The organism is Streptomyces sp. NPDC088923, assembly GCF_044749745.1.
Taxonomy (GTDB): Bacteria; Actinomycetota; Actinomycetes; order Streptomycetales; family Streptomycetaceae; genus Streptomyces.
Window position 1 is genome coordinate 1 of the sequence record NZ_JBIVIO010000006.1, and the last position, 55,237, is coordinate 55,237.

A 55,237-nucleotide genomic window follows, 5' to 3' on the forward strand; every position below is an offset into this window, starting at 1 on the left:
TCCTCACGGTCCAACGTCAGGTCATCGGCGAAATGCCGGTCACCCGTCGCGTCCGGCACGTACTTCACACAGACAACGATCCTCAAGCTCACGCCTGATCCTCCTCTTTCTGGGTTCGGTGTCCCGGCGGAGGCCCGGTCGTCGCGAGACGCCGGAGGGCCGGGAGGAGATGGTCGAGCGGGTGGCGGCTGGTGAAGGCGACGACGTGCGTCTCCCCCTCGCCCGCCTGCCCGGAGAAGAGCCCGAGCACTTCGCGCAGGGCGGTGTCGACCTCGGCCATGGGGTCGGCGGCCTCACCGCGCAGCCAGCGGCGCAGCACGTGATTGTGGGCGGAGACCAGGCAGGCCGCCATGAGTTCGGCGCGCAGCGCGGCGCCGGGGGCGTCCCCCGTCCAGCGGGCGAGGAACTCCTTGAAGAGCCGCTGGTAGCGGGCGACGCTCGCGATCTCGCGATCACGCAGCGCGGGCACGCTGCTGGTGAGCCGGTACCTGCGGCGGGCGACCTCGCCCTCGTCCACGTAGTGCAGCAGGACGAGCCTGACCGCCTCCGAGACCGCTGTCAGGGCGGTGTCGGTGCGCGAGGTGGCGAGGCGGCCGGCGATCCGCTCCAGGAGGCGCTCGTGATCGGGGAAGATCACGTCCTCCTTGGCCCGGTAGTGCCGGAAGAAGGTCGTGCGGCCGACGCCCGCGCGCTCGGCGATCTCGTCGACGGTGGTGCCCTCGTAGCCCCGCTCGTCGAACAGCTGGAAGGCGGCGTGAGCCAGTCGCTCGCGCGCCGTCCGTCCGCTCATGCCCACACCCCTTCGTGCTCTCGCGCCCGCGGCCCGCCACCACCTGGGCGGTACCGCGTACCGTTGCGACGGTACCACGTACCATCTGCCACGAAACGGGGACCGGCAAACCCCGCGCGCCAGTCGCCCACCGTTCCGGCGCCGCTCACCGTTCCAGCGCCGCCCGCCGGGCGGGCGGACGGCTCGTCCAGCCCCGACGGCGCAAAAATTCCCCCATGACCGGGCTGACGCGCTCGTCGCCCCTCCCGCCGTCTGGTAGAACGAGCCCGCTGGAGAGACCGTTCCAGCGCGTCGGCCGATACGGCATCCGAGGGGACGTCATGCGCCAAGTCGCCTTGTCCGCAGGGGAGATCGAGTACGACGAGACCGGATCGGGGCCGCCGGTCGTGCTGTTGCACGGGCTGCTCATGGATCACACGCTCTGGGACCGGGTGCTGCCGCTGCTCCCCAAGGGCTTCCGGTACGTACGGCCCGTGCTGCCGCTCGGCGCGCACCGGCTGCCGATGCGGCCCGACGCGGATCTGGGGATGGCCGGAATGGGGCGGCTGCTCGCGGAGTTCCTGGAGAAGCTGGACCTGAGGGAGGCCACGCTCGTCCACACCGACTGGGGCGGCGGACTCTTCCTCACCGCGCTCGGCCTGCACGAGCGCCTCGCGCGGCAAGTCATCCTGCCCTGCGAGGCGTTCGACAACTTCCCGCCCGGACTGCCGGGCCGCATGGTCGTCCTCGCCTCCCGCATCCCCGGCGGACTCGCGCTCGCCGCACGGCAGTTGCGCGTCCGCGCGCTGCGCGACTCTCCACTCATGCTCGGCCCGATGACGAAACGGAGGCTTCCCGACACGCTCGTGCGCGGCTGGACGGAGCCGCTGCTGCGGGACGCGGGGGTACGGCGCGACCTCGCCGCGTACTGCACCGCGCCGCTCGACAAGGCGCGCCTGATCAGGGACACGGAGGCGCTGCGCGACTTCACCGGCGAGACGCTCGTCCTGTGGGCCCCCGAGAACAGACTCATGCCCCTCGCCCATGGCAAACGCCTCGCCGCTCTCCTCCCGGCGGGCCGCTACGCGGAGATCCCGGACGCGGGGGTCCTGGCCATGCTGGATCAACCGGAGGCCGTGGCGGAGGAGTTGGCGGCTTTCCTGACGGGCGCGGGGGCGGACGACTCATCCGGCTCATCCCGTACGGAAGGCTGAGCCGGTACGGCGTTTCCCGCACATCGCCGCCGCCCCGCCCCGAGGTGAGGTCGGTGCGCTCCGCCTGGGCGAGGACGACGTTCGGCGCGGGGCCCGTCCCGGCGTTGACGAGCCCCGCGCCGGTCCCGCCGGAGCCGTTCGCCCCACGCACTGGACCGCCCGCGTGCGCGAGCGCGGCGGCGGGGCATTCCGCGCGAGGGGGCGGCTTTCGGCCAACCGGGTGCCCCGCGCCCACTCGTCACACGACCAGCCGCAGCCTTCGCTCACTCACCCCCGCGCGCAGGCTCTGCCCCCACGTCAGGTCGAGCGCGTCCGACTCCATGCCGTCCGCGAAGGCCACGAGGTGGTCCGACTCGACGGTGACGGTGAGGCGGGAGCGCTCGGCGAGGAGCCCCGCGACGCGCTGGACGCCGGTCGCCGGGGAGGGCCACGCCTCGCGCACGAACCACAGGAGGCGGCCGTCCGTCGCTCCGGGCAGGGGCAGCGCCGCACCGCGCTCCTGCCACAGCGAGCGCAGCCAGCCGCCCGCGCCGGTGCCCGTGCCGACGAGGACTCCCGAGCTGGCCTGCGTCTCCTCGCCCTCCTCCGCGCCGGGGCGCAGGCGGTAGCGGGCGGTGCGGTGTCCGGAGGAGCCGACGTAGATCTCGTTGAGCGCGAGGAGGGTGCGGCCGTCGTCGGTGACGCCCTCGGCCATCGTGAGGGCCTCCGTGGTGACGCGCGGCCCGGCCGCGGCGCGCAGGAGCGCCGCGGCGTCGCCGGGGCGGTGGCGCACGAGGACGCCGGGGTTGCGGCCCGGATCGGTGTCGATGCCGATGACGGGCTGGCCGTGCAGGTACTGCGCGACATTGGCGACGAGGCCGTCCTGTCCGGCGACGACGACGATGTCCTCGGGGGCGAAGAGGAAGCGGTCGAGGTCGGCGCGTTCGACGCGGGCCTGCCGCCAGGTGAGCGGGATGCGCGCGGCGATGGCGGTGAGAGCCTCGCGGGTCGCGTGGTGGCGGGCCGCGAGGGTGTCGAGGTCGTCGCCGCGGCTGCCGAGGACGAAGGCGGCCTGGCCGTGGGTGCCGTGGCGGGCGAGCAGTTCCTCGTACTCGCTGACGCGGTGGACGAGGACGACGCGCGGGGCGAGGCTCATGGCCGCGGTCCGGTGAACTTGGCGAGGAGTTCCGCGACCGTGTCGGGCGTGACGGTGACGCGCTCGATGCGCGGGAGCTGTTCGGCCGCGCGGTCGACGCTGAGGGCGTGCAGCGTGGCGGGCGCGGTGCCCTCGTGGACGCGGAGCCAGGCCGCCCGCGCGGCGGCTCGGGCCTCGCCGCTCGTGCGCAGTCCCTCTGCCTCGGCCTCGGCGAGCCGCCGGACGCGCGTCGCCTCGGCCTCGGCGAGCCGTACCGTACGGGCCGCCTCGGCCTCGGCGCGTACGGCGTCGGCCGCCGCCTCCTCCTCGGCGGCGCGGCGGGCGTTGGTGCCGCGCTGGTCGACGAGCTGTTCCTCGCGACGGGCGAGCTCCACCTTGCTGGCGAGTTCGTTCTCGGCGATGGCGCGTTCGCGTTCGACGGCGACGGCGCGGCGCTCGTACGTGGCGCGGTCGGCGTCCTGCTGGACGCGCTCGCGGGTCGGGGTGCGCAGGGCGCGTTCGACGTCGGGCTCGGGGCGCAGCGCGACGATGCGCAGGGCGACGACCTCGACGCCGGTCGCGGGCAGCCGGGGCTCGGCGGCGAGGCCCTCGGTGACGCGGGCGTGGACGGCGGCGACGCCTTCGGTGAGGGCGGTGGCGAGCGGGGTCGCGGCCAGGACCTCGGCGGCGTGCTGCTGCGCGGTCTCGGTGAGGAGGCCGGCGAGCTGGTCGAGCGGGGCCGCGCGCCACGTGCCGGTGTCGGGGTCGAGCGAGAAGTCGATGCGCTCGGCGGCGCGGGCGGGGTCGGCGATGCGGTAGGTGAGGGTGGACTGGACGGCGAGGTCCTGGAAGTCGGCGGTGCGGGCGTGGATGGTGACGGCGAGTTCGCGGTCGTCGACGGGGACCTCGCTGAGCGCGGCGGTCAGCGGGCGGAACCAGAAGCTGAGGCCCGTGCCCTCGTGCGCGAGCCTGCCGGCGCGGTGGTGGCGTACCCAGGCGCTCGACGTGCCGCGCAGGTGCCGCCTGCCGAAGCGCTTGCTGATGTCGGCCATGACTTCCCTCCCTCGATTCTCGTCAGTTTGACGAGATCTGTTCCGTGGGAGTGACGGTACGACGCCACCCCCCTTGTCGTCAAGGCGACGACAAGGGGGGTGGCGAGAGGGCGGGGGCTCAGCCGGCGAGCAGGTCGTTGAGGTCGTCGGCGTGCTCCTCCTCCTCTTCGAGGATCGACTCCATGAGGCGCCGCGTGGTGGGGTCCCCGTCCCCGATCCACCGGATGATCTCCTGGTACGTCGTGATGACGATCCGTTCGGCGACGAGGTTCTCGCGCAGCATCTTCTGGAGGTCGCGCTCCTCGGCCGTCACGTACTCGGTGTGCGAGCGGGCCACGAGGGAGCCGGGATCGAAATCGGGCTGGTCGCCGAGCTGGCTGACGCGCTCGGCGGCGCGCAGCGCGTGCTGCAGCTCCTCGCCCGCGTGCTCGCGGAACTCGGCGGCGACCTGGGCCCGGTCGATCCCCGTCGCGGCGATGGCGTTCTGCGAGTACCGCAGGAAGCACACCACCTCGGTGGCGACGACATCGTTGAGGACCTCGATGATCCGCGCGCGGTCGGCGTCGTAGGTCTTGGTGACGGGGCCCTCCGCCATGTGCTTGCGCGCCTGCTCACGGATTCTGGTGACGTCGATCGCGAACTGGTTGGCCATCCGGTACTCCCTGCGGTGCTCGTGGACGATCGGGGGCGTTGCGAGGTACGCGTGCGCGGGATGCGTACCTCGTCGCACGGCGCGCCACCCGGCGGCACCCCGCCGACGCAGCCGATGGCGGACACGGAGTCACCCGCGGGAGGCATCTCCGCCGGTATGCGCCCCCTCACTACCCCGCTGCCGGGGCCGCGACCTCGCGCAGTTCCCCCTCCGCGAGACGCAGGTACCGGGTGACGCCGATCTCCGCCAGGAAGCGGTCGTCGTGGCTGACGACGAGGAAGGCGCCCCGGTAGGAGGTGAGCGCGCTCTCCAGTTGCCCGACGCTCACGAGGTCCAGGTTGTTGGTGGGCTCGTCGAGCAGGAGCAGGTGCGGGGCCGGTTCGGCGCTGAGGACGCACGCGAGGGTCGCGCGCAGGAGTTCGCCGCCGGAGAGGTCCCCCGCTTTGAGGTGCGCGCCCTGGCCCCGGAAGAGGAACCGCGCGAGCAGGTTCATACGGTCCGCCTCCGGCATCGTCGGCGCGAACGCGGCGAGGTTCTCGGCGACGCTCAGGGCCGGGTCGAGCAGGTCGAGCCGCTGCGAGAGGTACGCGACCCGCCCGTCCGCACGGCGCGACTCGCCTTCTTCCGGTGCGAGTTGCCCGGTGATGACCCGCAACAGGGTCGACTTCCCCGCCCCGTTGGGGCCGGTGAGCGCGATGCGCTCGGGGCCCCGGACGGAGAGATCCACGCCCTCACCCGCGAACAGCCCCCGCAGTCGCAGTCCCTTGGCCTCGAAGAGGGTGCGCCCGGCCGGGACCTCCGTGCCGGGGAGGTCGAGCACGAGCCGGGTGTCGTCGCGTACGGCGCGCCCGGCCTCGTCGAGCCTGGCCCGCGCCTCGCCGACCCGGTCCGCGTGCGTGTTCCCCGCCCTGCCCGCCGATTCCTGGGCCTTGCGCTGCCGGGCGCCCGCGAGGATCTTGGGAAGTCCCGCGTTCTTGATGTTCCGCGCGGCATTGCTCGACCTGCGCTCGGCGCGCTCGCGCGCCTGCTGCATCTCCCGCTTCTCGCGCTTGAGTTCGGCCTCGGCGTGCCGCACGTTCTTCTCCGCGACCTCGCGCTCGGCGCTCACCGCTTCCTCGTACGCGGCGAAGTTGCCCCCGTAGTAGCGCAGTTCGCCGCGTTCGAGTTCGGCGATCCGGTCCATGCGGTCGAGCAGGGCGCGATCGTGGCTCACGACGAGGAGACAGCCGCGCCAGTCGTCGACCACCCCGTAAAGACGGTGACGCGCTTCGAGGTCGAGATTGTTGGTGGGTTCGTCGAGGAGGAGGACGTCGGGGCGGGCGAGGAGCTGGGCCGCGAGACCGAGCGTGACGATCTGGCCCCCGCTCAGGCTCTCCAGGCCCTGGTCCAGGGTGAGCCGGCCGAGTCCGAGCCGGTCCAGTTCGGCGCGGGTGCGCTCCTCGATGTCCCAGTCCTCGCCGATGGTGGTGAAGTGCTCCTCGTCCACCTCGCCGCGCTCCACCGCGTCGATCGCCGCGATGACACCGGCCACGCCGAGGACTTCGGCGACCGTGAGGCCGGTGGAGAGCGGAAGGGTCTGCGGCAGGTGGCCGAGGGTGCCGTTGACCGTCACGGAGCCGGAGGTGGGAGTGAGCTCACCGGCGATGAGCCGCAGAAGGGTGCTCTTGCCGCTGCCGTTGGGCGCGACGAGGCCGGTGCGGCCGCCGGGGACGGTGAAGGAGAGCCGGTCGAAGACGGGGGTCTCGTCGGGCCAGGAGAAGGACAGGGCGGAGCTGACGACGTAGGCGTCGGACATGGAAGGCGGACCTCACGGATGGGCGCGGGGCGAGGGGCCGGCACGGATGGCGGGGCCGGGCTCGTACCGCTGAGTGGGAAAGGGGACGCTCAGGAGGCCACGCGGGCGGCGCCTCGTGCGCCTGCCGGTGGCCTGACACGCCGGGTATCACCCGGAGATGTCGTCGTCACCCACCACTGTTCCGCTCCTTACGGGAGACAAGTCCTGCGTCCACGGTAACAGGACGGCACGGAGGGACGCTCCCGCTTTTCCCCCGCCGCTCCCGTCCCCCGGACCCCCTCCCCGCTTCAGGCCGTCCCGAGCGCGGGCAGCACCACCGCGTGGACGTACCTTCGCAGCCCGGCCTGCGTCACCATGCGGCCCTCCATGATCTCCGGGGCGAGGACGCCCCCGAGGACCATGTGCACGATGAAGTCCACCGCCCTGTTCTCCGGGGCGAGTTCGCCGCGCGCCATGGCCCGGCGGAGCATCGGCGTGAAGTAGCGCCGACAGGGCTCGACGATGAGTTCCCGCAGGGCGGCTTCCAGCTCGGCGTCCGCGTGCGCGGCCTGCCCGATGCCTCGCATGAGGCTCGCCCTGCGGGCCGTCTCCTCGTCGTCGAAGCCGTCGACGAAGGCGTCGAGGTCCCCGCGCAGGCTGCCGGTGTCGGGTATGTCCTGGGCGATGGGCGTCACGAAATGCTTCAGCGCGCTCGCCACGAGCCCGTCCTTGCCGCCCCACTGCCGGTAGAGGGTGGCCTTGCTCATGTGCACCCGCGAGGCGACCGCGTCCATCGTGAGCGCCCCGTACCCCTGTTCGGTGAGAAGGTCGACGACCGCGCGGTACAACTCCTCGGCGCGACCGGGCCCGAGCCTGCCGGACCTGACCTCGCCCACCACCGCAACCACCGCGCCTCTCCCGTACTCCCTCGCACCCGACCGGACCGCGGGCGAGCTTACCAAGGGAAAGTAAAGAAACGATACGGTGTCGTTCCCCTTTTCTCCGCTTGGTGGAATGTTCAACCACCTCTTTCCGTTGCACGGGAGGCACGACGGACAGGCCGTCGCCGCAGGACGGGAGGCACCGGTGAACGACACCTACTTCGAGTTCGGCACCCCCGTGGACCGCTGGAACCGGGCCGGGATGTTCTTCGAGGCGAAGGAGTACGGCACGGCGGCACGCATCCTGCGCGGACTCGTCGAGGAGGCCCCCGGGCACACCGCGGCGCGGCTGCTGCTCGCCCGCGCCTACTACCACTCCGCGCGGCTGGGCCGCGCTGAGACCGAGCTGCGGGCGATCCTCGACCGCGACCCCGTCGAGGCGTACGCGACGCTCCTGCTCGGCCGCACGCTGGAGCGCCAGGGCAGGGACGCCGAGGCGGCCCCGTACCTGCGGCTCGCCGCCGCGATGACCGGGAGCGAGTAGACCCGTACGCACCGCGGCGACCGCGCGGTCACACGGCGTCTTGGGGGCCGGGCAGGCACCGTCACGGTGCGTGTCCGGCCCTCGTTCGGTCCACCACCTCGGGCGGGGGCACCACGCGCTCGGCAGGGTGGTGAGGCGGAAGCGCGCTGGCTCATTCAGCGACTGGCCCTTTCGCCGAGGAGGACTTCATGAGCGCCCCCGCTCTCGACATGGCCACCTACGTCTACGCGGTCCGCCGCTGCGGCGGCGACGTGCACCTGACCGGGCATCCCGAAGGCGCGGTGGTACGGCTGCTGCCCTTCGGCGCGCTCGTGGCCGTCGTGCAGGACGTGCCGCTGCGGGCGCTGGGCGGCCCGGCCGCGCTGCGCCGGCTCCTCGCCCCGGAACTGCTCGAACCGCTCGGCAGGCTGCACCGCGAACTCGTCCACGCCGCCGGGGCCAGCGCGCCGACCGTGGCCCTCCCCGTCGGCACCTGCTACGCCAACGATGTCCGCGCCCGCGCGGCCCTGGAGGAGCAGGAGGAACGCTTCGGCGCGGCCCTGCACCGCGTGACGGGCACCGGTCGCGCGACGGGCCGGGTCGAACGGGACACCCTCGCGCGCAAGCGGCCGTGAGCGACCCGCCGGGTCCGGGCAGGCCGCGAGTGCGCCCACTGCCCACGAACGGTCCCCGCGCCCACTCCCGCACCACCACGACTGCCCGGCCGCGGGTACTCGCCGCCGCGCGGCCGCCGATCGGGAGCCTCAGTTCCCCAGTACCCGCACCGGCGTCCCCCGCGCCCACTCCCGCACCGCCTCGGCGGCCTGGCCGTAGAAGACCTCGTAGGTGCCCTCGGTGACGTAACCCAGGTGCGGGGTGAGGATCGTGCGGGGCGCGGTGCGCAAGGGGTGGTCGGCGGGCAGCGGCTCGGTGTCGTAGACGTCGAGGCCCGCGCCCGCGATCCGGCCCGCGTGGAGTGCCGCGACGAGCGCGGTGGTGTCGACGAGCGGACCGCGCGAGGTGTTGACGAGGTACGCGGAGGGGCGCATCCAGGAGAGTTCTTCGGCGCCCACGAGGCCCGCCGAGCGCGGGCTCAGTTTGTAGTGCACCGTCACGACGTCGGCCGTGGCGAAGAGTTCCCGCTTGGTGACCGGTTCGGTGTCCAGCGAGCGGGCGTGTTCCGGGTCGAGGTGCTCGCTCCAGGCGAGGACGCGCATCCCGAAGGCGCGGCCGATCGCGGCGACGCGCGCGCCGAGCCGTCCGAGCCCGACGACGCCGAGGACGCCTCCGTCCAGGTCCCCGCCCACGGTGTGCTGCCACTCCCCCGCGCGCATCCCCGCGGACTCGGCCGGGATCTGCCGTACGAGCGAGAGGATCAGGCCCCACGTCAGTTCGGGTGTCGCCGAGACCGGGCTTCCCGTGCCGCACACGGTGATGCCCAGCTCACGGGCGGCTGCGAGGTCGATCGACGCGTTGGCCATGCCGGTCGTGACGAGCAGCCGCAGCTTCGGCAGCCGGGCGAGGCGTTCGCGGGGGAAGGGCGTCCGCTCGCGCATCGCGACGACCACGTCCGCCTCGCGGAGCGCGGCGACGACGCCCTCGGTCGCCGCGAGGTGTTCGTGCAGGAACTCCACGTCCGCGCCGAGCGCCTGCCAGTTGGCGTACCGGTGGGCGACGTGCTGGTAGTCGTCGAGGACCGCGATGCGCACGGGAGTTCCCTCCGTCGGTAGGTGCCGGTGGCCGCCCCCACCCTACGACCGGGCATGTTTTCGCAGGTCACCGGTCCGACTCGGGCCATACGTAGGGGAGGTCGTCGGGGACGCCGGGGAAGAGGGGCGCGTAGTGGTCCGGGTTCTTGCGGACGAGGGCCGAGCGGTGGCTCAGGTGGAAGGCGGCGCCGCCGAGCCACGGGGGCAGTTCGCCCGCGCGGGCCAGGACGGGCTGGGTGCGGACGCGGCGGACCGTACGGGAGGCGGCCAGGTCCCCGCGCAGCGACGCCGCGACGGTGTCGGCGAAGCCGAGCGCGGTCCAGGCCGCGCACACGTCGAGCCCGTACCGTACGAGCGCCTCCTCGTACCCGCGCCACATGGTCACCGCCGGGTGGTGGCGCCAGCCGTGGCCGGGGACCGTGAGCCCGCGCAGCACCTGGAGCGTCTCGACGCGCTGCTTGCCCAGGCGGCGCCGGTCGAGGACGCGGGCGGTGTCCTGGAAGCCGGAGAAGGGCAGAAAGGTCTGCATGCGGCGTTCCTACCGCGCTGTGCCGCCGCGCACACTCCGGCGGGGTGTGCGTCGCCCGGGCGCGGGCGGGGCAGGTGCGGGGGTGGGGCGGGACGCTGAATGATGGGGGCGGACCGTCCCCCGAGCGAACCGGCGCGTCTGCGACCGCGGCCGAACATGACGAGGAGTGGCACATGCCCCACGACAGAGCCGGACAGCCCGCGCTGCCCGAGGACCTCACGGACATCCCCGCGCTGGTGACGTCCTACTACTCCCTCCACCCGGACCCGGCGGACGCGGACCAGAAAGTGGCCTTCGGCACCTCCGGGCACCGCGGGTCCTCGCTGAACACCGCCTTCAACGAGGACCACATCGCGGCGACGAGCCAGGCCATCTGCGAGTACCGGGCCCGGCAGGGCACCACGGGCCCGCTCTTCCTCGGCGCCGACACGCACGCGCTCTCGGAGCCCGCGCGGGTCACCGCCCTCGAAGTCTTCGCCGCGAACGACGTACGGGTGCTGATCGACGCGGACGACGCCTACACCCCGACCCCCGCCGTCTCGCACGCGATCCTGCGCTGGAACAAGGGCCGTGAGAGCGACCTCGCGGACGGCGTCGTGGTGACGCCCTCGCACAACCCGCCGGGCGACGGCGGTTTCAAGTACAACCCGCCGAGCGGCGGCCCCGCCGGCTCCGAGGCGACCGGCTGGGTCCAGGAGCGGGCGAACCGGATCATCGCGGACGGCATGAAGGACGTGCGGCGCCTCCCGTACACGCGCGCACTCGCCGCCGAGACGACGGAGCGGTACGACTTCCTCGGCACGTACGTCGAGGACCTGCCGACCGTCGTGGACCTGGAGGCGGTACGGGCGGCGGGCGTGCGCATCGGCGCCGACCCGCTCGGCGGGGCCTCGGTCGCGTACTGGGGGCGCATCGCCGAGCGGCACGGGCTCGACCTGACGGTCGTCAACCCGTACACCGATCCCACCTGGCGCTTCATGACGCTGGACTGGGACGGCAAGATCCGCATGGACTGCTCCTCGCCGTACGCGATGGCCTCCCTCATCGCGCAGCGCGACCGCTACCACCTCGCGACGGGCAACGACGCCGACGCGGACCGGCACGGGATCGTCACCCCCGACGCCGGGCTGATGAACCCCAACCACTACCTCGCCGTCGCGATCGGCTACCTCTACGCGCACCGCCCCCAGTGGCCCGCGGCGGCCGGGATCGGCAAGACGCTCGTGTCCTCCTCGATGATCGACCGCGTCGCGGACGAGCTGGGGCGGCGGCTCGTGGAGGTCCCCGTGGGCTTCAAGTGGTTCGTGGACGGGCTGCTCGACGGCTCGCTCGGCTTCGGCGGCGAGGAGTCGGCGGGCGCCTCGTTCCTGCGCCAGGACGGGTCGGTGTGGACCACCGACAAGGACGGCATCCTCCTCGCGCTCCTCGCCTCCGAGATCCTCGCCGTCACCGAGCAGACGCCCTCGGAGCGGTACGCGGAGCTGACGGCCCGTTTCGGCGATCCCGCCTACGCCCGTATCGACGCCCCGGCGACCCGCGAGGAGAAGGCGGTGCTCGCCAAGCTGTCGCCCGCGCAGATCGGCGCGGACTCCCTCGCGGGCGAGCCCGTCACGGCCGTCCTCACCGAGGCACCGGGCAACGGCGCCCCGCTCGGCGGCATCAAGGTCACGACCGAGAGCGCCTGGTTCGCGGCTCGCCCGAGCGGCACGGAGGACGTCTACAAGATCTACGCGGAGTCCTTCCGCGGCCCGGATCACCTGGCCCTCGTGCAGGAAGAGGCGAAGGGGGTCGTGGGGGACGCGCTGAAGGGGTGAGGGGACGCGGGGGGCTGCGCGCGGGGGACGCGGGGGCCCGCGCGCGGGTCCCCGCGTCCCCGGTTCGGTGCCGTGTGTCGACCGTACGGCCGTACCGCCCGCGCGGCCTCCCCGGGGCCGTGCCCACAGTGGCGTATGCCCAGCCCCGCGCCCCCGCCCGTGCACCCGCCGCCGCCCGCCGGACCGGCTCTCCCCGGGACCCGCCTGCGGCCCGCCGCCGTGTTCCTCGCGCTCGCGACCGTCGTGGCACTCGTCGCCGGGTGGCCGCTGCTCGCGCGGGCGCTGCCCGACAAGGAGAGTGTGCGGGACGGGGCGCTGCTCACGATCGGCCCCGAGGGTGCGGGGCGGGTGATCCTGCGGGTGCGCGGCGGCGGCTGGGAGCTGTCCCGGTCGGCGAGCGACCCGGTCAGCGGTTATCTGCTCAGCCGCGCGGGGGTGCGGATCAGGGCGAGCCGTGTCGACCTGCTCACGACGGCGGCGGCGGGACGGCTGTGGCCGGGACTGCGGGACGTCCTGCGGGCCTCGGACGCGGGCGCGCGGCTCGGGGCGCCCGAGGAGACCCGTACGACGCGGGGGCGCCCCGGGCGGACCGGGAGCGCCGAACAGGGCGGGCGCACGGGGCGCGCCTTCGCCTTCGCCTCGCCCGGCGAGGACTTCGCCGTGACGGTCGTGGTGCTCGGCGGTCCCGGCGCGGAGCGCGACGCGCTGCGCGAGGGGTACGCGCTGGCGCGCAGCGCGCGCTTCCAGGGCGGCGCGGCGTGAGCGCCCCGCCGGCCACCGCACCAACCCCCGCGCCCGCCCGGTTCCGGGAGGTACGGGCCTGGGCGGCGCGCCGCCGTCTCGGCGCGACGATCGTCGTCCTCTGCCTCTTCGGGCTCGGCGTGCTCGGCTGGAACTTCTCCGGCACGGCCCGGGCCTTCCCCGGACCCGCGCTCCTGTCCGCCTTCCTCCTCGCGGTCGTGCTGTACGTCGCCTTCACGCTGCTGCGCCGCATCCGGCCGGTGCGGACCCCCGGGCGGCAGTGGAGCTGGGCCGGGGTCGCCTGGGGGGCCACGGCGGCGACGGGCTGCGCGCTGCTCGCCAACGGCGGGCTCACGGCGGTGTGGTCGCGTACCGCCGGGATCGGCTTCACGTCCTCGTGGGGCGCGGCACTGACCGCGCCGCTCAACGAGGAGGGCATCAAGACGGCGGGCATCCTACTGCTCGGCGTGGCGTTCCCGGCGCGGATGCGCGGGCCGCTGGACGGCTGGGTGCTCGGGGCGCTCGTGGGGCTCGGCTTCCAGATGGCGGAGAACTGGACGTACGCGCTCAACGGCATCGTCGGTACGGGCGGCACCGCGCCCGGTGACGCGGCGCTCCAGTCCGTGGTGGGGCGGGTCCTGTACACGGGGCTCGGTTCGCACTGGACGATGTCGGCGGTCGCGGGGACGGGGGTGGGGCTGCTCCTGAGCCGCTCGCCGGGGCCCGCCCGGCGGCGGCGCGCGGGCGCCGCGGCGTGCGTGCTGACGGCGCTCGGGATGCACTGGCTCTTCAACGCGCCGTTCCTCGGCGGAGGACTCGGCACGGGTGTCAAGGCGGCGTTCGACTTCCTCCTCGCGGGCAGCTTCTGGATCGTTCTGCGGCACGCCTACCGGCACCGTGCGCGGGCCGAGTTGCGTGCGCCGGGGGTCGCGCCGGGCGCGGACCGCCTGCTGACCCGGCGCGGGCGCCGCCGGGCGCGGGCGGCGGTGCCGCAGGGGCTGGAACGGGAGCGGTACGCGCGGCTCATGGTGGCCCAGCTCGATCTCCTGGAGGAGCGCGCGGGCACGGGTTGCCCGCGCCCGGCCTTCGAGGCGGCGGCACGGGCCCGGGTGGCCGAGGCGCGGTACGTCCCTTCGGGCGTCGCGGCCTACTGAAGGCGGCGGGCGCGTACGGTACGCCGGTGCCGCCCGGCGCGCCGGGGCTTTCCCCGGGCTCTCGCCCGTCCGGCGGAAGGTGCATGACGCGGACCGGGGCGGGGCATAGGATCGCCCAGATTCTGCGAAGGGAAGACTCATGGCTTCGGCTACGTGTCCGTGCGGCGGTACCTTCAGCACGGGCGACCCCGGTCCCGGCGGGGAGACCCCCGAGCTGGTCCACCGCGACGCGCTGAACCGCGAGGCGCCGTGCCCCCTGGAGGTCCCGGCGACCCCGGCCCGGGCGCAGGTACGGGCGGGCTGAGCCGACAGGCGGGAACGGGGGGCCGCGCGCCCGACGTCTCACTCCACCGCCGCGGCGCGGGCACCCCTTCGCCCTTTCGGGCAGCCGGTCCCCTGTGTCCGTACCGCCTTGCGATCGCCCGCCGCTGGATCGCCCCAGGGGCCAGGTTGGTCCGCCTCCGGCCCGTACCGTACCGGCATGGCGACGACGTGGGACGCGGAGGGGACCGGGGTGCTGCGGTTGCCCTCCGGGGTGCTGGTGCGGGGGCGGGGGCTGCGGTACGGGGAACCGGCGGGCGTGGGGGCGGAGTTCGGGGTGTACCTGCTCGGCAGGGACCCGGGTGTGACAGGGCGTGAGGCACGGTGGGTGCGGTGGCCGGACTTCCGGCTGCCCGCCGATCGCGAGGCGTTCGCGGCGGCCTTGCGCGAGGCGCTGTACCGCGCGCCTCGGGAGCGGGTCGAGTTCGCGTGCGGCGGCGGGATCGGCCGGACGGGCACGGCGCTCGCGTGCCTCGCGGTCCTGGACGGCGTCCCGGCGCGCGAGGCCGTCGCGTACGTACGGGCCGGCTACCACCCGCGCGCGGTCGAGACGCCGTGGCAGCGGCGCTTCGTGCGACGGTACGGGGCGGCAGAGGCGTAGCCGGGCCGGGTGCGGAACCCGCGCGGGCCCGCACCCGGTCCGCTCAGGACCGCCCCGCCCCCGCGGTCAGCTCCCGTCCCGGTACGTCTCCAGGAGTCGCAGCCACACCTCGCTGATCGTCGGGTAGGACGGGACGGCGTGCCACAGGCGGGACAGCGGGACCTCGCCCGCGATCGCGATCGTCGCGGAGTGGAGGAGTTCGCTCACGCCGGGGCCGACGAAGGTGGCGCCGCGCAGGATGCCGTGGTCCTCGTCGACGACCAGCCGGGCGCGGCCCGTGTAGCCGTCGGCGTAGAGGGCCGCGCCCGCGACGGAGCCGATCTCCTGATCCACGGCGCGGACGCGGTGGCCCGCCGCCTCGGCCTCCGCGAGGGTCAGGCCCACCGCCGCGACCTCGGGATCGGTGAAGACGACCTGCGGGACGGCCGCGTGGTCGGCGGTGCTCTGCGCGGGGGACCACGGCGAGGTGTCGACGGTCTCGCCCTTGGCGCGCGCGGCGATCGCCGCGCCCGCGATGCGCGCCTGGTACTTGCCCTGGTGGGTCAGGAGCGCACGGTGGTTGAGGTCACCGACGGAGTAGAGCCAGTCGGTGCCGGGGACGAGGCAGCTGTCGTCCGACTCCAGCCAGGAGCCGGGCTCCAGGTCCACCGTCTCCAGGCCCAGGTCCTCGCTGCGCGGGGCGCGGCCCGTGGCGAAGAGGACCTCGTCGGCCTCCAGGGTCGAGCCGTCGCCGAGGGTCAGCGTGACGGGCCCGGTGCCGCCGGGGCGGGATACCTCGGCGACGGAGGTGCGGGGGCGGATGTCGACGCCGTGCTCGGCGAGCTGCTTGGCGAGGAGTTCCCCGGCGAAGGGCTCCAGGCGGTCGAGGAGGCCTTCGCCCCGCACGAGCAGGGTGACGTGCGCGCCGAGTCCGCGCCAGGCGGTGGCCATCTCGACGGCGACGACGCCGCCGCCGACGATCGCGAGCCTGCCGGGCACCCGCTGGGCGCTCGTGGCCTCGCGGCTCGTCCACGGCTTGGCCTCGGCGAGGCCGGGAAGGTCGGGGAGCTTGGCGCCGCTGCCGGTCGCGAGGACGACGGCCTGTCGCGCCGTGATCCGCGTGACGGTGCCCTCGGGGGTCGTGACGGCGACGGTCCGCGGCCCGTCGAGGCGTCCGTGGCCGCGGACGAGGGGCACGTCGACCGAGTCCAGCCACTCGACCTGCCCGCCGTCCTTCCAGTGCGAGGTGAAGGAGTCCCTGCGGGTGAGCACGGGGCTCGCGTCGAGGGGCCGCGCGACCTGCTGCGCGAGCCCGGGCAGCCGACGGGCGTCGGCTTGGGCGAGTACGGGGCGCAGGAGGGCTTTACTGGGCATGCAGGCCCAGTAGGAGCACTCGCCGCCGACGAGTTCGCTCTCCACGATCACAGTGCTCAGGCCCGCGGCGCGGGTGCGGTCGGCGACGTTCTCGCCGACGGGGCCCGCGCCCACCACCACGACGTCGTAGGTCTGCTGCTGGGCCTCGGTTCCGGTGTCCGTCATGACTCCAGTCTGTCGAAGTGTGTGCGTCCTCGCCACGGGGGTAGCGGGGACGGAATACGCCCTGACGCGGCACCGTTGTCCTGACGGGTTCGTTTCCGGGCCGTATCGATGTGCCAGGACAGACCAGGAAGTAGGAAAAGCATGCCCACTGTGGAGCTGACCAAGGAGAATTTCGACCAGACCGTGACGGACAACGAGTTCGTCCTGATCGATTTCTGGGCGTCCTGGTGCGGTCCCTGCCGCTCCTTCGCGCCGGTCTACGAGAAGTCGTCCGAGGAGAACCAGGACCTCGTCTACGGCAAGATCGACACCGAGGCGCAGCCCGAACTGGCCGCCGCCTTCGGTATCCAGTCCATTCCGACGCTGATGATCGTCCGCGACCAGGTCGCCGTCTTCGCCCAGCCGGGCGCGCTGCCCGAGGCCGCGCTCCAGGACGTCATCGGGCAGGCGCGGGCGCTCGACATGGACGAGGTCCGCAAGTCGATCGCCGAGGCCGAGAAGTCGACGGGCGGGGAGTCCCCGCAGCCCGGCGAGACCGCCTGAGCCACGCCGGCGACGGCACCAGGACCGGGGTCCGCGCGCGGGCCGGAGCACCCCCCTTCCGTACCGGCCTCCCGCGGCCCTGGACCGCCCCCTTCACCCGTTCGGGCGAGGGGGGCGGTTTTTCGTACGGTCGGGGGCGCGCGGGGCCGGTGCGGCGGGGTGCGCGCGGGGCTCGTTGGGTGGGGTGCGCGCTGGTTCCGCGCAACGCGTCAGAACGGGTAGCCCGCCACGTCCGCGCGGACCGTCGTCCACCGCGTCTCGGTGAAGGCGTCGAGATTGGCCTCGCCGCCGAAGCGGGTGCCCGTACCGGAGGCGCCGAGGCCGCCGAAGGGGGCGACCGCCTCGTCGTTGACGGTCTGGTCGTTGATGTGGACGATGCCGGTCGGGATGCGCTCGGCGAGTTCGAGGCCGCGCGCGGTGTCGCGGGTGACGATGCCGAGCGCGAGTCCGTAGGGGCTCGCGGCGGCGAGCTTGACGGCCTCGTCGTCGTCGGCGAAGGAGCGTACGGGCGCGACGGGACCGAAGACCTCCTCGGTGTAGACCGGGGTGTCCTCGTCGACGTCGGCGAGGACGGTGGGCCGGTAGAAGAGGCCCTCGTGGGTGCCGCCCGCGACGAGTCTGGCGCCGCGCGCGGTGCTCGCCTCGACGAGGCGGTGGATCTTGCCGAGCTGGCCCTGGTCGATGACGGGGCCGAGGTGGACCTGCTCGCGGTAGGGGTCGCCGACGCCGAGCGAGTCGGCCTTGGCGGCGAGCCGTGCCACGTACTCCTCGTAGAGCGAGGCGTGCACGAGGTGCCGCCCGGTGGTCATGCAGACCTGTCCCTGGTGGAAGAAGGAGCCCCAGGCGGCGGTGGATATGACGGCGTCGATGTCGGCGTCCTCGCGCACGATGAGCGCCGAGTTGCCACCGAGTTCGAGGTGCGCGCGGGTCAGGTGGCGCCCGGCGGCCTCGCCGACCGCGCGGCCGGCCGTCGTGGAGCCGGTGAAGGAGAGGACGGGGACGCGGGGGTCGGCCACGAGGGCCTGGCCTGTCGCGGCGTCTCCCGGCAGGACGTGCAGGACGTCCTCGGGGAGCCCGGCGGCGACCAGTACGGCGGCGAGGGCGAGGCCGCCGCTGACGGCGGTGCGCGGATCGGGCTTGAGGAGCACGGCGTTGCCGAGGGCGAGCGCGGGCGCGACGGAGCGGATCGCGAGGACGAGCGGCACGTTGAAGGGCGCGATGACACCGACGACACCGACGGGGACGCGGCGGGTGTACGAGAGCCGGGGCGCCTCCGAGGGCAGCACCTGGCCGAGCGGGCGGGAGGCGAGCGCGGCGGCCTCGAAGCACTCCTCGGCGGCGACGTGGAGTTCGAACTCGGCCTTGCCCGGGACCGATCCGGTCTCCCGCACGATCCAGTCGCGCAGTTCGGCCGCGTGCGCGGTGAACAGCTCGCCCGCGCGCCGCAGTACGCCCGCGCGCTCCGCGTAGGGGCGGGCGGCCCAGGTGTGGCGCGCGGCGTCGGCGACGCGGGCGGCGTCGGCCACGTCCTCGGTGGTGGCGAGGTGGTAGTGGCCCAGCGTGTCACCGGTGGCGGGCTCGGTGACGGGGTGCTCGGGGCCCGAGAGCGGGCGGGGCTGCCAGGCGGCGGGATCGAGCAGGGGCATCGGGTGCGTCTCCAGTCGGTGTGGTCCGGGATGGTCCCCGGCGGGCGGGGAGGCCGAGGCACACGGCGGCACCGGGTTCGCGTGGTGGGGGGAGGGCGCGCGGAACCACCGGCTCGCTGCCGAATGCTCACAACCGGTCAGATCTGGTTGAGCATCGATCATCCTAGTCATGCCATTTGATCGTGGGCCATGGGTTCCGCCGGGCTCCCGACCGGCGGTCGGCAACCCGCCCTTCTCCCCCCTCTCCCCGGAAGCATTCCCTCCGGCCTTGCGAATCAGCCGAGTTGGCGGAGCTTTCCGCGCGGCACCTCGCTCCGCCCCGGTGCCGGACGCGGTGCGGGAGCGCGGGCGGGCGACAACTACGGTGTCCCCGTGACTGCTTTCACGGATGATCAGGCGCCGAGACCGGCGGACGAGAGCGCGGTACCGGGCCGGTTCGGCGCGCACGCGACGAGCGAGGCGGCCGGTGCCGAGGTGGGCCGGGTGCACACCTCGTACGCGCCCGCACACGACGGGGACCCGGACCCGGGCGAGATCGTGTGGACCTGGGTGCCCTACCGGGAGAACGACGGGCGCGGCAAGGACCGCCCCGTCCTCGTCGTGGCCCGCGAGGAGGCGGGCACGCTGCTCGCCGTCCAGCTCTCCAGCAAGCCGCACACGGGCGACCGTGACTGGGTCTTCCTCGGCAGCGGCCCCTGGGACCGCACGGGCCGCGACTCGTGGGTCGCCCTGCACCGCGTCCTGCGGCTGCACGAGGAGGGGATGCGGCGCGAGGCGTGCGCGCTCGACCGGATGCGCTTCAACACGGTCGTGGGACGGCTGCGCGAGCGGTACGGCTGGCACTGAGCCACCGCGGGCCGGGGCACACCACCGCCCCGGCCCGCTGCGGGCCACCGCCCGCCCCCCTCCGCGTCTCTCCCCCGCGCTTCCGGCCGCCTCCTCGCAAAGGGCTGAAAAGCACCGCTTCACCCGTTCGGCGGCGGTGCGGGCCGCCCTGCGCCCTTGTGGGATGCCGAGGGCTCGTCTTGGCTTGAGGCTTCGCACAGGGACTTGTACGGGAACTTGTGAGGGCCCGAGCGGAGGACGCTATGCCGGACGAGGTGGCCGTGAGCGGGGCCGAACTGGAGGCCCTGGTACACGGCGTCTGTTTCAAGACCGGGCCGCCCCGTGCGGTCGGGGTCGAGGTGGAGTGGCTGGTGCACGCGCCCGGGCGGCCCGGTCATGTCCTGAGCGCGGCGGAGTACGAGGAGGCGCTCGCCACCGTGCGGGCCCTGTCCCTCTCCGCCCCGCTCACCGTGGAACCCGGCGGGCAGCTGGAACTCAGCTCGCTGCCCGCCCCCTCGCTCGGCGCCTGCTGGGAGGCGATGCGCGAGGACCTCGCCGCCGTACGGGCGGCCCTGGCCCCGCTCGGGCTCGCGCTCACCGGCACGGCCACCGACCCCTGGCGCGCCCCGCTGCGGCGGCTGCGCGAGCCCCGGTACGAGGCGATGGAGCGTGTGCTCGACCGCACCGGCTCCTCGGGGCGCGCGATGATGTGCTGCTCCGCCTCGGTGCAGGTGTGCGTGGACGCGGGGCTCCCTGGCCCGGGGCCGCTGGGCTTCGAGCGCCGCTGGCGCCTGGCCCACCTGCTCGGCCCCGTACTCGTCGCGGCCTTCGCCAACTCCCCCTTCCTCGCCGGGCGCGCCACCGGCTGGCGCTCGACGCGGCAGGCGCTGTGGGCGGCGATCGAACCGGGCCGCACGGCGGCGCCCGCGCTCGACACGGACGCGCGCACGGCGTGGAGCAGGCACGTCCTGGACACCCCGGTCATGTGCGTACGGGCCGACGAGGGCCCCTGGCCCGTGCCCGAGGGGCTCACGCTCCGCGCGTGGGCGCGCGAGGGCGTACGGGCCGAGGGGGCCGGGCGGGCACCGGTCGCGGCCGATCTCGACTACCACGTCTCGACGCTCTTCCCGCCGGTGCGGGCGCGCGGGCACCTGGAGTTGCGGATGATCGACGCGCAGCCGGGCGAGGACGGCTGGGTGGTGCCGCTCGCCGTGGTCGGCGCGCTCTTCGACGACGAGGAGGCGGCCGAGGCCGCGTACCGGGCGGTCGCGCCGCTCGCGGGCCGGCTCGGCGACGTACCTGCGCCGCGCTCGCCGCTGTGGCTCGCGGCGGCGCGCGACGGGCTCACGGACCCGGGCCTCGCGGTGGCGGCGCGCGCGTGCTTCGACGCCGCGGCCGGGGCGCTGGAGCGGCTCCGCGCGCCGGTCCCGATGCGCGCGCTGGTCGCCGATTTCACCGAGCGGTACGTGGCGCGGGGCCGCTGCCCCGCCGACGACCTGCTCGCGCATCCCTTCGACTCGCTGGCCGAAGCGCCGGGCCTGTGGGGCGCGACGGCCCCGCGCGGCAGGAAGGACGTGGTGTCATGACCGCCGTACAGGAACCGGGTCAGGACGCGGAGGCGCTGCGCGAGCTCGCCCTGCGCAGTCTGCGCGCCGCCCGCGCCCGCACCGCGCTGCTCACCGACGCGGTCGACGAGCCGGACCTCGTCGCGCAGCACTCGCCGCTCATGTCGCCGCTCGTGTGGGACCTCGCGCACATCGGCAACCAGGAGGAGCTGTGGTTGCTGCGCGCGGTCGCGGGACGGGACGCGATGCGCCCGGACATCGACCCGCTCTACGACGCCTTCGAGCACCCGCGCGCCGAGCGGCCCTCGCTGCCGCTGCTGCCGCCCGCGGAGGCAAGGCGGTACGCGGCCGAGGTGCGCGGGCGGGTCTTCGACCTGCTCGAAGGGGCGCGGTTCGGCGGCGGGGACTTCGGCGCGGGGCTCACCGAGGCGGGTTTCGCCTTCGGCATGGTGGCCCAGCACGAGCAGCAGCACGACGAGACGATGCTCATCACGCACCAGCTGCGCTCGGGCGCCCCGGTGCTGCGCGCACCCGATCCGGCCCCGGCGGACACGAGCGGCTTGCCCACCGAAGTGCTCGTTTCCGGCGGGGAGTTCACGATGGGCACGTCCACGGAGCCGTGGGCGCTCGACAACGAACGCCCCGCGCACCGGCGGGACATACCGTCCTTCTGGCTCGACACGACGCCTGTCACGTGCGGGCGGTACACGGCGTTCCTCGCGGACGGCGGCTACGAGGAGCCGCGCTGGTGGCACCCGGAGGGATGGCGGCTCGTGCGTGAACAGGGCCTGCGCGCTCCGCTGTTCTGGCGGCGCGAGGGCGGTACGTGGCTGCGGCGGCGTTTCGGGCACGTCGAGCCCGTACGGGAGGAGGAACCCGTCGTGCACGTGAGCTGGTACGAGGCGGACGCGTACGCGCGCTGGGCCGGGCGCAGGCTGCCCACGGAGGCCGAGTGGGAGAAGGCCGCCCGGCACGACCCGGCGACCGGGCGTACGCGACGCTTCCCGTGGGGCGAGGAGCCGCCGGGCCCGCGGCACGCCAACCTCGGTCAGCGGCACCTGCGCCCCGCTCCTGCGGGCAGCTACCCCGAAGGCGAATCGCCCTACGGAGCGCGGCAGTTGATCGGTGACGTGTGGGAGTGGACGGCGAGCGACTTCCTGCCGTACCCGGGCTTCGTGACGTACCCGTACAAGGAGTACTCGGAGGTCTTCTTCGGGCCGGAGTACAAGGTGCTGCGCGGGGGTTCCTTCGGCGCGGACGAGGTCGCCGTACGCGGCACCTTCCGCAACTGGGACTACCCCGTCCGGCGGCAGATCTTCGCGGGTTTCCGGACCGCGCGCGACGCCGCTCCCGGCGAGGGCGTCTGATGTGCCGGCACGTGGCGGTGCTGAGCGAGGCGCCCGAAGCGCTCGGCACCCGGCTGCTCCTTACGCCGCACGGCCTGCACCGGCAGTCCTGGGCGCCGCGCGCGCAGCGGCACGGGACGGTCAACGCCGATGGTTTCGGGGTGGGTTGGTACGCGGACGGCGATCCGGTCCCGGCCCGCTACCGGCGGCCGGGGCCGCTGTGGGGCGATCCGGGGGTGCGGGACCTGTGCCGCGTCGTGCGGAGCCGGGCACTGCTCGCCGCCGTGCGGGACGCGACGGAGCCCGGCGCCGACGACGAGGCGGCGAGCGCGCCGTACGCGGCGGGCCGGTGGCTCTTCAGCCACAACGGCGCGGCGCCGGGCTGGCCGGAGAGCCTCGCCCCGCTCGTTCCCGCCCTGCCCCCGCGCCTGCTGCTCGGCCTGGAGGCGCGCTGCGACTCCGCGTTCGTATGGGCGCTCCTGCGGCGGCGGCTCGACGCCGGGGTGCCGCCGGGGGAGGCCCTCGCGGCGACCGTCACGGAGGTCGCCGAGGCCGCGCCGGGGGCGCGGCTCAATCTCCTCATGACGGACGGGGAGCGGATCGTCGCGACCGCGTGGGGCGACACGCTCACGTACCTGCGCGCCCCTGGCCTCGTCGTGGTCGCGTCCGAGCCGTACGACGACGACCCCGCCTGGCGCACGGTCCCCGACCTGACCCTGCTCGAAGCCGATCGCGACGACCTCGTACTGACCCCGCTCAAGGAGCCGCCCCAGTGAGCCCGTTCGCCCTGACCCGCACCCTGCCCGTGGACACGACGGGCGAGGCGCTGCGCGCCGACGTCCGCGCCGGACTGACGGCGCGGCCGAAGGAGCTGCCCCCCAAGTGGTTCTACGACGCCCGGGGTTCGCGGCTCTTCGACGAGATCACGACCCTGCCGGAGTACTACCCGACGCGCGCCGAGCGGGAGATCCTCCTCGACCGGGCCGCGGAGATCGCGGCCGCTTCCGGGGCGGGCACGCTCATCGAGCTGGGCTCGGGTTCCTCCGACAAGACGCGCCATCTGCTCGACGCGATGGGGGACTTGCGCGCGTACGTGCCCGTGGACGTGAGCGAGAGCGCGTTGCGCGAGGCGGGCGAGGCGATCGCCGCCCGGCACGAAGGGCTCGAAGTCCACGCGCTCGTTGCCGACTTCACCGCCCCGCTCGTCCTTCCCGACACACCGGGACCGCGCCTGCTCGCCTTCCTCGGCGGCACGCTCGGCAATCTCCTGCCCGTCGAACGCGCCGCGTTCCTCGGCTCGTTGCGTGCCGTCCTGGCGCCCGGCGACCTCCTGCTCCTCGGCACGGACCTCGTGAAGGACGAGGCCACGCTGCTCGCCGCGTACGACGACGCGGCGGGCGTGACGAGCGAGTTCGACAAGAACGTGCTGCACGTCCTCAACCGTGAACTCGGTGCGGACTTCGACCCCGACTCCTTCCGGCACGTCGCCGTGTGGGACGCGGAGCGCGAGTGGATCGAGATGCGCTTGCGGGCGCTGCGCGAGATGACGGTGAAGATCCCGGGCGTCGACCTCACGGTGCCGTTCGCGGCGGGCGAGGACCTGCGCACGGAGATCTCGGCGAAGTTCCGCCCCGAGGGCCTGCGCGCCGAACTCGGCGCGGCCGGCTTCGCCCCGGCCCAGTGGTGGACGGACCGGGCGGGACGGTTCGCGCTGTCGCTGTGGGGGGTGGCGGCGGACTGAGCCGGGCGCGCGACGCCCGTCGGTTCCGCCCGCCTCAGCCCGTCCTGTTGACGTCCAGCGCCTCCGTGATCGCCTTCGACGCCTCGCGCGCCGCCGCTTTCTCGTCGCCGCCCGTGAGGACCTTCGTCATGTAGGTCTTGATCGGGTTGTTCGCCTCGACCTTCGCCCAGCGGGGCGAGTTGGGCGTCGCGTGCCCCTCCTTCGCGCCCTTGGCCATCGCGGCGGCGGCGGGCTCGCCGGAGACGGCGGCCGCGAGGGTGGTCTTGTTGGGGACGTAGTTCATCGTCTTGGCGAGGTCCTTCTGCCAGCGCTCCCCCGCGAGTTCGGCGACGACCTTGAGCGCCGCCTCGTGGTCGTCGGAGCGGCGCGTGACGACGAGATCGGAGCCGCCGGTGAAGACGGCGCCGGGCTTGGCGGCGGTCTTGCCCGGGACCGGGAAGAAGCCGAGTTTCCCCTTGAGCTCCGGGTTCTGCTCCAGGATCAGCGAGGCCACGCCGGGCACCGCGATGATCTGGCCGACGCCGCCCTTGGCGAAGACCTGGGTCTGCGGCGGGTGTTCCTCGTCGGCGGTCTTCGGGCCCTTGCCGAGGGCCTGGAGCTGGGCGTAGAAGTCCATCCCGGCGAGCGCCTCGGGGCTGTCGATCCTGCCCTTCCAGCCGTCGCCCGTGTCCTTGGCGAGGTCGCCGCCCTCGTCCCAGATGAAGCCCGAGAGGGTGTACCAGTCCTGGCCCGCGAGGTAGATGCCCTGGTTGCCGCCCCGGTTGAGCAGGTCGGTGTCGTGCAGCCACTCGGTGCGGTCGCGCGGGGGCTTGGCGATGCCGGCCTGCTCGAAGAGGTCCTTGTTGTAGATGACGACACGGTTGGCCGCGTACCACGGCACGCCGTACTGCGAGCCGTTGAAGCGGCCCGGTTCGGCTAGGCCCGGCAGCCAGTCGTCCATGCCGAGGTCGCGCATCGACTCCAGCGTCAGGTCGTACAGCCCGCCCTGGTCGACGTACCGCGCCACCTGCGTGTTGCCGACCTCCACGACGTCGGGCACCTCGACGTCCTCACCGCCCTTCAGGGCCTTGCCGACCTTCTCCACGATGCCGTTCCACGACTGGATCTTGATATCGACCTTGAGGTCGTCGTGCTGCTTCTCGAAGTCCTCGGTGAAGCGCTTGAGGAAGGCGGCGGAAGCGCTGTCCTTCATGAGCCACACGGTGACGGTCTTTCGGTCCCCGCCCGAACCCGGCAGGACCCCGCAGCCGCACAGGACGGCGGTCGAGGTGAGCAGCGCGGCGGAGGCGAGCAGGCGGCGGTTCTTCACGTGGGTGGCTTTCTGTCCGCGAACAGGCAGGAGGGACCCGGCGTGGGGGACGCCTGCGGCGCGTGACGGGTGTGTCACGAGTTTGGTATGGACCTTTGTGGGGGTCAAGGGGTGTCCGGGACACGAGAAAGACACGAAGTGGTCACCCCGGGTCCACGGCGGCCTCGCCTCGCGGCCTCGCCGGGAGTGCGTCACCGTGGAACGGGCACCCGTCGGACGCCGCCCGGCACGGCGGGCGGCGTCCGGGACCGCAGAGCCCGGAACCGTACGACTGCGAGGAGAACGACGCGATGAGCGAGCACGTCTACCGGGTCACCGAGATCGTCGGCACCTCCACCGAGGGGTGTGACGACGCGATCCGCAACGGCATCAGGCGAGCGGCCCAGACGGTCCGCAACCTCGACTGGTTCGAGGTGACACAGGTGCGCGGACACATCGAGAACGGCGAGATCGAGCACTACCAGGTCGGTCTCAAGGTCGGTTTCCGCATCGACGGCGCCGACGAGGCGACGGGCGACGCGACGGCCTGAGGGCGCGCGGAGAGCGGCGGGGTACGGGATCGTGCGGGCGCGGGGCGCGGACGCGGCGTCACGCCGCGTCGAGGCGCCGGGGCTCCCGCTCGGCTTCTTCTCCGGCCTGCCGGGAGCACGCCCCCGCGCGGCAGGCGACGCGGGGCCCCTGCGCGCGGCCACGCGGGCACGGGGCGAGTCGGACGAGCCGGGGCTGCTCGCCTACCTCCGCGCGGGGCTGCTCCTGCACGTGGTACGGGCCGCGCTGCCCGACGTCCTCGCCCCGCACACGCCGCCGCTCACCCGCGCGGCCTCACTCCTCACCGACGGCACCTGGGTCTGGCGTCTCGACCTCGCGCACTACGTCGCCCACGCGCACGTCCGCCTGCCGGTGGACTTCCTCTCGGCGGTACGGGCGCGGGCCCACGTGCCCCCTGAGGTGGACACCGACCGGCTCACGGCGCTGCGGGCGCGCTGGGCCGGGTAGCGGCGCCGGGGGGGGCGTCAGGTCCGCCCCTCCTTCTCCTGCGCCTCGTGAAGCTCCGTCGCCTCGCGACCCCACACCGCCCTTACGACGCGGAAGCCCGCCGCCTCCGCGGCACGGCAGACGAGTTCGTCGTCGTCCGCGAGGAAGGCGACCGGACGGGTACGGGCCAGGGCGCGCAGCCGCTCCAGTTTGGTGACCCGGGCTGGCCTGCGGTCCGCGTCGCCGCGCAGCCACAGCGGTCCCTCGGGCAGCCCCTGCGCCGCGAGCCAGCGCACCGTGTCGGCCCGGCAGCGCTCCGGACGCCCGGTCAGGTAGCCGATCGCGGTGCCCTCCGCCTCCGTCCCGCGGAGGAGCGCGAGCCCCTCGGGGAGCGGCGGGTCGTCGACGGCGGCGGCGAAGAAGCCCGGCCAGTCCTTGCGGGCGCCGCGCAGGAAGTGCTGCCGGTGCCCCGCGTCCGAGAGCGTGTTGTCGAGGTCGAAGAGGGCCAGCGGCCGGGTGTCGCGCACTCCCCCACCGTACGGCGGACGCCCGCCGGGAATCCCGCGCCCGTTCGCGGTGTTGATCACGTCCGTGAGTTCCGCCATCGACACCACCATGTTCTCCGTGCTCGACCGCTCCCGGGTGCGCGAGGGGCACTCGGCGGGCGAGGCCCTGCGCGACACGGTCGCCCTCGCCCGGGAGGCGGAGTCGCTCGGGTACCACCGCTTCTGGGTCGCCGAGCACCACGGGGTGCCCGGGGTCGCCGGCGCGGCCCCGCTCGTGCTCGCGACGGCCGTGGCGGGGGCGACGGAGCGGATCAGGGTCGGCACGGGCGGCGTCATGCTGCCCAATCACCGGCCCTTCGTCGTCGCCGAGCAGTTCGGAGTGCTCGCGGGGCTGCACCCCGGCCGCGCCGACCTCGGCCTCGGCCGCTCGGTCGGGTTCACCAACGAGGTGCGGCGGGCGCTCGGGCACGACAAGGAGGACGCGACCCTGGAGCGCTTCGCCGAGCAGCTCGCGGAGCTTCGCGGCTGGTTCGACGGCACGCAGTCCACGTACCGGGGCGTGCGCGCCGTCACCGCCGAGGGCCTGCGCCCGCCGCTCTTCGTGCTCGCCACCGGGCGGGGTGCCGCTCTCGCCGCGCGGGCCGGGCTGCCGCTCGTGATCGCGGCGGTACGGGGCGAGGACGAGCTGATGCGCACGCTCGACGCGTACCGGGCGGACTTCCGCGCCTCGCCGGGGAACCCGGACCCGTACGTCGTCCTCTCCGGGACGATCGCCGTCGCCGGGACGACGCGGGAGGCACGGCGGCTGCTCCTCCCCGAGGCGTACGCCTCGATGTGGTCCCGTACCCGGGGCGTCTTCCCGCCGCTGGTGCCCGCCGGGGACATCGAGGGGCGGGCCCTGAGCGAGCGGGAGCGCCCGCTGTACGAGGACGCGCTGCGCGGGCACGTCGCGGGCACCGAGGAGGAGGTCGCGGCCGAGCTGGAACGGCTGCTGACCCGTACGGGCGCCGACGAGTACCTCGTGACGACGAGCACGTACGACCGCGCCGCGCTCCTCGATGCCCACCGGAGGCTGGCCCGGCTGACCGGGCTCGCGGGGCGAACCGGACAATAGACCCCGGTGCCCCGGCCGAGCGGGGGCAGGAGGGGTGCCAGACGTGTCGCGCGCGGGGGTCTACCGTGGGCGGACAGGACACGGGGGAGAGTGAGGAGTGAGGATGGACAGCCGTACGGCCCTGGTGGAGGACCTCCTTGAGCGGTTCCCCGGGGTACCGAGGGAAGCGGTCTTCAAGGAGGACCTGCTGCGCGGCGGCGTGGCCTTCGACAAGTCGGCGCTGAGCGACAACGAGTCGGGCGAGGTCAAACCGAAGTCGTACTTCATCTTCTCCTTCGACCACGGGACGCTCCCGGAGCTGGGCGAGGCCGCGCTGCGCCGCCCGCCCGAGGAGATCGTCCTCACCGGCGGCCCCTACGACCTGCGCCGCACCGTCGTCTCCGTGCGCGTCAACCCCGCCTCGCCCTACCGAGTGGCCGCCGACGAGGACGGGATGCTCGCGCTGTTCCTCGACGGCAAGCGGATCGCGGACGTGGGCGTGCCGCCGATGCCGGAGTACTACAAGCACAAGCTCTCCAACGGCAAGTCGGTGATGGAGGTCGCGCCGACGATCCAGTGGGGCTACCTGATCTACCTCACCGTGTTCCGGGTGTGCCAGTACTTCGGCGCCAAGGAGGAGTGCCAGTACTGCGACATCAACCACAACTGGCGCCAGCACAAGGCGGCCGGCCGCCCGTACACCGGCGTCAAGGACGTGGACGAGGTCCTGGAGGCGCTGGAGATCATCGACAGGTACGACACGGCGAAGACGTCCACCGCGTACACGCTCACCGGCGGCGCGATCACCTCGAAGGTCGCCGGGCGCGACGAGGCGGACTTCTACGGGCACTACGCGAAGGCGATCGAGGAGCGCTTCCCCGGCCGCTGGATCGGCAAGGTCGTGGCGCAGGCGCTGCCCAAGGACGATGTGCAGCGTTTCAAGGACTACGGGGTGCAGATCTACCACCCCAACTTCGAGGTCTGGGACCGGCGGCTCTTCGAGCTGTACTGCCCCGGCAAGGAGCGCTACGTCGGCCGCGACGAGTGGCACAAGCGCATCCTGGACTCGGCCGAGATCTTCGGCGCGCGCAACGTCATCCCCAACTTCGTCGCGGGCGTCGAGATGGCCGAGCCCTTCGGCTTCACGACCGTGGACGAGGCGATCGCGTCGACGACCGAGGGCCTGCGGTTCTTCATGTCGCACGGGATCACACCGCGCTTCACGACGTGGTGCCCCGAGCCGACCACGCCGCTCGGCAAGACCAACCCGGGCGGGGCGCCGCTGGAGTACCACATCCGGCTGCTCCAGGCGTACCGGGCGACGATGGAGGAGTACGGCCTCTCCTCGCCTCCCGGCTACGGCCCGGCGGGCGCGGGCAACGCCGTCTTCTCGGTCAGCTCCTTCATGGACAGCCTCGACCCGAACAGTTCGGTGGCGCCGAGCGTCGTGTGACGCCCTGACCGCCCGAGCGCGAAGGCCCCCGTACCACCTCGGTGCGGGGGCCTTCGGCGTCCGGTGCCGACGCAAACAGGATCGCAAGAACTTGGCAAGCAAGCGCATTCAAGCGACACTCGGGCGAAAAACATCGCACACACCTCTTGTGCCGCCCCTCCCCACGGTCCTTAATGTGTCCGGAGCTTGCGGCGCACGTCCCCTCCCCCCATACGCACGCGGCCGCTCCCGCTTCCCGTGGTGCCCATGGTTTCGAGAGGAACGTCCGTGATCAACAGGCACGCCGCGGCAGCCGTCCGCCGCAGACCCGCCCTGCTCGCCGCCCTGACCGCCGCCGCGCTCGGCGCGGGGCTCCTGAGCGCGGCCCCCGCCCTCGCCTCGGAGCCCGCGAGCGCGGGTCCCGCCGTCACCCGCGCCGGGCTCGACCCGGCACTCGTCTCCGGGCGCGGCGCCCGCGTCGGCTTCGCCGAGCAGGAGGCCGAGCACGCCGCGACGAACGGGACGGTCCTCGGCCCCGACCGCACCCCGTACCAGCTCCCCTCCGAGGCGAGCGGCCGCTCCGCCGTGAAACTGACCCCCGGCCAGTACGTCGAGTTCACGCTCCCGAAGGACGCCAACGCGCTCACCGTGCGCTACAGCATCCCCGACGCACCGGAGGGCGGCGGGATCACGGCGCCGCTCGACGTCTCGCTCGGCGGCAAGAAGCGCGCCACCATGACGCTGACCTCGCGGTACGCGTGGCTCTACAACCAGTACCCCTTCTCGAACGACCCGCGGGCCGACCTCCTGCACACCGACTGGTGGACCACCGAGTGCGACTGCGTACCGGCCGCCACGACGCCGGCGCCCTCGTTCGACAAGCCGTTCCGGCCCAGCCACTTCTACGACGAGCAGCGGCTCCGCCTCGACGGCACCTACCGCGCGGGCGAGAAGGTGCGGCTCACCGTGCCGCGCGGCAGCGCGGCCGCCTGGACCGCGATCGACCTGCTCGACTCCGAGAAGATCGCCGCGCCGAAGGTCTCGCTCCTGTCCGCGAACGTCCTCGCCTTCGGCGCCGACCCGACCGGGCGCAGGGACTCGGCGGCGGCGATCGAGCGCGCCATCGCCTTCGCGAAGCGCGCGCACCTCAAGGTCTACCTGCCGCCGGGGACGTACCAGGTCAACCGGCACCTCGTCGTGGACGACGTGACGATCGAGGGCGCGGGAAGCTGGTACACCGTCCTGAAGGGGAAGGAGGTCGCGCTCGACGAGCCCGCCGCCGACGGCTCGACGCACACCGGCGTCGGCGTCTACGGAAAGTCCGCGGCGGACGGCGGCTCGAAGGACGTGCACCTGTCCGGCTTCGCGATCGAGGGCGACGTACGCGAACGGATCGACACCGACCAGGTCAACGCGATCGGCGGCGCGATGAGCGACTCGACGATCAGCGGCCTCTACCTGCACCACACCAAGGTCGGCCTGTGGTTCGACGGCCCGATGCGGAACACGCAGGTCACGGACACCGTCATCGCGGACCAGATCGCCGACGGCCTCAACTTCCACACCGGCGTCCGCGACTCGCTCGTCCAGGACGTCTTCGTGCGCAACTCGGGCGACGACGGGCTCGCGATGTGGGCCGACAAGACGCAGAACAGCGGCAACACCTTCGACCACAACACCGTCCAGTCACCCGTCCTCGCCAACGCCATCGCGGTCTACGGCGGCGAGGACACCACGGTGAGCGACAACCTCGTCGCCGACCCGGTACGCGAGGGCAGCGGCCTGCACGCGGGCTCCCGCTTCGGCGCCGAGCCCTTCACGGGCCGTCTCGACTTCCGCGACAACACGACCGTCCGCGCCGGGACGCTCGACCTCAACTGGAAGATCGGCCTCGGCGCCATCTGGTTCTACGCGCTCGACCGCGACATCGACGCGGACGTCCGTGTCACCGGGGACCACTACCTCGACAGCACCTACAACGCGATCATGCTGGTCAGCGACTACGGCGTGAAGGACAAGGTCAAGCTGGAGGGCCTGAAGTTCAAGGACGTACGGGTCGACGGCACGGGCACCTCGGTGCTCAGCGCCCGTGTCGCCGGGTCCGCCTCCTTCGAGAACGTGGACGCGCGGAACGTCGGCGCGGTCGGCGTCAACAACTGCGGCTCGTTCAACTTCCCCGCGACCGGCTCCGAGTTCACCGTGCACGACCTCGGCGGCAACGACGGCGGCGGCACGACGGGCCCGTGGCTCGCCCCGTGGGAACTGCCGAACACGATCACGTGCGACGACCGCCCGCCCGTGGTCGCGCCGCCCGCGCCGCGGCCGTGGTGACACGCGGGCGCTGAGAACCAGGTGCCGGCCGGGGCGGCCAAGGCCCGGCCGGCACCTCCTCGCGTACGGGACGGCTCCCCCGCCCCGGGCGCGGCCCCGCGGCCCCCGGACCTGCGCGGACTCCCCCGCCTGCCTACGATCGCCGTATGACGAGCCCCCACGATCCCTACGTCCGGGTGCGCGGAGCGCGCGAGAACAATCTGCGGAACGTCGACGTCGACGTCCCGCGCGACATCCTCGCCGTCTTCACCGGCGTCTCGGGCTCGGGGAAGTCCTCGCTCGCCTTCGGGACGATCTACGCCGAGGCCCAGCGCCGCTACTTCGAGTCGGTCGCCCCGTACGCCAGACGGCTCATCCACCAGGTCGGCGCCCCGCACGTGGACGAGATCACCGGGCTGCCGCCCGCCGTCTCGCTCCAGCAGCGCCGCTCGGCCGGCTCCGCGCGCTCCTCGGTCGGCACCGTCACCACGCTCTCCAACCTGCTGCGGATGCTGTGGTCGCGCGCGGGCGACTACCCCGAGGGCGCCGAACGGCTCGACTCGGACTCCTTCTCGCCGAACACGGCCGTGGGCGCCTGCCCCGCGTGCCACGGCCGGGGCCGCGTGCACCGCACGAGCGAGGAACTGCTCGTCCCCGACCCGTCCCTCACGATCCGCGAGGGCGCGATCGCCGCGTGGCCGGGCGCCTGGCAGGGCAAGAACCTGCGGGACGTGCTCGACGCGCTCGGCTACGACGTGGACCGGCCCTGGCGGGAACTCGACGCGGCGGACCGCGAGTGGATTCTCCTCACGGACGAGACGCCGACCGTGACCGTCGAGCCGGTGCGCGAGGCGGGCCGCGTGCAGCGCCCGTACCAGGGCACGTACCAGAGCGCGCGCCGCTACGTCCTGAAGACCTTCGCCGACTCCAAGAGCGACACGCTGCGCGCGAAGGCGGCACGGTTCCTCACCGACGACCCGTGCCCCGTCTGCCGCGGGACGCGGCTCAAGCCGGAGGCCCTCGCCGTCACCTTCGCGGGGCGGACGATCGCGGAGACGGTCCGGCTGCCGCTCACCGCGCTCGCGGCGATGCTGCGCGGGGCGGGCGGCGGGAACACGGCGCGCGTGCTCGTGGAGGACCTGCTCCCGCGCGTCGAGACGATCATCGGTCTCGGCCTCGGCTACCTCTCGCTCGACCGCGCGACCCCGACGCTCTCCGCCGGCGAACTGCAACGCCTGCGCCTCGCCAGCCAGCTCCGCTCGGGGCTCTTCGGCGTCGTGTACGTGCTCGACGAGCCCTCGGCGGGACTGCACCCCGCCGACACGGAGGCGCTGCTCGACGTCCTGCACGGGCTCAAGCAGGCGGGCAACTCGGTCTTCGTCGTCGAGCACCACCTCACGGTCATGCGGCACGCCGACTGGCTCGTGGACGTCGGCCCGGGGGCCGGGGAGCACGGCGGCGAGGTGCTGCACAGCGGGCCCGTCGGGGGGCTCCAGGAGGTCGCGGAGTCGGTGACGCGCGAGTACCTCTTCGGCGGTCCGCGCCCGCGCCGGGTGCCGCCGCGCGAGCCCGCGGGGTGGGTGCGCCTGCGCGGGGTGCGCAAGCACAACATCGAAGGCGTGGACGTACGCGTCCCGCTCGGGGTGCTCACCGCCGTGACCGGGGTCTCGGGCTCGGGCAAGTCGACGCTCGTCCCGGACGTCCTCGCGGGCGCGCTCGACGCGCGGGCACGCGGCGAGGACCCGGGGTCCGCCGCTGCGTACACGGCGCTCGAAGGGGCGGAGGGCGTCCAGCGCGTCGTACGGGTCGACCAGCGCCCCATCGGCCGTACGCCCCGCTCCAACCTGGCCACGTACACCGGGCTCTTCGACACCGTGCGGAAGGTCTTCGCGGCGACGGACGAGGCGAAGGCGCGCGGGTACGGCGCGGGACGGTTCTCGTTCAACAACAGCGGCGGGCGCTGCGAGACGTGCCAGGGCGAGGGCTTCGTCTCCGTCGAACTCCTCTTCCTGCCGAGCACGTACGCGCCCTGCCCGGACTGCCACGGTGCCCGCTACAACCCGGACACCCTCGACGTGCGCTACCGGGACAAGAACATCGCGGACGTGCTCGGCCTGACGGTCGAGTCGGCCGCGGATTTCTTCGCGGACGTCCCCGCCGTCGCCCGCAGCCTGCGCACGCTCCTCGACGTCGGCCTCGGCTACCTGCGCCTCGGCCAGCCGGCCACGGAGCTGTCGGGCGGCGAGGCCCAGCGCATCAAGCTCGCGACCGAGTTGCAGCGCGTCCACCGCGGCCACACCGCCTACATCCTGGACGAGCCGACGACGGGCCTCCATCCCGCCGACGTCGACGTGCTGCTCCGTCAGCTCAACCGCCTCGTCGACGCGGGCGACACGGTCGTGGTCGTCGAGCACGACATGGCCGTCGTCGCCTCGGCGGACTGGGTCATCGACCTCGGCCCCGGCGGGGGCGACCAGGGCGGCCACCTCGTCGCGGAGGGCCGCCCCGAGGACGTGGCGAAGGCGGAGGGGAGCAGGACGGCGAAGTACCTCCGAGCCGCGCTGGATTGAGGCAGGGCGTACCCGCTGGGTGCGCCCGGGGTGAGGCCGCGGCCCGCGTCTTCCGCTGCCGCGGCCCCTCCCCCGACGCCCGTCAGTCCAGGCTCAGCAGGTGGTCCAGGACCTTCGGGTCGGCCTTCACCCCGTCGTGGCGGTGGTCGGCGGAGACCCAGGGGCGCAGCCCCCGTACGTGCGCGGCCGTCTCCAGGGACTGGTCGTGGTCCACGAACATGTCGTGCCGGTACACGGCGGCGGCGACCGGCACCTCGTTGGCGGCGAGCCGGTCGAGGTCGTAGAGGGCAGGCCAGTTTGTGCGCGTGGCAAGGGTCTCGGCGGCGGATTTGAGCGGGACGAGGGCGGGGTCCTCGTCGAACAGCCAGGGGTAGATCATCTCGCCCGTGAACAGGGGCGGCCCCGGGCGCTCGGCGTCGAACTCGGGGAACTCCTCGCGGACCCGGTGCGCGGACCAGCCGGTGGGCCGGCCGCCCTGAGCGTAGATCGCCTCGTGCAGGACGGCGTAGAGCGGCCGGGGAGCGAAGGAGACGACCGCGTCGACGCCGCGCAGGAACGGGTCGGAGAGCGCGGGGCCGTGCGGCCCGGCGACGAAGGCGCTCTCCAGGAGGTAGTGCAGGGAGTCGTACGCGGACGAGGTGCCGAAGGTGATGCCGAGGGTCTGGAAGCGGCGGGCCGTCAGCCGCTCGCCGGAGGGCATCGCCACGTCGTGCGCGCGGAGGTGGTCCACGACGCGTGCGGCGAGTCGCCGGTCTTCCGGGTAGCGGGCGAAGAACCGGGAGTTGGCGTCCAGGACGCGCCGGTAGGCGGCCCGGTAGACGTCGTCGGCGTGGCCGGTGAGGGTGGGCAGGCCGCCGGTGACGAGGGCGCGGGCGAGACCTTCGGGGGCGAGGCTCAGGTAGGTGAGCGCGCAGAAGCCCCCGAAGCTCTGGCCGAGCACGGTCCAGGGGCGGTCGCCCTGGAGGTGGCGGCGCAGCAGTTCGGCGTCGCGCACGATGGCGTCCGCCCGGAAGTGGCCCAGGTACGCGGCCGGGTCCGGACAGGCGGCGAGGGTGGTGCGGTCGGCGGGCGTGGAGCGGCCCGTGCCGCGCTGGTCCAGGAGGACGACGCGGAAGTCCTGGAGAGCACGGCGCAGCCAGGCGCCCGCCGCGTTCGGGCGCTCGGCACGCCCGCCCGGCCCGCCCTGGAGCCAGAGCAGCCGCGGCAGTTCGCGGCCCTCCAGTCCCTCGGCGACGACCTCGCGGGCGAAGAGGGAGATCCGCTCCCCTTCGGGCCTGCTGTGGTCAAGGGGCACGTCGAGGGTGTGGTCGGTGCAGACGAGCCCGTCGTGTCGGTAGGTGGTCAGGTCGTCGGTCAAATCCGGCTCCAGGGCGGGGGTACGGGTACGGGTACGGATGCGGCAGAGGGCCCGGCTCAGTAGCCCGCGACGCCCAGTTCGCGGCAGATCTCCACCAGCTCCGGATGGACGTAGACGCCGTCGCGCTCGACGCACTCGCCGTCGAGGTGGATCGACGGGCCGAGGACGGAGCCGTCGGTGTGGGCGGCGGAGACCCAGGGCTCGCCGCCGATCCAGGCGCCCTTGGTGCCGATGCCGAGTTCCACGCAGCCGAAGACGCGCTCGTCCTCGACGATGCGCCCGGTGGGCGCGGGGACGCCGGGGTTGAAGCCGAGCGACCAGTGCGCGACCCGGTACATGTTCGGGTCCTCCCAGGACGCCATCCAGCTGCGGAAGATCTCCGCGTCCTGCCCCTCGCCCTCGATCTTCGTGACGACGCCCTTCTCGACGGTGCAGCGGACCGGGGAGCGGAGCAGCCCGAGCTGGTCCGGCGGCCACAGGGCGCCGTCGAAGACGAGGACGCCCTCCTGCGTCTCCTCCAGCGGGTTCCAGGAGATCTGGCCGGAGAGCATGACGGTCTCGCCGGGCTTCTCGGCGGGCTTGCCGCGCAGGTTGATCGGCCGGTCGCCGTTGCGGCCCCGGATGTCGGTGCCGTTCGCGGAGGTGATGCGCACTTCGTCGGCCTGTTCGAGGAGCCGTACGAGCGCCTTGCCGAGCTTGATGACGCCGTCGAAGTCGGGGCGGCCCACCGTCGCGACGAGCATGTGCACGTCCATCGCGGTCAGGTTCGTGTAGCGGCAGCCGTTCGCCATCGCGCGGCGGAAGGCGTCGGAGTGCATGACGTACGAGACGGCGAACTCGATCCACACATCGGCGTCGGCTATCGCCCCCGCGACCGGGCGGGGCGGCTCCATCGAGGAGCCCGGCATCGTCTCGTACCAGACCACGACGGGGTGGGCGCCCGCAGCGGCGACGGCCTGCGCCGTGGCGTCCACGACGCGGCGGTCACTGCTCGTGTCGCCGGTGAGGACGACGTGCTCGCCGGGCTTGACGAGCATGACCTGCTCGACGAGCTTGCGGGCGGCGAGGGCGAGTTCGTAGCTCAGGTACTCGGGCCTCGGTTCGAGGCGGCTGTACATCTCCATGATGCTGTCTCCTTGCGATGGTGCGGGTGGTGCGGTGGTGCTCCGGCGGCGCTGCGCCGCGGCACCGTGGTGCCCGGCGCCCCGTTGCTCGGCGCCGTGCGGGAAGGTGGTCTGGGGGGCGGGGCCTCAGCCCGCCTTGACGATCTGGGCGGAGTCGCCCAGGGAACTGCCCGCGATGAGCCCGGCACCGACCAGGTTCAGCTCCTCGTCGGCGCGCGGGCCGCGCCACTTGCGGTAGCCGACGCGCACGGCGAGCGCGGCGAGGACCATCCAGCAGGCGTGCGGGGTGAGGATCAGCAGGCCCGTCGCGAGCATCACGCCCATCTGGCGGCGGACACCGCCGAGCAGTTGGACGAGCGCGCCCGGAATCGCCCAGAGCAGCAGGGTGCGCAGCACCCCCGGCTCGCCGAGGCCGTTCCTGACGGTGTCCGCGTAGACCTTGGCGACGGGCGGGACGAGGCCCTGCCGGAAGTAGGACTGCCACAGCACGGCGACGACGGCGAGGGCGGCGGCGAAGCCGATGAGGGCGGCGCGGAACTGCTCGCGGCGGCCTTCCCGCTCGTACGGGTCCCACGGGCGGTGCTCGCGGCGCAGCAGCCAGCCGGCCTTGAGGTCGTAGCCCATGTCGGCGAAGGCGGGCCCGGTCGCGGAGACGTAACCGACGAGGAGGGCGAGCGGCACGGAGGGGATGCCGATGAGCAGCCCGAGGATGAGGAAGATCAGCGTGACGGCGAAGGAGGGGAACCAGCCGGACTGCATGGCCGCGAGTCCCACGATGAGTTCATGGACGAGCGCGGCGAAGGCCGCGAAGAGCACCCAGCCCACGAGGGCCGCCGGGCTCATGTCGCCGACGAGGCCGCCGAGCACGGCGAGCAGCACGGCGCCCGCGACGAAGAGGGTGTAGCCGCGCACGAGGCTGCGGCGCAGGGCCCTCTCGTCGACGGTGTACGCGGTGGTGGGGTCGGCGGCCCCTGGTGCCTCCTGCCCCGTCGCGGTGCTGTCGCCCGTCGACGTGTTTCCTCGGCGCCGTACCAGCATGACGACCGCCTGCCCGAGCGCGACCACGCCCGCTCCCACCATGACGCCGTGCGGCACGTAGCCCGCGCCGAGGTCGGTGTGGAAGAGGTCGGGGCCGAACTCGCGCAGGCCGAGCCCGATACCGAACATGAGCAGCGCCCAGACGTTGCCGAGGAAGGCGACACCGGCGGCGGAGAAGGGGAGGCTGAGCAGGGTGCCGCCGAGGCCGACGAGCGTGCCCGCGCCGAGCACGAGGGCCCGCTTGCCGCCCCTGTCGCCCGCTTTGATCGTCTCGGCCGCCGCCGCGCCCGGCGGCCAGGCGCCGTCGGCGGGCAAAAGGCGGGAGCCGAAGGAGCGGTAGAGCACCCAGGTGTCGATCAGGAGACCGGCGAAGGAGCCGATGAGCATCGGCCACACCAGGTCCTTACGCCCGAAGACGTAGGGCACGGCGATGGAGGTGAGCAGCGCGTTCGCGGAGGCGAAGGTCGCGGCCGAGATGGCGCTCTGCGCGAGGTTCTGCCGGTGCACGTCGCGCATCGAGCGCAGTCCGGCGAGCGGTATCCGGCCGATCAGCATGGCGATGAGCGCGCCGACGACGGACGTGTTGGCGGAGATGCCGAGCTTGGCGACGAGGTCGGCCCCGATGACCGCGCCGACGACGGAGAGCACCACGAGCACGACGAACACGACGGGTTCGCGTACCCGGGGGTGGCCGGCTCCGGAGGCGGAGGTGCGCTCCGGCCGCTCCGGCGAGGGGGCGGTGGTGGGCGGCGAGGACTGGGACACGGGGGTACCCCTTGGTGCTGGGGCCCTTCCATCCCCCTGGGGGCGGGGGCGGCGGGCGGGGCGGGACGTTCGGGGGCGCGCCGGAGCGGTGGGCGGGCGCGCGGGGTGGCGCGTCGGGCCTCTGGGCGCGCGGGGTGGCGCGTCGGGGCGCGGCGGCGTGGGCCGACGGGGTCGTGGCAGTGGTCAGGAGCCGAAGGCGGCGGTGGCCTGTTCGGCGCCTCGCAGGACGAGTTCGGTGATGCGGCCGACCGCGCGGGTGACGCGGTGGGCGGGGCCGATGACGGTGAGCGAGGCGGCGACGGAGCCGGCCTGGAAGACGGGCGCCGAGACGGCGGTCACGGCCTCGTCGTACTCGCCGTGGCTCACGCTGTGGCCGCGTTCGCGGACCTCCGCGTAGATGCCGAGGAGGGTGTCGATATCGGTGACGGTGTGGTCGTTGAAGGACTGGAGCGGTGCCGCGCCGAAGAGCAGGCGCAACTCCGCCTCGGGGTAGTGGGCGAAGATGGCGTGCCCCGAGGCGCCCGCGTGACCTGGGATGACGGCGCCGACGATCGCGGTGTACCGCACGGGCCCGGTGCCGTCCACGGCGGCGGCGCAGCGATACCCGGCGCCCTGCGGGACGTTGAGCACGACGCTCTCGCCCGTCTCGCGCAGCAGCCCGGCGAGGATCGGGCGGACGAGCGAGGGGAGGACGCCGCTGTGCTCGCCGACCCGGGCGAGGCGCGAGACGGCGGGACCGAGGCGGTAGCGGCGCGTGGCGGGGTCGCAGCTGAGGAAGGACCGGGAGACGAGCGTCGTCAGGACGCGCTGCGCGACGGCCTTGTCCCAACCGTGCCGGCGCGCCATCTCGCTCACGCCCCACTCGGGGCGGCGCTCCGTGAAGGACAGCAGCGCGAGCAGGGCCCGGTCCGCGCCCTGGAGGACGCCGGGGCGAGCGGGCGCGGGAGCGTCGTCGTCGGCCGCGTCCACGGCCGGGCTCCCGGCACTCCCGGCGGGCCCGGGGATGACGGACCGCGTCGCTCCGTCCTCGGCAGCGGTGCCCTGCGCCTCGACCATCGCTTCGTCCTCTCCTCCTGCGGCTGAACCATGCGGCTGAACCGGCGTGCGGGTGGTGCGCTGAGCGCTACGCCGTTGCGCTCAGGGGCGAGAACTATCGGTGGGGCAGGCCGGGGGTGTCAAGGGGTCCCCGGGGCCTTTCGCACGCCGGGGCCGAGCCGGTTTTGCCGTCCCGGCAAGTCCGCTTGGCCTCCGCGTGACCTGGGCGAATGCTCGGGGGTGTCCGATCCGCGCGTCTCCCGGAGGTCCACGTGACCACGTCCGCTCCCCCCGCCCGCCACCGCCTGCTCGAACTCCCCGGCGGCCGGGTGCACGCCGTCGAGCAGGGCGAGGGGCCGCTCGTGCTGCTGCTCCACGGCTTCCCCGAGTCGTGGTACGCGTGGCGGCACCAGTTGCCCGTGCTCGCCGCCGCCGGGTACCGCGCCGTCGCCGTGGACGCGCGGGGGTACGGGCGGTCCTCGCGGCCCGGGGACGCCGAGGCGTACCGGGCCCTCGCGCTCGTCGGTGAACTCGTCGCGCTCGTACGGGCCCTGGGCGAGGAGCGGGCCGTGCTCGCGGGGCACGACTGGGGGGCCACGCTCGCCGGGCAGGCCGGGCTGCTGCGGCCCGAGGTGTTCCCGGCGATCGCGCTGCTCGGCGTCCCGTACACCCCTCCGGGCGGCCCCCGGCCTTCGGAGGTCTTCGCCGCGATGGGCGGCGACGAGGAGTTCTACGTGCCGTTCCTCCAACGGCCCGGCGTCGAGGCCGAGATGGAGCGGGACGTACGGGGCTGGCTCGCCGGGTTCTACGCGACGCTCTCCGGGCGGAGCGGCGTCGTGCCGCCCGGCCCGTTCTTCGTGCCGCGCGGGCACGCGATGCGGGAGCGCTTCGTGGAGGGGCCACTCCCCTCGTGGCTGAGCGAGGCCGAACTCGACTTCCATGCAGCAGAGTTCGAGCGCACGGGCTTCGGCGGCGCGCTCGCCAGGTACCGCGTCATGGACCGCGACTGGGAGGACCTCGCGGCCTGGGAGGGCGAGCCGCTGCGGCAGCCCTCGCTCTTCCTCGCGGGCCGGGAGGACGCCTCGCTCGCCTGGCTCTCCGAAGCCGTCGACGCCTTCCCTCGCACTCTCCCCGGACTCAGGGGCACCCACCTCCTGGAGGGCTGCGGGCACTGGGTGCAGCAGGAGCGGCCCCAGGAGGTCAACGCGGTCCTCCTGGAGTGGCTGGCCGGTCTGGACCGCTGACCGGCCGCCCGTGACGGCACGCATGGCAAGCGTTTTCTGTCCGTGCCGTCCGGGCCATTGACCTCGTCCCGCCCCTCGCGTTCCATGACAGGGCCGCCGTGTTCTTCGCGCGCGCCGCTCCCCCGGCGCGCCGCCCGCCCCTGCCCGAGGAGTCCCCGGCATGCCCTCAGCCCTCTCGCTCTCCGACCTGTTCTCGCCCGGCCTCGTCGCGGCGCGCCTTCCCGCGCTCGGCGAATGGAGCGCCGTACCGGCGCCCGGCGTGCGGTGGCCCTTCGACGAGGCGACGCGCGCCCGCGTCCTCGCCGAGGCGCGGGCCGCGCTCGGCGAGCCGTGGCCCGCGCTGCCCGCCTCGCTCTTCGCGCGGTTCGCGCGCGACGGGGACCGCGCCGCGTACCAGGCGCCGTGGGACGCGCGGCGGGCGAGGCTCGGCCGCGCGCTGCTCGCGCTGGCGGCGGCGGAGGGGGCGGACGCGTCCGAAGGCACCGAGGAACGCGACGCGTTCGCCGACGAGGTCATGGACGGGGTGTGGGCGCTGTGCGAGGAGACCTCCTGGGTGTGGCCCGCGCACGATTTCCGCGTGCTCGACGCGCGGCGGGGGCTGCTCCCCGACCCCGGCGTGCCGACGCTCGACCTGGGCGCGTCGACGACGGCGGTGCTCCTCGCGCTCGCGGACGCGCTCGCGGGGGACGCGCTCGACGCACGCGATCCGCTGCTGCGGCGCCGGCTGCGCGGCGAGGTGTGGACGCGGGTGCTCGGGCCGTACCTGGAGCGCTCCGAGTGGGGCTGGTACGACGGCTCGACGGCGAAGCTCAACAACTGGAACCCGTGGATTCACTCGGACCTCCTGCTCGCGACCGCGCTGACGGTCGAGGACCGGGCCTCCCGCGCGGCGCTCGTCGGCAAGATCGTGCGCGGGCTCGACCACTACCTGGCGGCACGACCGGCGGACGGCGGCTGCGACGAGGGCCCGCACTACTGGTGGCGCGCGGGCGCCTCGCTCTTCGAGTGCCTGGAGCTGCTGACCTCGTTGCTCGGGACGGGCGAGGCGGTCTTCACCGAGCCCCTGATCCGGGACACGGCGCGGTATCCGCTGCTCGCGCACGTCGGTGACGGGTGGTCCGTGAGCTTCGCGGACGGTCCCGCCCGGTCGCGCGAGGCGACTCCCGCGGTCCTGTACCGGTACGGGCTGCGTACGGGGCAGCCCGACGTGGCCGCGCACGCGCGGGCCCTGCGGGGCGCGGCCGACCCGGTCCTGCCCGAGGACGCCACGCCCTACGACCTGCGGCGGGTCCTCGGCGCGCTGCTCGATGCCGAGTGGCGCGCGGCGGACGAGGCGGCGTTCCCGTACCCGGGTCAGGGCTGGCTCCCCGGCACGCAGGTGCTCGTGGCTCGCGAGACGGAGGGGACGGCGCGCGGGCTGCTGCTCGCGGCGAAGGGCGGGCACAACGACGAGAGCCACAACCACAACGACGTCGGCTCGTTCCTCGTCGCCGTGGACGCGCGCCCGCTGATCATCGACGTCGGCGTCGGTACGTACCGCAGGGAGACCTTCGGCCCGGAGCGGTACGGGATCTGGTCGATGACGAGCGCGTACCACAACGTGCCGGAGGTGAACGGGCACGGGCAGCCGCCGGGCCGGGACTTCGCCGCGCGCGAGGCGCGCGCCGAACTGGGCGCCGGACGCGCCGCGCTGACGCTCGACCTCGCGGGCGCCTACCCGGAGCGGGCGGGGCTGCGGTCCTGGGAGCGCACCTCGGCGCTGGTACGGGGCGAGGAGCCGCGCGTCGAGATCCGTGACGTCTGGCGGCTCGACGCGGCCCCGCGGCGGCTCGTCCTGCACCTGCTGCTCGGCGGCGAGGTCACCGTGCCGGGCGCGGGACGGGCCCTCGTCCGGCCGTCGCGGGGGCGGGGGCTCGCGCTCGCGTGGGACGACGCCGCCTTCGCCGCCGAGGTCGAGACCGTCGTCCTGGACGATCCCGCCTTCGCGCGGGTGTGGGGCGAGGCGGTGCGCCGGCTCGTCCTCACCGCGCGAGCGCCGGGGGCCGAGGGGACGCATGTGCTGACCGCGCGTGCGGTCGGTTGACCGGGGGCGGCCGGCGGGGCGGCGGGAGCGCCCGGTCGGTCGCGGACATGCGCACGCCCCGGGCCTCCCCTCGTCAGGAAGGGGTGCCCGGGGCGTACGGCGGGAGCGGTGGAGCCGCCCCCGCGAAGGGCCGGCGTGCCCGCGGCGGTCAGCGCTTGCCGGCCTTGCGCTGGGCGCGCAGCCACTCGCGGTTCATGTTCGTGATGGACATGAGCGGGATACCCTTCGGGCAGGCGGTGGCGCACTCGCCGGTGAGCGTGCAGCCGCCGAAGCCCTCGGTGTCCATCTGGGCGACCATGTCGAGGACGCGGGTCTCGCGCTCGGGGGCGCCCTGCGGCAGGACGTTGAGGTGGTTGATCTTCGCCGAGGTGAAGAGCATCGCGGAGCCGTTGGGGCAGGCCGCGACGCAGGCGCCGCAGCCGATGCACTCGGCGTGCTCGAAGGCGTAGTCCGCGTCGGGCTTGGGGACCGGCGTGGAGTGGGCCTCGGGCGCGGTGCCGGTCGCGGCGGAGATGTAGCCGCCGGACTGGATGATCCGGTCGAAGGCCGAGCGGTTCACCGCGAGGTCCTTGATGACCGGGAAGGCCGCCGCGCGCCACGGCTCGATGTCGATCGTGTCGCCGTCCTTGAAGGACCGCATGTGGAGCTGGCAGGTGGTGGTGCGCTCGGGGCCGTGCGCGTCACCGTTGATGACGAGCGAGCAGGCCCCACAGATGCCCTCGCGGCAGTCGTGGTCGAAGGCCACCGGGTCCTCGCCCTTGAGGGTGAGTTCCTCGTTGAGGGTGTCGAGCATTTCGAGGAAGGACATGTCCTCGGAGATGCTGTCCACCTCGTAGGTGACCATGGCGCCGGGGGCGTCCGCGTTCTTCTGGCGCCAGACGCGCAGGGTGAGCTTCATGCGTAGCTCCGCTGGGTGGGGTGGACGTACTCGAAGACCAGGTCTTCCTTGTGCAGGACGGGGGCCGCACCGCTGCCGGTGTACTCCCAGGCGGCGGCGTAGGAGAACTCCTCGTCCCTGCGGGCGGCCTCGCCGTCCGGGGTCTGCGACTCGACGCGGAAGTGGCCGCCGCAGGACTCGGCGCGGTGCAGCGCGTCGAGGCACATCAGCTCGGCGAGTTCGAGGTAGTCCACGACGCGGTTGGCGCGCTCCAGGGACTGGTTGAACTCGGCGCCCTCGCCGGGGACCTTGATCCGCTTCCAGAACTCCTCGCGGATCTGGGGGATGCGGGCCAGGGCCTTGCGCAGGCCCTCGTCGGTGCGGGCCATGCCGCAGTACTCCCACATCAGCTCACCGATCTCGCGGTGGAAGCTGTCGGGGGTGCGGTCGCCGTCGACGGCGAGGAGTCGCTCCAGGCGGTCCGTGGTCTCCTTGACGGCCTCGACGGCCGCCGGGTGCTCGGCGGTGACCTCGGCCGGCTTGGGGTTCTTCGCGATGTAGTCGTTGATGGTGGCCGGGAGGACGAAGTAGCCGTCCGCGAGGCCCTGCATCAGCGCCGAGGCGCCGAGGCGGTTGGCGCCGTGGTCGGAGAAGTTCGCCTCGCCGATCGCGAAGAGGCCGGGGATGGTGGTCTGGAGGTCGTAGCCGACCCAGAGGCCGCCCATCGTGTAGTGCACCGCGGGGTAGATCCGCATCGGGACCGTGTACGGGTCCTCGTCGGTGATCCGCTGGTACATGTCGAAGAGGTTGCCGTACTTGGCCTCGACGGCCTTGCGGCCCATGCGCGAGATCGCCTCGGCGAAGTCGAGGTAGACGCCCTGGCCGCCGGGGCCGACGCCGCGGCCCTCGTCGCACACGTTCTTCGCGGCGCGGGAGGCGATGTCGCGGGGCACGAGGTTGCCGAAGGACGGGTAGATGCGCTCCAGGTAGTAGTCGCGCTCGTCCTCGGGGATCTGGTTCGGCGGACGCTGGTCGCCCTTGGCCTTGGGCACCCAGATACGGCCGTCGTTGCGCAGCGACTCGCTCATGAGGGTGAGCTTGGACTGGTGGTCCCCGGTGCGCGGGATGCAGGTCGGGTGGATCTGCGTGAAGCAGGGGTTGGCGAAGTACGCGCCCTTGCGGTGCGCCCGCCAGATGGCGGTCGCGTTGGAGTTCATCGCGTTGGTCGAGAGGTAGAAGACGTTGCCGTAACCGCCCGAGGCGAGGACGACGGCGTCCGCGAAGTGCGTCTCGATCTCGCCGGTGATCAGGTCGCGCGCGACGATGCCGCGGGCGCGCCCGTCCACCATGATCAGTTCGAGCATCTCGGTGCGCGCGTGCAGTTCGATGTTGCCGGCCGCGACCTGCCGCGAGAGCGCCTGGTAGGCGCCGAGCAGGAGCTGCTGGCCCGTCTGGCCGCGGGCGTAGAAGGTACGGGAGACCTGGACGCCGCCGAAGGAGCGGTTGTCGAGGAGGCCACCGTACTCGCGGGCGAAGGGGACGCCCTGGGCGACGCACTGGTCGATGATCTCGACGGAGATCTCGGCGAGGCGGTGCACGTTCGACTCGCGGGCGCGGAAGTCGCCGCCCTTGACCGTGTCGTAGAAGAGGCGGTGCACGGAGTCGCCGTCGTTGCGGTAGTTCTTCGCGGCGTTGATGCCGCCCTGCGCGGCGACCGAGTGGGCGCGGCGCGGGGAGTCCTGGAAGCAGAACTGGATGACGTGGTAGCCCTGCTCGGCGAGCGTGGCGCCCGCGGAGCCGCCCGCGAGGCCGGTGCCGACGACGATGACGCGGTGCTTGCGGCGGTTGGCGGGGTTCACGAGCTTGGCGTGGAAGCGGTAGTCGCTCCAGCGCTCGGCGACGGGGCCCTCGGGGGCGGAGCCGTCGACGAGGGGCGCTTCGGCCGTCTCGTACTGGACGAAGTCAGTCATGTCAGTCCACCAATCCGGTCATGACGCCGACCGGGACGGCGATGAAGCCGAGCGTGATCACGACGGCGAGCACGTTCGCGAGGGTCTTGAGCACCAGGTCGCGGCTGCGGCTGCCGACACCGAGGGTCTGGGCCGCGCTGTAGAAGCCGTGCTGGATGTGGAGGCCGAGGGCGAGCATCGCGACGATGTAGATCACGTTGCCGTACCAGGTGGAGAAGGTGTCCACCACGTTGGCGTAGGGGTGACCGTGCTGGAAACCGCCGCTGTGCACGGTGCCGGTGGTGAGGTCCAGGATGTGCCACACGATGAAGAGGGCGAGGACGATCCCGCCGTAGCGCATGGTGTGGGTCGCGTAGGAGGCACGGCGGCGCGGGTGCGCGTACTTGACCGGGCGGGCCTTCTGGTCGCGGCGGCTGAGCTGGTACGCGGAGACGGCGTGGGCCACGACGGCGACGACCAGGACGACACGGATGACCCAGAGCGTCCACTCGTAGTGCATGAAGGGTTCGCCGACGGTGCGCAGCCAGTGGGCGTAGTCGTCGAAGGTCCCGGGTCCGAAGAAGATCTTCAGGTTGCCGTACATGTGGGCGATCAAGTACAGCAGCATGAGAAGGCCGGAGACGGCCATCACTGTCTTCTTGCCGACGGAGGAATCCCAGATCATTCGCGTCCTGGACGGCCGTCGGTCCGTCCCTGGTGCCAGAGCCATGTCAAGCAAGGTAGGGCCGAACGGCCCAAGAGGTCCAAGAGATCACTGGCCTCATTTCCATAGCCCTGGCCTATCGTTGCACCATGCAGTTCCAGCAGCTCCAGTATTTCGTGGCCGTGGCGGAGACCCGGCACTTCACGCGCGCCGCCGAGATCGTGCACGTCGCGCAGCCCTCGCTCTCGCAGCAGATCAAGGCGCTGGAGCGTGAGCTGGGAGCCGAACTCTTCAGCCGCGCAAGGGGAAACATCACGCTCACCGACGCGGGTGAGGCACTGCTTCCGCTGGCCAGACGCATCCTGGAGGACGCCGAGACCGCGCACCACGAAGTGGGCGAAATCGCACAGCTGCGCAGGGGGCGGGTGCGGCTCGGCGCGACCCCCAGTCTGTGCACGGGACTGCTCCCCGACGTCCTGCGGACGTATCACGATCGTTATCCGGGCATCCAGCTCCTCATCGAGGAGGGCGGCTCGCACGACCTCGTACGGGAGCTGGCGCGCGGCGCGCTCGACCTCGCGCTGGTCGTGCTCCCGCTGCCGACCGCGTCACCGGCGCTGGAGACGGTGGAGCTGCTCCACGAGGACCTCGTGGTCGTCTCCTCGCTGCTGCGGACCGCCCCCGGCTCGGGCGGCGGACGCGGGCGCAGGGTGCGCATCGCCGATCTGCGCGAGGAACGCCTCGTGATGTTCCGGCACGGCTACGACCTGCGGGAACTGACCGTCGCCGCGTGCCGCAACGAGGGCTTCGAGCCGTCCTTCGCGGTCGAGGGCGGCGAGATGGACGCCGTGCTCGGCTTCGTCCGGGCCGGACTCGGCGCGGCCGTCGTCCCGCGCATGGTCGCCGAGCGCCCGGGCTCGGGACTCCGCGTCACCCCGCTCGCCTCGCCCGGCCTGCACCGCACGATCGCCCTCGCCCACCGCAGCGACGTGGCTCCGCCCCGGGCGGCGCGCGAGTTGCAGGAGATCTTGGTGCGGGAGGCGGCGCGGTTGCAGGCGGAGTGAGGGGACGGGGGGCCGTACGGAGGCGGCGGGGCCGGGGAGGGGGCGCCCCGCCGCACGGACACGGCGCCCGGCCCCGTACCCCGACCCGTACCTCGGCCTCTCAGCCCGTCACCGCGTCCACCAGGGCCAGCTCCCTGACCCGCGCCGCCGGGCCCGGGCGGGCGTAGTACCAGCCCTGGGCCGTGTCGCAGCCGAGTTCGCGGAGCTGCTCGGCCTGGGCGCTGGTCTCGACGCCCTCGACCGTGACCGCGAGGTCGAGACTGTGGGCGAGCGCGACGATGCCCTCGACGATCTTGAGGTCCACGGGGTCGGCGGGGAACTGCTGCATCCCCTGCGTGAAGGCGCGGTCGAGCTTGAGGACGCTCACCGGGAGCCGGCGCAGGTTGGCGAGGTTCGAGTAGCCGGTGCCGAAGTCGTCGAGCGCGATGTCCACGCCCATCTCGGCGAGCCGCCGCAGCGGTTTGAGGAGGTCGTCGTCGGCGCCGATGAGCGCGGACTCGGTGACCTCCAGGCACAGCGCGCCCGGCGGGAGCCCCGTGCGTTCCAGGATCTCGACGGTGTCGGCGACGAGCCGCGGGTGCTGGAGCTGGCACGGCGAGAGGTTGACGTTGACGCGCAGCGGCGCGGGCCCTCCGTGCTCCTCCTGCCACAGCCGGGCCTGGCGCGCGGACTCGTCGAGCACCCAGCGGCCGAGCGGCACGATGAGGCCGGTGTGCTCGGCGAGCGGGATGAAGCGGTCGGGGCTGATCGTGCCGTGCTGCGGGTGCGACCACCGTACGAGCGCCTCCGCGCCGTGCACCGTGCCGTCGCCGAGGTCGACGAGCGGCTGGTACTCGATGAAGAACTCGCCGCGCTCCAGCGCCGCGGGCAGCGAGGTCGTCAGTCCGTGCCGGGTGATCGCGCGGGCGTCGGCCTCGGGGTCGGCGACCTCGTAGCGGTTGCCGCCCGCCGCCTTGGCCCGGTACATCGTGATGTCGGCGCTGCGCAGCACCTCGGCGGGCCCGCGCTTGCCGCCCCCCGGGCCCTCCACGATGCCGATACTGCCGCGCACGGTCAGCTCCCGGCCGTCCACGCGCACCGGCGTGGCGAGGGCCTGCATCATGCGCCCGGCCAGCTCGTGGACCTCCTCGCGGGCGCGGGGCCCGGTCGTGAGCGCGACGAACTCGTCGCCGCCGATGCGCGCCACGATCTCCCCTGCGCCGCCCGCGCAGCCCTGGAGCCGGTCCGCGACCTCGACGAGGAGCCGGTCCCCGGCGTCGTGGCCGAGGCTGTCATTGATCGTCTTGAAGCCGTCGAGGTCCAGGTAGCAGAGGCCGAAACGGTTGTTCTCGCCGGCCTGGAGCGCCTTGTCGAGGCGTTCGAAGAAGAGCGTGCGGTTGGGCAGCCCGGTGAGCGCGTCGTGCGTCGCCTCGTACCGCAGCCGCAGGTTCAGCAGGCGCCGTTCGGTGGTGTCCTCCAGGAGCGCGAGCTGGTAGAGCGGGCGGCCCTCGTCGTCGCGCAGGAGCGAGACGGTGAGGTTGGTCCACAGGACGGTGCCGTCGTGGCGGTAGAAGGGCTTCTCGGCCTGGAAGTACTCGCGCGTCCCCGTGACCAGTTCCTCGTACAGGCGCCAGACGGTCGGCGAGTCGTCGGGGTGGGCCCACGCGCGGACGTTGGTGCCGCGCAGCGAGCTGACGAGACCGCCGAACATCCCGGCGAGCGCGTCGTTCGCCTCGACGATGACTCCGTCCATGTCCGCGATGCTGATGCCGAGCGCGGCACCCTCGAAAACGGCCCGGAAGCGCGCCTCGCTCACGTGCAGGGCCCGCTCCACGGCGGCGCGCGCGCCGAGCGCGGCCCGCGAGATCGCCTCCTGCTCGGTACGGGTCCGCTCGCGCAGCGCCCCGGCGAAACCGGCCGCCATGGCGTGCTGGATGCGGGCGCCGCGCGCGGCGAGGTCCTCGTGCGGCCCGTCGTCCCCGCAGTACAGGACGAGGTACGCCTCGACGACGTCGAGCGTGCGGCTGAGCGTCTCCGGGTCGGTGCAGTGCGCGGCGACGAGGGCGGCGCCGATGCCGCGCGCCTCCTCGGCGTCGAAGACGCGGGCGTGCAGCGCGGCGCGCAGGCGGTGCGCGAGCGGCAGGAGCAGCTTCTCGAACTCGGGGCGGGTCAGTGAGGTAGCGGTGAGCGGGAAGAGTGCGCGGCTCCAGATGGTCGCGAACCTGCCGACGCGATCGGCCGGCTCGTCCCGTGTCCCGCCCGTCCCGCTTGCCTCGCTCACGCCTTGCGCCCCACGCCCGCGTACCCGGAATTCGCGTACGGGTCCGCTTCCTCGCCCGCCGCCTGCTCGGGCCGCCACTCCGCCATCGGGACGAGTCCGGGTGCGACGAGTGCGGTGCCGTCGAAGAAACGGGCGATCTCCTCGGCGGTGCGCATGACGAGCGGGTTGCGGATGTCGCGGTAGACGTCGACGGCGCCGCTCGCCTCCTGCCGCGAGGTGGGGATGTGCTCGTACGCGGCGTGCGTGAGGATCAGCATGCTGCCGGGGGCGAGCGCGTCGAGGAGTTCGGCGACGGGGGCCGCCGGGTTCTCGCTGTCCTCGATGAAGTGGAGCACCGCGACGAGCAGGAGCGCCACGGGCCGGTCCAGGTCGATGAGTTCGCCGAAGGCGGGGGCCCCGAGGATCTCGGCGGGCTTGCGCAGGTCGGCGGCGACGACGCTGGCGAGCGGGTCGCCGTCGAGCACGGCCTCGCTGTGCGCGACGGCGACGGGGTCGTGGTCGACGTAGACGACGCGCGCCTCGGGGGCGAGGGCGCGGGCGACCTCGTGGACGCTGCCGAAGGTGGGGATGCCGGAGCCGATGTCGAGGAACTGCGTGACGCCTTCGGAGACCGCGTAGCGCACCGCGCGCCGCATGAAGGCACGATTCGCCTGCATGATCTTGGGGAGCCCCGGCAGGTGGGCCATCGCGCGCCGCGCGGCCTCCCGGTCCACCTCGAAGTTGTGCGAGCCGCCCAGGTAGTAGTCGTAGATCCGGGAGACGCTCGGAACCGTTATGTCGATTCCCTGCGGGGCCCAGGCGGGTCGCTCCATCGGTGCTCCAAGTCGCTGCGAGTGGGGGCCGGGGTGGCCGAAGCCGGTGGTGGGGTGCGGTGCTCGTTTCTCCGGGTGCGGCGGCCCGTCGCGCGCGGTCTCCCGGGCTCCGGGGCGGTCGCGCGCGGGTGGGGTCGCCTGCGCAGAGGCTACTGATCAGGCGCCAGAAGAGCGAGCAAAAACGGAAAATGACCGTCCGTTCCCGGTCATCACCTGGGCGGCGACGACACGGTTCCCTTTCTCCCCGGCCCGCTGGCGGCCCGCTGGCACTTTACGTCGCCGGGGCCCACGCGGAAAACGGGGTCCGCCCCGCGCACCCGCCCGAACTACGGTCCGCGCAGGCCGACTTGACGAAGGCGGGGGACAAGTTTTCCCAGCGGGCAGCGAATTAGCGGGAATTCACCCGTTTCGTCCGGGCGGGCGCGGGGCGAAAACCGGCCGGAGGGCGGACGGGAGCGTTTTCGGGAAACTGAGCGTTCTCGTGCGCTTTCGTTCACTTGCCCTCGGAATTCGTCTGACTTCATCGCCGGCGGCGCAATGGTTTCCAGCGGGTTCGTGGCGCTCGCGGACGAAGCGTCCGCTTCCGCACACGTTACCGGCGGGTGTTTCACCCGGGCGCGGCACCGCGTGACCCGTCCGCCCGGCAGCGGGCGCGGCGCGGGGTCCGGCTCCTTAGCGTCGGGGCGGGGTACGGGTGCTCCGGCCCGTGCCGCGTCCGCGCCTGGGAGGCTCGCATGCGCCCGAAACGTACCGGCTCCGCCGTTCTCGTCGGTGTCACGGCTCTGGCCGGTTCCCTGCCCTGGCCCGCACTGGCCGACGGGGCCCCCTCCCCGCTCACCGCCGCGGTCAGCCCCGAGGCGGCGGCGCCGGGGGCGCGGGTCCGCGTATCGGTACGGGGCTGCGCGGGTCCCACGACGGTCCGCTCGGCCCTCTTCGCGCCCCGCACGCTCGCCCCCGGGGCCTCCGCACACGTGACGCTTTCCGGCCAGGCGCGCCACGGCACCACGTACGACCTCACCTTCGACTGCGCGGACGGCCGCCAGTACCGCGCCCGCCTGGAAGTGACGGAGGGCGGCGCCGGGATTCCCGAACCGCCGAGGCCGAAGGAGCGGGCGGAGGACGGACGGCCGCACACCGATCCGTGGACGGGACCGGAGCACGACGCGGAACCGGAGTGGCGGGCCGACCAGGACCACGCGCCCACCCGCGCACCGGACAAGGGGGTCCACGCCGGAGCGGGCGGCGCCGTCTCCGGCACCTTCTCCACGGGCAACCTGGCACTCGGCGCCCTGCTGGTGGGAGGCGTGCTGACGTACGCGTACCGCAGAAGCAGGCCGTAGCGGGCGGGCGGCGGGAGCAGGCCGCGGGAACGAGCCGCGGCGGACGCGTGCGGGAGCGGCCCCGGAGCGGACGCGTGCGGGGGCGGCTCCGGGGCGGACGCGTGAGGGAGCGGCCCGGGACGCGGGCGGCATACTCGCGGGATGACCGACACCGTGGCGGGGATACTCGCCGAGGCATGGGACGGACCGTGGTACCGCGTCCGCACCGACCGCTTCCTCGCGTCGTTCCTCCCCGGCGCGGGCGAGGACCTGGACGCCCTCCGCACCGTGGATGTCGAGGTGGTACTGACCGCCGACGGCGCGAACGCCGCCCCGCGCGCGGGCGGATGACACCGTTGGGCGGGCCCTCGTGCGGTCCGGGGCCGTCGCCCGCGCCGTCCGCGCTCACCGCGCCTGCGGCGTCACCCCTCCGCGTGAGCGCAGCGCCTCCGTGCGGGCCGCGCGGTCCTCGGCGCGGCGGCGGAGGTAGAGGACGCCGCCGCCGAGCACCGCGGCGACGACGAGGCCGCCGCCGACCGCCATGTCCGCGGGGCTCGCCCTGCGCGCCGAGGTCCCGCCGACACCGCCGTGGACCGCGCCGCGGAAGGCCGTGAAGGCGGCGGGGCGGGTCAGCTCCCCGCCGGGGCAGCGGGCCGTGACGTCGTACCGCCCCGGCCGCGAGGCCGAGCCGAGGGTGAAGGCGGCCGTCGCGCTGTCCCCGCCGTCGACCGGGCGCAGCCGGGCGGAGGGGAAGCCGGGTGAGTCGACGGTGCCGCCCGTGCAGGCCCGTACGACGACCGTGACCCTCCCGCCGAGCGGCACGGAGGCGGGTGTCACGACGATCTCCTGCGGGCTCGGACCGTCCTGACTCGCCCGGGCGGGCACGCCGCCCCCCAGGGCGACGACGACGGCACAGCCTGCGGCCAGGGCGGCGGGGATGGTGCGCATGAAAGCCCTCCGGGGAAGCGGGCGGCCCCCGGGGTCCTTCCCCGGCGGTCGATGGCGGCCCCCGCGCCACGAGCCTTCGCCGCCCCGCCCCGCGCCGCACCCGGGGATACGCCGCCCCGGTGCACCATTCGCCCCGTCAGTCGAGCGGGCGCGGCGCGGGGATCGCCGCCCCGCCCGGCCACTCCCCCGGCCCTCGCCACCCGTTCGCCCATCCCCCGTCGCCGCTCCCGGCCCCCGCGCCTAGCGTGCTGCCCGTGGAGCGAGGGCGCGGGAGGAGGAGCCGATGGAGCCAGCGGCGGGGCGGGGCAGTCTGCGGGGGCGGGCGCCCTGGGGCGTGCTCGCACTCGTGCTGCTGACCGGGATCGCGCTGCTCAGGGACGGCTCGGGCGAGCACGTGAGCGCGCCCCCGCAGCCCGCGCGCGCCGCCGCGCCGGGGAGCGCCACGCCGGCGACGGGCAAGGCGCGGGGGCTCCGCTTCTCGCGGCCCCGGCGGGTGCGCGTGGCGGATATCCGGGTGGACGCGCCCGTGCGGCCCGTCGGGCTCGACGCGCAGGGGTGGGTGCAGGCGCCGCCGCCCGCCGAGCGCAATCTCGTGGGCTGGTTCACCGGCAGCGTCTCCCCCGGTGAGCGCGGCCCCGCCGTCCTCGTGGGGCACGTCGACAACAAGGAGGGCCCGGCGGTCTTCTACGGCCTCGGGGCGCTGCGCAAGGGCCGGCACATCGCGGTGGAGCGGGCGGACGGGCGGACGGTGCTCTTCGAGGTGTACGGGGTCGAGGTCTTCGCCCAGGACGACTTCCCGGGCGAGCGCGTCTACGGGGCGACGGCGGGGCCCGAGCTGCGGGTCATCACGTGCGGCGGGGCGTACCACAGGGGCACGGGGTACGACGGCAACGTCGTCGTGTTCGCGCGGATGGTGGGCTCGGCGCGCTGAGCCCGGCGTTCGGCCGCGGGACCTTCGGCCCCGGGACGTTCAGCCGCGCGGCGCGTTCGCCCGCAGCCGCGTGGCGATCGGGCGCAGCAGCTCGCCGAGCGCGCGGACGTCCTCGGGCGACAGGTGGTCGAGGACCTGGTCCCGGATCTCGTCCATGTGCCCGGCGGCGGCCGTCAGGAAGACCTCGCGCCCCTCGTCCGTGAGCGAGACGTACCGGTGCGGGCCGCGCCGTTCCCGCGTGACGAGGCCGCGTCCCTCCAGGCGCGTGACGGTGTGCGAAAGACGGGAGAAGGAGCCCGAGGTGATCTCGACGAGCCCGGTCATCGCGGCGGTGCGCTCGGGCGCGCGGTACAGCGTGAGCAGCACCGCGTAGTCGTAGTGCCCCAGCCCCGCGTCCCGCCGCAACCGCTGGTCCATGACGGCGGGCAGGAGCTGCGCGACGAGGTGCAGCTGCGTCCACGCGTCCTCCTCCTGGGCGCTGAGCGCGCGCCTGTGGGCCATGACGTTCCCCTTCGCGGTCTCCGGACCCGGGTCCCGGACTCGGCGTCCGCACTTGACCATTCAAGTGACAGGTCCCTACCGTAGCACTTGAACGCTCAAGTAGGGCTCGGACGATCACCGGAAAGAAGCACCACCCATGCCCCTCCCCACCCCCTCCCCCGTCCTGTCCGTCAAGCCCCTCGAACTGCCCGCGCCCGGCCGCGGCACCGCACTGCGGGTACGGGTCAGCGCACCCGCGACCGGCGAGCGGCTGCCCGTCGTGCTGTTCGCGCACGGCTTCGGCTCCTCGCTGGAGGGGTACGGGCCACTCACCGATCACTGGGCCGCGCGCGGCTTCGTGGTGATCCAGCCGACCCACCTGGACTCGAAGGCGCTGGGTCTCGCGGCGGACGATCCGCGCAGGCCCCGGTTCTGGCGGCACCGCGTCGAGGACATGAAGCGCGTCCTGGACCACCTCGGCGAGCTCATGGCGGCCGTGCCGGGGCTCGCGGGGCGCGTCGACAGCGGCCGGATCGCGGCGGCGGGGCACTCCTTCGGGGGCCAGACGACGGGCGTGCTGCTCGGCCTGCGGGTGACCGACCCGGAGACCGGCACGGCCCGGGATCTCTCGGACCCGCGCGTCTCGGCGGGCGTGCTGATCGCCACGGCGGGCAGCGGCGGCGCGGACCTCACGCCGTTCGCCACGGAGAACCTGCCGTGGTTGCGCGGCCAGGACTTCTCCGCGCTGCGCCGCCCCGCCCTCGTCGTGGCCGGGGACGCGGACGACCTCCCGCTCTCGGTGCGCGGGGCGGAGTGGACGAAGGACCCGTACACGCTCAGCCCCGGGCCCAAGAGTCTGCTGACGGTCCGCGGCGGGGAGCACTCCCTCGGCGGGATACCCGGGTACGGGTCCGCCGAGACCACCGACGAGGATCCGGCCCGCCTCGCCCTCGTCCAGGACGTCACGACGGCCTACCTGCACGACGTCCTCGGCACGGATGGCACGGCGTGGGCGAGGGCGCGCGCGGAACTGGCGGGCGGCGCGCACCCGTTGGGGCAC

50 protein-coding genes and 1 pseudogene (1 of these 51 cut by a window edge) are annotated in these 55,237 nt (G+C 73.8%); 27 read left to right on the forward strand and 24 right to left on the reverse strand.

Features of this window, described 5'->3' with window-relative positions:
• Positions 1–92, reverse strand: a pseudogene (locus ACIP4O_RS22290) (electron transfer flavoprotein subunit beta); the annotation flags it as partial.
• Positions 89–790 (reverse strand): TetR/AcrR family transcriptional regulator, encoded by a 702-nt coding sequence (locus tag ACIP4O_RS22295; RefSeq protein WP_401576845.1) that lies wholly within the window; start codon positions 788–790, stop codon positions 89–91. The pseudogene ACIP4O_RS22290 and the gene ACIP4O_RS22295, both read right to left, overlap by 4 nt.
• A 320-nt stretch (positions 791–1,110) precedes the next feature.
• On the opposite strand from ACIP4O_RS22295, the gene ACIP4O_RS22300 reads away from it, so the two are divergent.
• Entirely contained in the window at positions 1,111–1,983 is an 873-nt protein-coding gene (locus ACIP4O_RS22300) for an alpha/beta fold hydrolase (protein WP_401576847.1), read from the forward strand.
• A 238-nt stretch (positions 1,984–2,221) separates the two neighbouring features.
• Here the strand turns inward: ACIP4O_RS22300 and ACIP4O_RS22305 are convergent, their stop codons facing one another.
• The 5 genes from ACIP4O_RS22305 to ACIP4O_RS22325 all read right to left on the reverse strand — a co-directional run bounded on the left by ACIP4O_RS22305 (position 2,222) and on the right by ACIP4O_RS22325 (position 7,474).
• Positions 2,222–3,118 (reverse strand): hypothetical protein, encoded by an 897-nt coding sequence (locus ACIP4O_RS22305; RefSeq protein ID WP_401576849.1) that lies wholly within the window; start codon positions 3,116–3,118, stop codon positions 2,222–2,224.
• A complete protein-coding gene (locus ACIP4O_RS22310; protein WP_401576851.1) occupies positions 3,115–4,149 on the reverse strand; it encodes an SPFH domain-containing protein in 1,035 nt (344 codons plus the stop codon). Before ACIP4O_RS22310 ends, ACIP4O_RS22305 begins: the two co-directional genes overlap by 4 nt.
• Positions 4,150–4,267: 118 nt before the next feature.
• Positions 4,268–4,801: a ferritin-like domain-containing protein gene (locus tag ACIP4O_RS22315; RefSeq protein WP_361333479.1), complete on the reverse strand. Its 534-nt coding sequence runs from the start codon at positions 4,799–4,801 to the stop codon at positions 4,268–4,270.
• 169 nt (positions 4,802–4,970) lie between these two features.
• A complete protein-coding gene (locus ACIP4O_RS22320) occupies positions 4,971–6,596 on the reverse strand; it encodes an ABC-F family ATP-binding cassette domain-containing protein (protein ID WP_401576853.1) in 1,626 nt (541 codons plus the stop codon).
• 287 nt (positions 6,597–6,883) lie between these two features.
• Entirely contained in the window at positions 6,884–7,474 is a 591-nt protein-coding gene (locus ACIP4O_RS22325; RefSeq protein WP_361333476.1) for a TetR/AcrR family transcriptional regulator, read from the reverse strand.
• 187 nt (positions 7,475–7,661) lie between these two features.
• Between ACIP4O_RS22325 and ACIP4O_RS22330 the strand changes: the two genes are divergently transcribed.
• Complete coding sequence (locus ACIP4O_RS22330; RefSeq protein WP_401576855.1) at positions 7,662–8,000, forward strand: tetratricopeptide repeat protein; 339 nt, start codon at positions 7,662–7,664, stop codon at positions 7,998–8,000.
• 188 nt (positions 8,001–8,188) lie between these two features.
• On the forward strand, positions 8,189–8,614 hold the full coding sequence (locus ACIP4O_RS22335; protein ID WP_361333438.1) for a GvpL/GvpF family gas vesicle protein: 426 nt from the start codon (positions 8,189–8,191) through the stop codon (positions 8,612–8,614).
• A gap of 129 nt (positions 8,615–8,743) precedes the next feature.
• Here the strand turns inward: ACIP4O_RS22335 and ACIP4O_RS22340 are convergent, their stop codons facing one another.
• Both ACIP4O_RS22340 and ACIP4O_RS22345 read right to left on the reverse strand, forming a co-directional pair.
• The gene (locus ACIP4O_RS22340; protein WP_401576857.1) at positions 8,744–9,688 is read right to left on the reverse strand and encodes a D-2-hydroxyacid dehydrogenase family protein; all 945 of its coding nucleotides are present in this window, start codon (positions 9,686–9,688) and stop codon (positions 8,744–8,746) included.
• Positions 9,689–9,755: 67 nt separating this feature from the next.
• The gene (locus ACIP4O_RS22345; protein ID WP_361333431.1) at positions 9,756–10,217 is read right to left on the reverse strand and encodes an MSMEG_6728 family protein; all 462 of its coding nucleotides are present in this window, start codon (positions 10,215–10,217) and stop codon (positions 9,756–9,758) included.
• A 173-nt stretch (positions 10,218–10,390) separates the two neighbouring features.
• Here ACIP4O_RS22345 and pgm point away from each other — a divergent pair, with 173 nt between their 5' ends.
• The 5 genes from pgm (at position 10,391) to ACIP4O_RS22370 (ending at position 14,848) form a co-directional block, all read left to right on the forward strand.
• Positions 10,391–12,031, forward strand: coding sequence for a phosphoglucomutase (alpha-D-glucose-1,6-bisphosphate-dependent) (gene pgm / locus ACIP4O_RS22350; protein WP_401576860.1), 1,641 nt, complete (start codon positions 10,391–10,393; stop codon positions 12,029–12,031).
• A 135-nt stretch (positions 12,032–12,166) separates the two neighbouring features.
• A complete protein-coding gene (locus ACIP4O_RS22355; RefSeq protein WP_401576862.1) occupies positions 12,167–12,793 on the forward strand; it encodes a hypothetical protein in 627 nt (208 codons plus the stop codon).
• Positions 12,790–13,926, forward strand: coding sequence for a PrsW family intramembrane metalloprotease (locus tag ACIP4O_RS22360; protein ID WP_401576864.1), 1,137 nt, complete (start codon positions 12,790–12,792; stop codon positions 13,924–13,926). The genes ACIP4O_RS22355 and ACIP4O_RS22360 overlap by 4 nt, the downstream gene beginning before the upstream one ends.
• A gap of 139 nt (positions 13,927–14,065) precedes the next feature.
• On the forward strand, positions 14,066–14,230 hold the full coding sequence (locus tag ACIP4O_RS22365) for a hypothetical protein (RefSeq protein ID WP_401576866.1): 165 nt from the start codon (positions 14,066–14,068) through the stop codon (positions 14,228–14,230).
• A gap of 177 nt (positions 14,231–14,407) precedes the next feature.
• Positions 14,408–14,848 carry a protein-tyrosine phosphatase family protein gene (locus ACIP4O_RS22370; RefSeq protein WP_401576868.1) on the forward strand — a complete coding sequence of 147 codons (441 nt, stop codon included), beginning with the start codon at positions 14,408–14,410 and terminating at the stop codon, positions 14,846–14,848.
• 66 nt (positions 14,849–14,914) lie between these two features.
• On the opposite strand, the gene ACIP4O_RS22375 is transcribed toward ACIP4O_RS22370, so the two are convergent.
• Positions 14,915–16,366: a dihydrolipoyl dehydrogenase family protein gene (locus ACIP4O_RS22375; protein ID WP_401576869.1), complete on the reverse strand. Its 1,452-nt coding sequence runs from the start codon at positions 16,364–16,366 to the stop codon at positions 14,915–14,917.
• 141 nt (positions 16,367–16,507) lie between these two features.
• Between ACIP4O_RS22375 and trxA the strand changes: the two genes are divergently transcribed.
• A complete protein-coding gene (gene trxA / locus ACIP4O_RS22380) occupies positions 16,508–16,909 on the forward strand; it encodes a thioredoxin (protein ID WP_361333412.1) in 402 nt (133 codons plus the stop codon).
• Between the two features lie 209 nt (positions 16,910–17,118).
• Here trxA and ACIP4O_RS22385 read toward each other — a convergent pair whose 3' ends face one another.
• Complete coding sequence (locus ACIP4O_RS22385; protein WP_401576872.1) at positions 17,119–18,555, reverse strand: aldehyde dehydrogenase family protein; 1,437 nt, start codon at positions 18,553–18,555, stop codon at positions 17,119–17,121.
• Between the two features lie 372 nt (positions 18,556–18,927).
• Here ACIP4O_RS22385 and ACIP4O_RS22390 point away from each other — a divergent pair, with 372 nt between their 5' ends.
• The 5 genes from ACIP4O_RS22390 (at position 18,928) to egtD (ending at position 24,032) form a co-directional block, all read left to right on the forward strand.
• Positions 18,928–19,401, forward strand: coding sequence for a type II toxin-antitoxin system PemK/MazF family toxin (locus tag ACIP4O_RS22390; protein WP_401576874.1), 474 nt, complete (start codon positions 18,928–18,930; stop codon positions 19,399–19,401).
• A gap of 242 nt (positions 19,402–19,643) precedes the next feature.
• Positions 19,644–20,966, forward strand: coding sequence for an ergothioneine biosynthesis glutamate--cysteine ligase EgtA (gene egtA / locus ACIP4O_RS22395; RefSeq protein ID WP_401576876.1), 1,323 nt, complete (start codon positions 19,644–19,646; stop codon positions 20,964–20,966).
• A complete protein-coding gene (gene egtB / locus ACIP4O_RS22400; RefSeq protein ID WP_401576878.1) occupies positions 20,963–22,312 on the forward strand; it encodes an ergothioneine biosynthesis protein EgtB in 1,350 nt (449 codons plus the stop codon). Before egtA ends, egtB begins: the two co-directional genes overlap by 4 nt.
• Complete coding sequence (egtC, locus tag ACIP4O_RS22405) at positions 22,312–23,067, forward strand: ergothioneine biosynthesis protein EgtC (RefSeq protein WP_401576880.1); 756 nt, start codon at positions 22,312–22,314, stop codon at positions 23,065–23,067. Before egtB ends, egtC begins: the two co-directional genes overlap by 1 nt.
• The gene (egtD, locus tag ACIP4O_RS22410) at positions 23,064–24,032 is read left to right on the forward strand and encodes an L-histidine N(alpha)-methyltransferase (RefSeq protein WP_401576882.1); all 969 of its coding nucleotides are present in this window, start codon (positions 23,064–23,066) and stop codon (positions 24,030–24,032) included. The genes egtC and egtD overlap by 4 nt, the downstream gene beginning before the upstream one ends.
• Before the next feature lie 34 nt (positions 24,033–24,066).
• Here the strand turns inward: egtD and ACIP4O_RS22415 are convergent, their stop codons facing one another.
• Positions 24,067–25,341: an extracellular solute-binding protein gene (locus tag ACIP4O_RS22415; protein WP_401576884.1), complete on the reverse strand. Its 1,275-nt coding sequence runs from the start codon at positions 25,339–25,341 to the stop codon at positions 24,067–24,069.
• A gap of 290 nt (positions 25,342–25,631) precedes the next feature.
• Between ACIP4O_RS22415 and ACIP4O_RS22420 the strand changes: the two genes are divergently transcribed.
• Positions 25,632–25,871, forward strand: coding sequence for a dodecin (locus ACIP4O_RS22420; RefSeq protein ID WP_361333390.1), 240 nt, complete (start codon positions 25,632–25,634; stop codon positions 25,869–25,871).
• Positions 25,872–25,902: 31 nt separating this feature from the next.
• Entirely contained in the window at positions 25,903–26,337 is a 435-nt protein-coding gene (locus ACIP4O_RS22425) for a hypothetical protein (protein ID WP_401576887.1), read from the forward strand.
• Positions 26,338–26,354: 17 nt separating this feature from the next.
• On the opposite strand, the gene ACIP4O_RS22430 is transcribed toward ACIP4O_RS22425, so the two are convergent.
• A complete protein-coding gene (locus ACIP4O_RS22430; protein WP_401576889.1) occupies positions 26,355–26,933 on the reverse strand; it encodes an HAD family acid phosphatase in 579 nt (192 codons plus the stop codon).
• On the opposite strand from ACIP4O_RS22430, the gene ACIP4O_RS22435 reads away from it, so the two are divergent.
• The 4 genes from ACIP4O_RS22435 to uvrA all read left to right on the forward strand — a co-directional run bounded on the left by ACIP4O_RS22435 (position 26,932) and on the right by uvrA (position 34,227).
• Positions 26,932–27,936 (forward strand): MsnO8 family LLM class oxidoreductase, encoded by a 1,005-nt coding sequence (locus tag ACIP4O_RS22435; protein WP_401577288.1) that lies wholly within the window; start codon positions 26,932–26,934, stop codon positions 27,934–27,936. The genes ACIP4O_RS22430 and ACIP4O_RS22435 overlap by 2 nt on opposite strands.
• 103 nt (positions 27,937–28,039) lie before the next feature.
• The gene (locus tag ACIP4O_RS22440) at positions 28,040–29,368 is read left to right on the forward strand and encodes a radical SAM protein (RefSeq protein WP_361333380.1); all 1,329 of its coding nucleotides are present in this window, start codon (positions 28,040–28,042) and stop codon (positions 29,366–29,368) included.
• Positions 29,369–29,614: 246 nt separating this feature from the next.
• Positions 29,615–31,678, forward strand: coding sequence for a glycosyl hydrolase family 28-related protein (locus ACIP4O_RS22445; protein ID WP_401576891.1), 2,064 nt, complete (start codon positions 29,615–29,617; stop codon positions 31,676–31,678).
• A 146-nt stretch (positions 31,679–31,824) separates the two neighbouring features.
• The gene (gene uvrA, locus ACIP4O_RS22450) at positions 31,825–34,227 is read left to right on the forward strand and encodes an excinuclease ABC subunit UvrA (protein ID WP_401576893.1); all 2,403 of its coding nucleotides are present in this window, start codon (positions 31,825–31,827) and stop codon (positions 34,225–34,227) included.
• Positions 34,228–34,309: 82 nt separating this feature from the next.
• On the opposite strand, the gene ACIP4O_RS22455 is transcribed toward uvrA, so the two are convergent.
• The 4 genes from ACIP4O_RS22455 to ACIP4O_RS22470 all read right to left on the reverse strand — a co-directional run bounded on the left by ACIP4O_RS22455 (position 34,310) and on the right by ACIP4O_RS22470 (position 39,567).
• Complete coding sequence (locus ACIP4O_RS22455; RefSeq protein ID WP_401576895.1) at positions 34,310–35,584, reverse strand: alpha/beta fold hydrolase; 1,275 nt, start codon at positions 35,582–35,584, stop codon at positions 34,310–34,312.
• A gap of 56 nt (positions 35,585–35,640) precedes the next feature.
• Positions 35,641–36,708 (reverse strand): hypothetical protein, encoded by a 1,068-nt coding sequence (locus ACIP4O_RS22460; RefSeq protein WP_401576897.1) that lies wholly within the window; start codon positions 36,706–36,708, stop codon positions 35,641–35,643.
• A gap of 126 nt (positions 36,709–36,834) precedes the next feature.
• Entirely contained in the window at positions 36,835–38,511 is a 1,677-nt protein-coding gene (locus ACIP4O_RS22465; RefSeq protein WP_401576899.1) for an OPT/YSL family transporter, read from the reverse strand.
• Between the two features lie 183 nt (positions 38,512–38,694).
• Complete coding sequence (locus ACIP4O_RS22470; protein ID WP_401576901.1) at positions 38,695–39,567, reverse strand: IclR family transcriptional regulator; 873 nt, start codon at positions 39,565–39,567, stop codon at positions 38,695–38,697.
• 251 nt (positions 39,568–39,818) lie between these two features.
• Here ACIP4O_RS22470 and ACIP4O_RS22475 point away from each other — a divergent pair, with 251 nt between their 5' ends.
• Positions 39,819–40,790, forward strand: coding sequence for an alpha/beta fold hydrolase (locus tag ACIP4O_RS22475; protein WP_401576903.1), 972 nt, complete (start codon positions 39,819–39,821; stop codon positions 40,788–40,790).
• 160 nt (positions 40,791–40,950) lie between these two features.
• Positions 40,951–42,873 carry a heparinase II/III family protein gene (locus ACIP4O_RS22480; protein WP_401576904.1) on the forward strand — a complete coding sequence of 641 codons (1,923 nt, stop codon included), beginning with the start codon at positions 40,951–40,953 and terminating at the stop codon, positions 42,871–42,873.
• Positions 42,874–43,021: 148 nt separating this feature from the next.
• Here ACIP4O_RS22480 and ACIP4O_RS22485 read toward each other — a convergent pair whose 3' ends face one another.
• Genes ACIP4O_RS22485 through ACIP4O_RS22495 form a run of 3 tightly spaced genes read right to left on the reverse strand, consistent with a single transcriptional unit; the run spans position 43,022 to position 46,429 of the window.
• A complete protein-coding gene (locus ACIP4O_RS22485) occupies positions 43,022–43,771 on the reverse strand; it encodes a succinate dehydrogenase/fumarate reductase iron-sulfur subunit (protein ID WP_164283572.1) in 750 nt (249 codons plus the stop codon).
• Positions 43,768–45,720, reverse strand: coding sequence for a fumarate reductase/succinate dehydrogenase flavoprotein subunit (locus ACIP4O_RS22490; protein WP_361333354.1), 1,953 nt, complete (start codon positions 45,718–45,720; stop codon positions 43,768–43,770). Before ACIP4O_RS22490 ends, ACIP4O_RS22485 begins: the two co-directional genes overlap by 4 nt.
• A 1-nt stretch (position 45,721) precedes the next feature.
• On the reverse strand, positions 45,722–46,429 hold the full coding sequence (locus ACIP4O_RS22495) for a succinate dehydrogenase (protein WP_164283576.1): 708 nt from the start codon (positions 46,427–46,429) through the stop codon (positions 45,722–45,724).
• Positions 46,430–46,512: 83 nt separating this feature from the next.
• Here ACIP4O_RS22495 and ACIP4O_RS22500 point away from each other — a divergent pair, with 83 nt between their 5' ends.
• Positions 46,513–47,427 (forward strand): LysR family transcriptional regulator, encoded by a 915-nt coding sequence (locus tag ACIP4O_RS22500; protein ID WP_009070484.1) that lies wholly within the window; start codon positions 46,513–46,515, stop codon positions 47,425–47,427.
• A 100-nt stretch (positions 47,428–47,527) separates the two neighbouring features.
• Here the strand turns inward: ACIP4O_RS22500 and ACIP4O_RS22505 are convergent, their stop codons facing one another.
• Positions 47,528–49,687 (reverse strand): EAL domain-containing protein, encoded by a 2,160-nt coding sequence (locus tag ACIP4O_RS22505; protein WP_361333351.1) that lies wholly within the window; start codon positions 49,685–49,687, stop codon positions 47,528–47,530.
• On the reverse strand, positions 49,684–50,499 hold the full coding sequence (locus ACIP4O_RS22510; protein ID WP_401576908.1) for an SAM-dependent methyltransferase: 816 nt from the start codon (positions 50,497–50,499) through the stop codon (positions 49,684–49,686). Before ACIP4O_RS22510 ends, ACIP4O_RS22505 begins: the two co-directional genes overlap by 4 nt.
• Before the next feature lie 734 nt (positions 50,500–51,233).
• On the opposite strand from ACIP4O_RS22510, the gene ACIP4O_RS22515 reads away from it, so the two are divergent.
• Both ACIP4O_RS22515 and ACIP4O_RS22520 read left to right on the forward strand, forming a co-directional pair.
• Positions 51,234–51,839: a hypothetical protein gene (locus tag ACIP4O_RS22515; protein WP_401576910.1), complete on the forward strand. Its 606-nt coding sequence runs from the start codon at positions 51,234–51,236 to the stop codon at positions 51,837–51,839.
• Positions 51,840–51,980: 141 nt separating this feature from the next.
• A complete protein-coding gene (locus ACIP4O_RS22520) occupies positions 51,981–52,169 on the forward strand; it encodes a hypothetical protein (protein WP_401576912.1) in 189 nt (62 codons plus the stop codon).
• Between the two features lie 54 nt (positions 52,170–52,223).
• Here the strand turns inward: ACIP4O_RS22520 and ACIP4O_RS22525 are convergent, their stop codons facing one another.
• Complete coding sequence (locus ACIP4O_RS22525; RefSeq protein WP_401576914.1) at positions 52,224–52,766, reverse strand: hypothetical protein; 543 nt, start codon at positions 52,764–52,766, stop codon at positions 52,224–52,226.
• A gap of 283 nt (positions 52,767–53,049) precedes the next feature.
• Here ACIP4O_RS22525 and ACIP4O_RS22530 point away from each other — a divergent pair, with 283 nt between their 5' ends.
• Positions 53,050–53,697 carry a class F sortase gene (locus ACIP4O_RS22530; RefSeq protein ID WP_401576916.1) on the forward strand — a complete coding sequence of 216 codons (648 nt, stop codon included), beginning with the start codon at positions 53,050–53,052 and terminating at the stop codon, positions 53,695–53,697.
• Between the two features lie 39 nt (positions 53,698–53,736).
• Here ACIP4O_RS22530 and ACIP4O_RS22535 read toward each other — a convergent pair whose 3' ends face one another.
• Complete coding sequence (locus tag ACIP4O_RS22535; RefSeq protein ID WP_401576918.1) at positions 53,737–54,198, reverse strand: MarR family winged helix-turn-helix transcriptional regulator; 462 nt, start codon at positions 54,196–54,198, stop codon at positions 53,737–53,739.
• A gap of 136 nt (positions 54,199–54,334) precedes the next feature.
• Between ACIP4O_RS22535 and ACIP4O_RS22540 the strand changes: the two genes are divergently transcribed.
• Positions 54,335–55,237: the 5' portion of an alpha/beta hydrolase family protein gene (locus ACIP4O_RS22540; protein WP_401576920.1), read on the forward strand. 15 nt of this gene lie beyond the right edge of the window; 903 of the gene's 918 nt are visible here — the first part of the coding sequence; its start codon is at positions 54,335–54,337; the stop codon falls past the right edge of the window.

Bases quoted from the DNA above. Each gene is read 5' to 3' on its own strand.
- ACIP4O_RS22295 (WP_401576845.1), bottom strand. From the start codon at position 790: ATGAGCGGACGGACGGCGCGCGAGCGACTGGCTCACGCCGCCTTCCAG.
- ACIP4O_RS22300 (WP_401576847.1), top strand. From the start codon at position 1,111: ATGCGCCAAGTCGCCTTGTCCGCAGGGGAGATCGAGTACGACGAGACC.
- ACIP4O_RS22305 (WP_401576849.1), bottom strand. From the start codon at position 3,118: ATGAGCCTCGCCCCGCGCGTCGTCCTCGTCCACCGCGTCAGCGAGTAC.
- ACIP4O_RS22310 (WP_401576851.1), bottom strand. From the start codon at position 4,149: ATGGCCGACATCAGCAAGCGCTTCGGCAGGCGGCACCTGCGCGGCACG.
- ACIP4O_RS22315 (WP_361333479.1), bottom strand. From the start codon at position 4,801: ATGGCCAACCAGTTCGCGATCGACGTCACCAGAATCCGTGAGCAGGCG.
- ACIP4O_RS22320 (WP_401576853.1), bottom strand. From the start codon at position 6,596: ATGTCCGACGCCTACGTCGTCAGCTCCGCCCTGTCCTTCTCCTGGCCC.
- ACIP4O_RS22335 (WP_361333438.1), top strand. From the start codon at position 8,189: ATGAGCGCCCCCGCTCTCGACATGGCCACCTACGTCTACGCGGTCCGC.
- ACIP4O_RS22345 (WP_361333431.1), bottom strand. From the start codon at position 10,217: ATGCAGACCTTTCTGCCCTTCTCCGGCTTCCAGGACACCGCCCGCGTC.
- pgm (WP_401576860.1), top strand. From the start codon at position 10,391: ATGCCCCACGACAGAGCCGGACAGCCCGCGCTGCCCGAGGACCTCACG.
- ACIP4O_RS22355 (WP_401576862.1), top strand. From the start codon at position 12,167: ATGCCCAGCCCCGCGCCCCCGCCCGTGCACCCGCCGCCGCCCGCCGGA.
- ACIP4O_RS22365 (WP_401576866.1), top strand. From the start codon at position 14,066: ATGGCTTCGGCTACGTGTCCGTGCGGCGGTACCTTCAGCACGGGCGAC.
- ACIP4O_RS22370 (WP_401576868.1), top strand. From the start codon at position 14,408: ATGGCGACGACGTGGGACGCGGAGGGGACCGGGGTGCTGCGGTTGCCC.
- ACIP4O_RS22375 (WP_401576869.1), bottom strand. From the start codon at position 16,366: ATGACGGACACCGGAACCGAGGCCCAGCAGCAGACCTACGACGTCGTG.
- trxA (WP_361333412.1), top strand. From the start codon at position 16,508: ATGCCCACTGTGGAGCTGACCAAGGAGAATTTCGACCAGACCGTGACG.
- ACIP4O_RS22385 (WP_401576872.1), bottom strand. From the start codon at position 18,555: ATGCCCCTGCTCGATCCCGCCGCCTGGCAGCCCCGCCCGCTCTCGGGC.
- egtA (WP_401576876.1), top strand. From the start codon at position 19,644: ATGCCGGACGAGGTGGCCGTGAGCGGGGCCGAACTGGAGGCCCTGGTA.
- egtB (WP_401576878.1), top strand. From the start codon at position 20,963: ATGACCGCCGTACAGGAACCGGGTCAGGACGCGGAGGCGCTGCGCGAG.
- egtC (WP_401576880.1), top strand. From the start codon at position 22,312: ATGTGCCGGCACGTGGCGGTGCTGAGCGAGGCGCCCGAAGCGCTCGGC.
- ACIP4O_RS22420 (WP_361333390.1), top strand. From the start codon at position 25,632: ATGAGCGAGCACGTCTACCGGGTCACCGAGATCGTCGGCACCTCCACC.
- ACIP4O_RS22435 (WP_401577288.1), top strand. From the start codon at position 26,932: ATGTTCTCCGTGCTCGACCGCTCCCGGGTGCGCGAGGGGCACTCGGCG.
- ACIP4O_RS22430 (WP_401576889.1), bottom strand. From the start codon at position 26,933: ATGGTGGTGTCGATGGCGGAACTCACGGACGTGATCAACACCGCGAAC.
- ACIP4O_RS22440 (WP_361333380.1), top strand. From the start codon at position 28,040: ATGGACAGCCGTACGGCCCTGGTGGAGGACCTCCTTGAGCGGTTCCCC.
- ACIP4O_RS22445 (WP_401576891.1), top strand. From the start codon at position 29,615: ATGGTTTCGAGAGGAACGTCCGTGATCAACAGGCACGCCGCGGCAGCC.
- uvrA (WP_401576893.1), top strand. From the start codon at position 31,825: ATGACGAGCCCCCACGATCCCTACGTCCGGGTGCGCGGAGCGCGCGAG.
- ACIP4O_RS22460 (WP_401576897.1), bottom strand. From the start codon at position 36,708: ATGGAGATGTACAGCCGCCTCGAACCGAGGCCCGAGTACCTGAGCTAC.
- ACIP4O_RS22470 (WP_401576901.1), bottom strand. From the start codon at position 39,567: ATGGTCGAGGCGCAGGGCACCGCTGCCGAGGACGGAGCGACGCGGTCC.
- ACIP4O_RS22480 (WP_401576904.1), top strand. From the start codon at position 40,951: ATGCCCTCAGCCCTCTCGCTCTCCGACCTGTTCTCGCCCGGCCTCGTC.
- ACIP4O_RS22485 (WP_164283572.1), bottom strand. From the start codon at position 43,771: ATGAAGCTCACCCTGCGCGTCTGGCGCCAGAAGAACGCGGACGCCCCC.
- ACIP4O_RS22490 (WP_361333354.1), bottom strand. From the start codon at position 45,720: ATGACTGACTTCGTCCAGTACGAGACGGCCGAAGCGCCCCTCGTCGAC.
- ACIP4O_RS22495 (WP_164283576.1), bottom strand. From the start codon at position 46,429: ATGGCTCTGGCACCAGGGACGGACCGACGGCCGTCCAGGACGCGAATG.
- ACIP4O_RS22500 (WP_009070484.1), top strand. From the start codon at position 46,513: ATGCAGTTCCAGCAGCTCCAGTATTTCGTGGCCGTGGCGGAGACCCGG.
- ACIP4O_RS22510 (WP_401576908.1), bottom strand. From the start codon at position 50,499: ATGGAGCGACCCGCCTGGGCCCCGCAGGGAATCGACATAACGGTTCCG.
- ACIP4O_RS22515 (WP_401576910.1), top strand. From the start codon at position 51,234: ATGCGCCCGAAACGTACCGGCTCCGCCGTTCTCGTCGGTGTCACGGCT.
- ACIP4O_RS22520 (WP_401576912.1), top strand. From the start codon at position 51,981: ATGACCGACACCGTGGCGGGGATACTCGCCGAGGCATGGGACGGACCG.
- ACIP4O_RS22525 (WP_401576914.1), bottom strand. From the start codon at position 52,766: ATGCGCACCATCCCCGCCGCCCTGGCCGCAGGCTGTGCCGTCGTCGTC.
- ACIP4O_RS22530 (WP_401576916.1), top strand. From the start codon at position 53,050: ATGGAGCCAGCGGCGGGGCGGGGCAGTCTGCGGGGGCGGGCGCCCTGG.
- ACIP4O_RS22535 (WP_401576918.1), bottom strand. From the start codon at position 54,198: ATGGCCCACAGGCGCGCGCTCAGCGCCCAGGAGGAGGACGCGTGGACG.